The organism is Marinobacter sp. (assembly GCF_033722735.1).
Lineage (GTDB): Bacteria > Pseudomonadota > Gammaproteobacteria > Pseudomonadales > Oleiphilaceae > Marinobacter.
Genome location: NZ_JAWVYN010000013.1, coordinates 1 through 56896 on the forward strand (window position 1 = coordinate 1; position 56896 = coordinate 56896).

The following is a 56896-nucleotide window of genomic DNA, read 5'->3' on the forward strand; positions in this document are numbered from 1 at the left end:
ATGACCCTGTCCGGCGCCTGGCACAAACTGCGTACCGACCCGATCCTGCGGTTCCTGGTGGTGTCCCTGTCCTTTTACGGCATGTCCACCTTCGAAGGGCCGATGATGGCTATCAAGACCGTCAACGCTCTGTCCCACAACCCCGACTGGACCATCGGTCACGTCCACTCCGGTGCCCTGGGCTGGGTTGCCATGATCAGTATCGGCGCCATCTATCACCTGGTTCCCAAGCTGTGGGGCGTACGTGAGATGTACAGCACCGCGCTGATCAACCTGCACTTCTGGCTGGCCACCGTTGGTACCGTCCTGTACATCGTCGCCATGTGGGTCAACGGCATCATGCAGGGCCTGATGTGGCGTGCAGTCAACGCCGACGGCACCCTGACCTACAGCTTCGTGGAAGCCCTGGAGGCCTCCGGCCCGGGTTACTTCGTACGCTGGCTGGGCGGTGTCATCTTCGTCTCCGGCATGCTCGTAATGGCATACAACGTCCGTATGACCATCAAGCAAAAAGACGCTGTTGCCGCCGATAGCGCCGCGGCCCAGGCTGCCTGAGAGGAGTTGAGAGACCAATGAAACACGATATTGTTGAAAAGAATATCGGCCTGATGGCCGTGTTGATCCTCCTGGTCATCAGCAGCGGCTTCCTGGTAGAAGTTGTGCCCCTGTTCTTCCTGAAGGAGCCCAACGAGCCGGTGGAAGGCCTCGAGCCGCTGTCCGCCCTGGAACTGGAAGGCCGCGACATCTACATCCGCGAAGGCTGCCACGTCTGTCACACCCAGATGATCCGTCCGTTCCGGGCCGAGACCGAGCGCTACGGCCATTACTCCGTCGCCGGCGAGTACGTCTACGAGCACCCCTTCCTGTGGGGCTCCAAGCGCACCGGTCCGGATCTGGCACGGGTTGGCGGCCGCTACTCCGACGCCTGGCAGCGTATGCACCTGTTCGATCCGCGCAGTGTGGTTCCCGAGTCCAACATGCCGGCCTTCCCCTGGCTGTTCGAGAACAAGGTTGACCACACCGACACCGCCGCCAAGCTGAAGGTCATGCAGCGTCTGGGCGTGCCCTACACCGATGAGCAGATTGCCAACGCAGCTGCCGAGGTGGAAGGCAAGTACGAGATTGAAGCGCTGGTTGCCTATCTGCAACAGCTCGGCACAGTGATTTCAACCAAGCGGTGATCCCGATGGATATTAACGAGGTACGCGGTATACACACCCTGCTCGTCATGATTGCGTTTCTCGGCGTTTGCTGGTGGGCCTACAGCGCCCGCCGCAAGAAACCGAACGACGAGGCGGCCCACCTGCCCTTCGATGACGACGAGATCGATCGCCGTACCCTGGAAAAAGACAAGACGGAGAAGAAACAATGAGTACCTTCTGGAGCATTTGGATCAGCGCGATCGTGCTCGGTACCATCTTTGGTTGCTGGTGGCTGCTGGTGGCAACCCGTAAGGGCCAGACAACCGACACGGAAACCGACCGTACCACCGGCCATTCCTTTGATGGCATTGAAGAGTACGACAACCCGATGCCCAAGTGGTGGTACTACCTGTTCATCGCCACCTGTGTGTTCAGCCTGGGCTATCTGGCACTGTATCCGGGACTTGGCAACTTCAAGGGCCTGCTGGGCTGGACCCAGTACAACCAGTGGGAACAGGAAGTTCAGGTTGCCGAAGCCAAGTACAGTGAGATTTACGCCCAGTACGGCGATACCCCGATCGTGGAACTGGCCCAGGATGATGACGCCATGAAGATGGGTCAGCGCCTGTTCGCCAACAACTGCGCGGTGTGTCACGGTTCGGCGGGCCGAGGTTCCATCGGCTTCCCCAACCTGACCGATGATGACTGGTTGTACGGCGGTGAGCCGGACACCATCCTGCACACCATCACCCAGGGGCGTCAGGGTGCCATGCCGGCCAAGGGCATGATGCCGAACATGACCGCCGAGCAGGTGGACCAGGTCGTGAACTACGTGCTGAGCTTCAGTGACCGCGCCCAAAGCGAGGAAGCGGCCGAGGCCGGCAAGCAGATCTTCGGCCAGGCCTGTGCGGCCTGCCACGGCCAGGACGCGAAAGGCAACCAGGCCATGGGCGCGCCCAACCTGACCGACAACACCTGGCTCTATGGCAGCACCTACGACCGCATCAAGGAGACCGTCATGTACGGTCGCCAGAACCAGATGCCGGCCCAGGGCGGACGTCTGAGCGAAGATCAGATCCACATCCTCGCCGCGTACGTCTACAGCCTGTCGAACTAAAGCACCCGGACGCTGTCTTTGGGACAGCGTCCGAGTCTTTTGAACCCTGCGTCCGCCCCTCTCGGGCGCAGGCTTGAAAAGACTTGATGACGCCCCCCGGGGCGTTTTCCCCGTATTGGGAGGTAGTGATGAGCAGTCAGATACCGGTGAAACAGATCGACCCTAACCCTGACGCCTCCAATAACAACAAACCCGAGACCGTCGAACTCTACGCCAGCCGCAAGAAGATTTACGTCAAGGAAGTCAAAGGCCTGTTCCAGCGTATTCGCTTTTTCAGCCTGTTGGGCCTGATGGGTATGTACTTCCTGTTCTGCTGGATCACCGTCAACGGTCAACCGCTGATACATTTCGACCTGCCCGCCCGGGAATTCCACCTGTTTGGCGCCACCTTCTTCCCCAAGGACTTTATCCTGTTGTCCGGCATGCTGATCATTTCGGCGTTCGGCCTGTTCTTCGTCACCACCCTGTTTGGCCGGGTCTGGTGCGGCTATACCTGCCCGCAAACCGTGTGGACCTTTATCTTCATGTGGGTGGAGGAGCGCATTGAAGGCAGCCGCAACAAACGCATGAAGCTGGACAAGGCGCTCAACTCGCCGGAAAAGGTGATCAAGAAGTCCCTCAAACACGCCGCCTGGCTGGCCATTGCCTTGGCGACCGGTCTCACCTTCGTGGGCTACTTTTACCCCATTCGCGAGCTCGCGGTCGATCTCGTTACCTTCGACGCCAACGGCTGGGCCTACTTCTGGGTGGCGTTCTTTACCGTGGCGACGTACATGAACGCAGGCTGGATGCGGGAGCAGGTCTGCCTGTACATGTGCCCCTATGCCCGCTTCCAGTCGGTGATGTTCGACCCCAACACCCGGGTGGTGTCCTACGACCCGATTCGTGGTGAGCCCCGCGGGGGCCGCAAGAAGTCCGCCTCCAAGGAGGAACTGGGACTGGGTGACTGCATTGACTGCGGCCTCTGCGTTCAGGTCTGCCCTACCGGTATCGACATCCGTGATGGCCTGCAATATGAATGCATCGGTTGCGCCCTGTGCATCGACGCCTGTGACAGTGTCATGGACAAGATGAACTACCCCCGGGGGCTGATCCGCTATACCACCGAAAATGAACTCGAGGGCAAGACCTCGAAATTGCTACGGCCACGGACCTTCGGTTACGGCGCCGTGCTGGGCCTGATGATCGGCGCCATCGTCTTCACCCTGACAACGCGGGTGGCAGCGGAGCTGGATGTGCTGAGGGACCGGGGCGCCCTGTTCAACTATAACGGGCGGGGGTTGATCGAAAACTCCTACACCCTGAAAATCGCCAACCTCAGCGAAGTGCCCCAAACCTATCAGCTGTCGGTCACCGGCCTGGAGACCCTCAACCTGACCACCCGCAAGGAGGTCTCGGTGGACAGCGGTGAGCATCTGTCCGTGCCGGCGGTGGTGGAGGTGGATCCGGAAGTGATCACCGAGACCAACAACAGCATCACCTTCCGGTTGCATTCCCTCACGGACAATACCGTGACAGTGGAGACGGAAAGCCGATTTGTCGGCCCCAGCCAGTAATCCAGACAACGGTCCACCGTAAGAGAACCCAAGATGACTCAAGAAAACGCTGTAAGCCCCTGGTATCGCCAGCCCTGGTTCTGGTTCCTGTTGATCTTTCCGACCGCGGCGATCCTCTGGTGCGCGGTCATGATCACCGTGGCCATCAATACCGAAAACGCCATGGTGACCGACGACTACTCCAAGGAAGGTAAAGCCATCAACCTCGAGCTGGCACGGGATACCCGGGCCGCCGAACTGGGGCTGGTGGCCAACCTGGATTTTTCCGGACAGCAGGTCCAGGTGGTACTCACCAGCGATGCCGCCGACACCGCCTACCCGTACCTGGTGCTGCAGGTGTTCCACCCCACCCTGGAAGAGCGTGACCGTACCATCCAGCTCAGTCCGGTGTCGGAACAGGACTACGCTGGCCAGCTCCCCCGGGATATGGATGGCCGCTGGTACCTTGACCTGAGAGGTCCGGACAACGACTGGCGTCTCAAGGGTGAAATGACCCTGCCAGCTTCCACTCCGCTGGTGCTTGGGGCAGCTGCCGATAACGCCGGGTGAACGGTTTGGACTGTTTCCACTGCGGCGAGCCGGTGCTTGTCGAGCCTCCCATCACCCTGGAGCTGGACGGTCAGACCGAGTCGTTCTGCTGTTACGGCTGCCGGTCGGTCTGTGAGACCATCCACGCCGAAGGACTGACCGGCTTCTATCAGCACCGGACGGCCCCCGCCGTCACGCCGAAGGAGCTGACCGCCACCGAACTGGAGCAGCTGCGGGAGCTCGACCATCCGTTGTTGCAGAGATCGTTTGTGGTGCCGGTCAAGGCCGGCCAGGAAGCGCAGTTGCTGATTGAAGGCATTACCTGCGCTGCCTGTATCTGGCTACTGGAAAATCACCTGGCACAGCGACCCGGCGTCCTCTCCTTCTCCGTGAATCACTCCACTCAGCGGGCCCGGCTGGTGTGGGACCCGCAGCAGGCACAGTTGAGCGACCTGCTGATTGCCATCCAGGAACTGGGCTACCGCGCCAAACCCTATCGCGCCGATGAAGCCGAGCTGGCCTTGAAGGCGGAAAAGCGCAGTGCCCTGATTCGAATCTGTGTAGCCGGTGTTGGCACGGTGCAGAGCATGATGCTGGCCTTTCCCCTGTACTTCGGGCTGGTCAACGATCTTTCCCCCACTTTTATCCAGTTTTTCCGCTGGTTTAGCCTGCTGGTGGCGACACCCGTGGTGCTCTATAGTGCCCGGCCTTTCTTTCGCAATGCCCTGAGGGACCTGCGCAGCCGCCACCTGACCATGGACGTGCCGGTCGCCACGGCCATCGGGCTGGCGTACCTGGCCAGCATCTGGGTCACCGTAGTGGGTGGAGAAGAAGTGTATTTTGAATCCGTCTGCATGTTCACCTTCCTGCTGTCCCTGGGGCGCTACATTGAGATGCAGGCACGTTATCGTGCCGGGCTGACCGGCAACGCCCTGGCCGGCGTCTTGCCGTCTGTCGCCGCTCGGGTTACGGGCGATACCACCGAGCTGGTCGTCGCCCATGAGTTGCAAGCGGGCGAGACCGTGCGCGTGAAACCGGGTGACACCATTCCGGTGGACGGCGTGATCCTGTCCGGCCATTCCACCGTTAACGAGGCGGCCCTCACCGGCGAATACCTGCCCGAAACCCGTCATCCGGGCGACCGGGTCCACGCCGGCAGCATCAATGGTGAGAATCCACTCACTGTCCGTGTCGAGAGCAGCGGCGCTAAAACCCGGCTCTCCGGCATTCTGCGCATCCTGGACCGGGTCCAGGCGGAAAAACCACCGGTGGCCCGAACTGCCGACCGCATCGCCGGTGTCTTTGTCAGTCGAATCCTGATCCTGTCGCCCATCATCTGGCTGGGGTGGTGGCTCGCCGGCTCCGACCGGGCCTTCGACATCACCCTGTCGGTGCTGGTGGTAACCTGTCCCTGCGCCCTGTCCCTGGCCACGCCCACCGCCATCACCAGCGCTACCATGAAGCTGCGCAAGCTGGGGTTTCTGCCCAGCCGTGGGCACACCCTGGAATCCCTGAATGCCGTCGACACCGCCGTCTTCGACAAGACCGGCACCCTGACCCGGGGCGAGCTGTCGCTGTTGATGACCCGCAGCTTCTCCGAGTTCGGCGAAGGCCAGCTCCAGTCGCTGGCCGCGGGTCTGGAGCAGGCCTCCGAACACCCCATCGCCCAGGTATTCCGCCCCTTCCATCCGGCCACCGTGGAACAGCTACAGAACCATGTTGGGGGCGGTCTCACCGGTCGCTGGCAGGGCCGGACTGTGGCCATTGGCCATGCCAGGTTTGTGGCTCGGTACACCGGCGCGGGCCAACCGGACTTTGCAGACCAGCATGGCATGGTGATCTGGCTGGCGGACGAGGCCCGGTGGTTGGGCTGCTTCGTGCTCGACGACCAGCCCCGTGAGGATGCCGCCAGCACCGTTGCGGCCCTGCGCGAGCTGGGCATCCGCAGCGTCCTGCTCAGCGGCGACCGCTCGGGCCATGTGGCCCGCATTGCGCAACAGGTAGGCATCGACGAGGCCTTCGGGCAGTGCTCGCCGGAAGACAAGCTCGCCCGGCTGGAGCAGCTACGGCAACAGGGCCATCAGATCATGATGGTGGGCGACGGACTCAACGACCTGCCCTCCATGGCCGGGGCCGGGGTGTCGGTGGCGATGGGCAGTGCCGCCGACCTAACCCAGCTGCGGGCGGACGCGATCCTGCTGAACGGCCAACTGAAGACCCTGGTCCAAGCACTGACCACCGCCCGCGACACCCGCCGGGTGATTCGCCAGAACATGGGCTGGGCCCTGGGCTACAACCTCTGCGCCCTACCCCTGGCGGCCGCCGGTATGATCCCGCCCTGGCTGGCAGCTATCGGCATGGCGTCAAGCTCCCTGGTGGTGGTCCTCAATGCCCTGCGTCTGGGCCGGGCGGATCCTGTTTCCCGGGTTACTGAAGCCCAGGCGGGTATTGGGGTAGAATGCTCCTAAGGCGCGTAAAGCATACCCCGTGCGGTTCACTGAGCCGGCGTGGGTAACTGGGCCCACGTGGGTAACCGAGAGAGGTGCGAAAGTGAAAATTGTCATGATACTGGTCCCCGTCACCCTGATCCTGGTCGCGCTGGGTATCGTACTGTTTTCCTGGGCCGTGAAGAATGGTCAGTATGACGACCTGGAGGGGCCGGCCCATCGCATCCTGTACGACGATGACAAGGACCTGATCCCGGACGACGCCCGCCAGGACAAGGCGACGACCAGGGACTCCCGTAAATCCGCCAATCCCCCCGAAGACGACCGAAACGCCTGATGACCGGTGAGCTGTACCTCGGTTTTTCCAGCGCCTTCCTGATAGGCTTGCTGGGCAGCAGCCACTGCCTGGGGATGTGCGGTGGCATCAGCGCGTCCCTCTCCATGGCACTGCCGGTGGGCCCGGGCTTTCGGCTCCGCCAATCCGCCATGCTGTTTGCCTTCAACGGCGGCCGTATCGCCAGCTATGTCATGCTGGCTTCCCTCATTGCGGTATTCAGCACCGGCGCCGCCGATCGATGGGCCCAACTGGCACCGGTGCTGCGGACACTGGCTGGGGTCCTGCTGATCCTGATGGGGCTCTCCATGGGACAGTGGTGGCAGGGCATCCGTTACGTGGAAAAAGTCGGCGCGCCAATCTGGCAACGGCTCTCCCCGCTCACCCGCCGCTTCCTGCCGCTCCAGCATCCAGGCCAGGCCCTGGCCCTGGGCGCGCTGTGGGGCTGGCTTCCCTGTGGCCTGGTTTACAGTACCTTGGGCTGGGCGGCCCTGCAGCCCACAGTACCCATGGCGGCGGCCACCATGCTGTGCTTCGGCCTGGGCACCCTCCCAGCCATGCTCGCCACGGGCTACGCCGCCGCCAGCATCAAGCGGCTCCAGCAGCACCGGGGTTTCCGCCAGTTTACCGGCCTGCTACTGGTCGGTTTCGGGCTCTGGACCCTCCCCTTGCCTCGTCTGGTCTGACTACTGAGCATCGGCCCCACCGTTCGAAGCGTGTAAGCGCTATCGCCATGGCTTTTCGCGGCAGCGATTACAACCTGCCCCGAGCGCCCTGATACGCCCTGCCTCGGATGGTATCGATGGCCAGTCCGCCCGTTGACTGATTGGCTTCGGCCTGCGCCACCCACCTTGCTGGAAAGCAGGTCGATCAATGCTTCGCCAATCGATATGACCTTTCTCACGGTTATTCTCTCCGACGGGTGACCTTACGATTCTGGCTCACTTACCAGCACGTGCTGTTTCACGATGTCCATCAACCCCCGGGTGGAAGCGTCATAATCGGCGTTATTGACTTCAATGTTCCGGCTGATTTCGGTCGCCAGGCGCTTACCCAGTTGCACTCCCCACTGATCGAACGAGTTGATGTTCCAGATGGCCCCCTGCACAAACACCTTGTGTTCGTACAAGGCAATCAGGGCACCCAGGTTGCGGGGGCTGAGCTCGTCCAACAGCAGCACGTTGCTGGGACGGTTACCGGGGCAACTGGCGTAGCCCTTCAAATTGTCCTGGAGATCTCCATTCATGAAGGCATTCGCCTGGGCCAGCATGTTGGTCAACAGTGCAAAATGGTGCTCCTGGGTGTCGGCGTCGGCCTTGAGCGAGGCAATAAAGTCGGTGGGCACAAACCGAGTGCCCTGGTGCAGCAGCTGGAAGAACGCATGCTGGCCATTGGAGCCAGTCTGTCCCCACACAATCGGCCCGGTGGCACAACGAACCGGGTTGCCGGCGATGTCCACCGACTTGCCGTTGCTCTCCATGTCCAGTTGCTGGAGGAAGGCCGGTAGCTGGTGCAACGCCTGATCGTAAGGGATCACCGCCTGGGCCTCGGCGCCCAGGAAATTGATGTACCAGATGCCGACCGACGCCAGAATCACCGGTATGTTGCTGGCCAGCGGCGCCTCGAGAAAGTGCCGGTCCATCTCATAAGCACCCTCAAGCAATTCGTTAAAGCCTTCGAAACCAATGCTCAAGGCAATGGGCAGGCCGATAGACGACCAAAGCGAGTAGCGGCCGCCCACCCAGTCCCAGAACTCGAAAATGCCGTCCGGATGGATACCAAAATCCAGGGCAGCCTGCCTGTTCGTCGACACGGCGATGAAGTGCTGGCCAATGTGTTCATCGCCACTGCCCGTCCTGTCCTGGAACCAGCGCTTGGCACTGTTGGCGTTGAGCAGGGTCTCCTGGGTCGAGAAGGTCTTGGTGGACACGATAAACAGCGTCTCTTCCGGGTCCAGGTTCTTCAGTACCTTCTTGAGGTGCCGGCCATCGACATTGGAGATGAAATGCAAACCCAGGTCGGGGTGCTTGTAGTCGAGCAGCGCCCGGCACACCATGCTGGGCCCCAGGTCCGACCCACCGGTGCCAACATTGACGACGTTGCGTATCTTCTTGCCGGTATACCCGAGCCACCGGCCCTCCCGAACCCGGTTGCTGAAATCCTCAATCCTGGCCAGGCTGGCCCGGACAGCAGGCATGACGTCTTCACCATTGACCAGCACCGGCTCCTCCCCCCGATGCCGCAACGCCGTGTGCAATACCGGGCGCTTCTCGGTGACGTTGATGTCAGCCCCGGAAAACATCCGCTCACGACGCTCCAGCAGCGGTGAATCCTCCGCCAGTTGCAGCAGGGACGACAGGACCTCGTCCGAGATCCGGTTCTTCGAGTAGTCCAGGAACAGCCCGCCGAGCCGCAGGCTCATCTTGTCGAACCGCGCCGGATCGGTCTGGAAGTAATCCGCAATCCGGTCCTGCCGTGTCGTGACAGCCAGTTCGTCCAGTCTTTTCCAGTGCACGGATTGATCAGGCTCGTACATAGTGTTCTCTCACGTCTTTTATTATTCAGACTCATTCAGAAAGATTGATGCGGTAGCAGCGCCGACAATAAGCCGAGGGACTCCCACTGCTCCACGGTATCCGGACTACACCTCCGGATTTCGCAACGCCTCGGCGGCGCCCAGCAGCCCGGTGTATTTCTCGGTGACCACAAACACCGGCGTGGCTTCCAGCAACGGCCGCATGCGGCCCTTGTCCTCAAAGCCGTGCTGAAAATTGCTTTCGAGGAAGAAATGCAGGAACCGGGGCAGGATGCCGAGACTGGCCACTTCCAAATCGTCCGTGGGCGCATAGTCGACGTGTCCGCCTTCGGTCATTAACGGTAGCCGGCCGGTGTTGGTGGGAATCAGTCCGGAGACCCCCATACCGGTGCCCGGCCCCATTACCAGACGGGGTCGCGCCGGATTGCCCTCGCCCCCGCACACCGCCACCAGCCTGTCTTCCGTGACATGCAGTACGCCCAAGGCCATGGCGGTAAAGTCATTGATGACCTTGAACGCCGTCCAGCCGAACTGCTGCCGCACAACCTCACTGTCGAACCGCCAATGGTTATTGGTCATTCTCACTTGGGTGCCCCGAACGGGGGAGGCCACGGCCAGACAGGCTTCTTCCACCTGGGCGACGCCGGTCCGTGCCAGGTAGTCCCTGATCGCGTCGTCCAGGTTGGTAGTCGTTGCCGGCCAACACTTCGATACTGCCCAGTGCCACCTCCCCGGTCTTCACCAGGGCCAGGCGGCATTGGTCCCGCCGATGTCCCCGACCAGGGCATAGTCTGCTGTCTTCATGCGTCGTGATTCCAGAAAAAACTTGCCCCCTGTTCCGGGTTGCTCGCCGTGCGGCGCATCCAGCCAAACAGCTCCCGGCCCAATCCGGTGTGATGGTGTGACAGGTCCGCGCCGGCGGGTTGCCGATCCGCCAGCTCCTCCTCCGACACCAACACGGTCAACTCCCCCCTGTCCGCATCCAGCCGAATCCGGTCGCCCTTGCGCACACGCGACAGTGGTCCACCATCGAGGGCTTCAGGATACACATGAATGGCCGCGGGTACCTTGCCGGAGGCACCGGACATCCGGCCGTCTGTCACCAGGGCCACGCGATACCCTCTATCCTGCAACACGCCCAGGTAGGGGGTCAGCTTGTGCAACTCCGGCATGCCGTTGGCCCTGGGCCCCTGAAAGCGAACCACTACCACGCAGTCACGGTCCAGCTCGCCGGCGTCAAACGCTGCCGCCAGTTCATTCTGGTCGTCAAAGACCACCGCCGGCGCTTCCACCACACGATGCTCCCGAGCCACCGCGGACACCTTGATAACACCTCGCCCCAGGTTGCCGTCGAGCACCTTGAGACCGCCATCGGGCGCGAATGGCTCCGCCACCGGAGTCAGTACCGCCGGGTTCAGGGACTCCTTGACCGCCGCCGACCAGGTCAACTTGCCCGCCTCCAGCGTTGGCACCTGCGCGTAGCGCTCCAGACCAAAGCCGGCCACGGTGTTGACCTCATTGTGCAGGTAGCCGCCGTCCAACAGCTCGCGAATCAGGAACGGGGTACCGCCGGCTTCCTGGAAGGCATTGATATCCGCTTGGCCGTTTGGGTAGATCCGGGTCAGGGAGGGCACCACCGATGACAGCTCGGCGTAGTCGTTCCAGTCAATGAGTATACCGGCAGCACGGGCAATGGCGATCCAGTGCATGGTGTGATTGGTGGATCCGCCGGTGGCCAACAGGGCCACCAGGGCATTGACGATGGTTTTCTCATCCACCATGTCCGCCAGGCCAAAGTCACCACCGTTGGGCTGGGACAGACGAATGACCTGTTCGGTCGCGGCCCGGGTCAGCTCATCCCGTAACGGCGTGTTGGGGTGAACGAAAGCGGCGCCGGGCAGGTGCAGCCCCATCACCTCCACCAACAGCTGGTTACTGTTGGCGGTGCCGTAGAAGGTACACGTACCCGGGCTGTGGTAGGAGCGGCTTTCCGACTCCAGAAGCTCATCCCTACCCACCTTGCCTTCGGCGTACAGCTGGCGGATACGCTGCTTTTCCTTGTTGGGCAACCCCGATGGCATGGGGCCGGCCGGAATCAGGATGGCCGGCAGGTGACCGTAGCTCAAGGCACCGATCAACAGCCCCGGCACGATCTTGTCGCAGATTCCCAACAACACCGTGGCGTCGAACATATTGTGGCTCAGCGCAACCGCTGTGCTCAGGGCAATCACGTCGCGGGAGAACAGGCTGAGCTCCATTCCCGGTTGCCCCTGAGTCACGCCGTCGCACATGGCAGGGGTGCCGCCGGCAAACTGGGCCACCGAGCCCATGCCGTGGGCCGCTTCGCGAATGAGAGCGGGATAGTCGCCGTAGGGCTGGTGAGCGGACAACATATCGTTATACGCCGAGACAATGGCGACATTCGCCCGATTCATCAACGTCAGGGTGTCCTTCTCCGCCTGGGGGCAGGCGGCAAACCCATGGGCAAGGTTGCCACAGGACAGGGTGGCCCGCTGGGGACCCTGGCGTTTCAGGTCGTTCATCCGCGCCAGGTAATCCCGGCGGATGCCTCGGCTTCTCTCAACGATTCGGTTCGTCACCTTGGTAACCGTTGGGTTCATCGACTTCTCCTCAAAACGGTGCGGGTGGTTGTTGGCGGCGACGTAGTAATATTACGTTCTTTTTTTATTTTCTTCACCACCGGCAGTTCATTTTTTTGGGTTTTGTTGATACATTTACTACATAAAACAAGAAACCCACCCTGGACACGGGAGCTTGAACATGACAATTCGCATTGCAATCAATGGCTTCGGGCGAATCGGCCGAAACACCCTACGGGCACTTTATGAAAATAACTACCGCGACCGCCTCCAGGTCGTGGCCATCAACGACCTCGGAGATCCCGCCGCCAACGCCCACCTGCTGAAATACGACAGCGTTCATGGCCGCTTTAACGGAACCGTCAGCAACGATTCAGAATCCCTGAGCGTTAACGGCGATCGCATCTCGATCAGCGCCATTCGCAATCCGGACGACCTGCCCTGGAAAGACCTCCAGGTCGACGTGGTGCTCGAGTGTACCGGCCTGTTCACCGCCCGCAGCAAGGCAGAAGCCCACCTCAGGGCGGGCGCCAACAAGGTCATCGTCTCCGCCCCCTCGACCGATGCAGACGCCACCGTGGTCTACGGAGTCAATCACAATGTACTGACTGCCGACCATCAGATCATCTCCAACGCGTCATGCACCACCAACTGCCTGGCTCCCATAGCCGAAGCACTGCACAACGCCGTGGGCATCGAGAGCGGACTGATGACCACCATCCACTCCTACACCAACGACCAGAAGCTGAGCGACGTTTACCACTCCGACCTCTACCGGGCTCGCTCGGCCACCCAGTCGATGATTCCCACCAAAACCGGAGCGGCTGCCGCCATCGGCAAGGTCATTCCCGAGCTGAACGGCAAGCTTGATGGACTGGCTGTACGGGTGCCCACCATCAACGTTTCCCTGGTGGACTTCAGCTTCATTGCCGGCAGGGCCACCTCCACGGACGAGATCAACCGGATTGTCCAGCAGGCCGCTGACGGCAGCCCGGTCCTGGGCTACAACGATGAGCCCCTGGTCAGCGTCGATTTCAACCACAGCCCGCTCTCCAGCGTGTTCGATGCCAACCACACCCGAGTCATCGGCGCTCAGGTCAAGGTCATGGCCTGGTACGACAACGAATGGGGTTTCTCCAACCGTATGCTCGATAACGCGATCGCGTTGATGGACGCCCGCAAGTAATCGGGCGTCCCGTTTCTTTCTGCCGACTTCAACCTTGAACTCCATAGGACAACACCATGTTACGGCGCACTAAAATCGTGGCGACCCTGGGTCCAGCCATCGATGCCCCCGATACGCTCGCCGCAATCATTGCCGCCGGCGTGAACGTCACCCGTCTGAATTTTTCCCATGGCAGCGCCAAAGAGCACTGCGACCGGGCCCGCCAGGTCCGGGAAACTGCCGCCGCCCAAAACCGGCATGTGGCGCTGCTGGCCGACCTGCAGGGGCCCAAACTCAGAATTGCTCGCTTTGCCCACAACAAAGTGACGCTGACAACCGGCCAGACCTTCGTGCTCGATGCCGCGATGGACAAAAACGCCGGCGATGAACACGCCGTCGGCATCGATTACGAACAGCTCATTGACGACGTTGAACCTGGCGACATCCTGGTACTCGACGACGGCCGCATTGAAATGGAGGTGACCGCCGTCGACCAGCGTCGCATCACTTCCAGGGTGCTCATCGGCGGCCCCCTGTCCAACAACAAGGGGCTCAACAAACGCGGCGGCGGCCTCTCCGCCGATGCCCTGACCGACAAGGACATCAACGACATCGCCGTTGCCGCCGAACTGGAAGCGGACTACGTGGCAGTCTCCTTCGTGCGCACCGCCGAGGACCTTCACACCGCCCGCAAACTGCTCCAACAGGCCGGCTCCCAGGCCCGGATTGTGGCCAAGATCGAACGGGCCGAGCTGGCCCACGATCCTGCCGCCCTGGACGCCGTCATCGAAGCCTCCGACGCCGTCATGGTGGCCCGCGGCGATCTCGCGGTAGAAATCGGCGACGCCGAGCTGGTGGGGGTGCAGAAGCACATCATCGCCCGTGCCCGCGCCCTCAACAAAGTGGTCATTACCGCCACCCAGATGATGGAATCGATGATCGACAATCCCATGCCTACCCGGGCGGAGGTGTCCGACGTCGCCAATGCGGTGATGGACTGTACCGATGCGGTGATGCTCTCGGCCGAAACCGCCGTGGGCGACTATCCGCGCCAGGCGGTGGAGGCCATGGTGCGCATTTGCCTGGGCGCGGAGAAACACCCGTCGATGCACCAATCCAAGCACCGCATTCACGAGAGCATGGCCCACGTTGACGAGGCGATTGCCCTGTCCGCCATGTACGCCGCCAATCATCTGGACTCTGTGTCCGCCATCATCTGCATGACCGAAACCGGTGCCACGCCCCTGTTGATGTCCCGCATCAAGTCCAGTCTGCCGATCTACGCCTTTTCCCGCCGATCCGAGACCCAGAACCGGGTGGCGCTGTATCGGGGCGTCCAGACCGTGCCCTTCGATGCCAATGCCCTGCCCCACGACCAGACCAATGCGCTGGCGGTTGCGCAGTTGGTCGAATGTGGAGCGGTGTCCGAAGGCGACCTGGTTATTATCACCAAGGGCGACTACGTCAACGCCCAGGGCGGCACCAACACCCTAAAAATCGTCCGCGTCGGGCAGCCTATCCGCTAACGGGACGATCGTAACCACAGGGGACGCCAGGCGCGAACGCCTTAACACTTATGAAAATTTACAACGAATGACCGGGTGCTTCCGTCACTCGCCCGTAGAGATGAAAACCATGGTCGACGAAATCAGAACACCTTGTGACTTGATTCTTTTTGGTGCGCTGGGGGACCTGGCCCAGCGAAAACTCTTCCCCGCCCTGTATCAACTGGAGCGCGCCGGGCTGCTGGATGCCAGCAGTCGAATTCTGGCGCTGGCCCGCAAACAGGCGTCGGCCGACGACATGCGGGGCCAACTGACGGATCTGTTACGACAGCGCCTGCCGGAATCTGACATCGACGAGGCAGTGCTCGATTCCTTTGTCCAGAAACTGGATTACCAGTATCTCGACTTTTCAGATCCGGACGGTTTTGCGGCGCTGACCGAATGGCGTCAAGGACGAGACGCCAACCTGATCGTGTACATGGCAACGCCGCCATCCATGTACGGCTATATCGCAAGAAACCTGCGGGACGCCGGATGCTGTACCGACAGCACACGGGTGGTGGTCGAGAAACCCATCGGTCATGACCTGGAGAGCTCTCGCGTGATCAACGACCAGTTGGCGGAGGTGTTCAGCGAGCAGCAGCTGTACCGGATCGATCACTACCTCGGCAAGGAAACGGTCCAGAACCTGATTGCCCTGCGCTTCGCCAACAACCTGTTCGCTTCCCAGTGGGACCAGAACCACATTTCCCATGTTGAAATCACCGTGGCCGAAAGCGTAGGCATTGAAGGGCGCTGGGGTTACTTTGATCGGGCCGGCCAGGTACGGGACATGGTGCAAAACCACTTGTTGCAACTGCTCTGCCTAATCGCCATGGACCCGCCCTCCGACCTCTCGGCGGACAGTATCCGCGACGAGAAGGTCAAGGTGCTGAAGGCACTGCGACCGATCACACCGGACCTGATGGCGACCCATCTGGTGCGGGGACAATACACCGCCGGCACCAGCAACGGTCAACCGGTACCGGGTTACCTGGATGAAGAAGACGCGGTGGCGAACTCCACCACCGAAACTTTTGTCGCCCTCAAGGCCGAAATAGACAACTGGCGCTGGTCCGGTGTGCCGTTCTACATCCGCACGGGCAAGCGCCTGCCGGAGAAGCTTTCCCAGATCGTCATCCATTTCAAGCCGGCGCCTCACTACATCTTCGATTCCGACCAGAAACACCTGGCCAACAACAAACTCATCATCCGGCTGCAGCCGGACGAAGGCATGTCCTTGAATATCCTCACCAAGGACCAGGGGCTGGACAAGGGCATGAGGTTGCGCCAGGGGCCGCTTGAACTCACCTTTTCCGAGGCGTTTGGCAACGACCGCATTCCGGATGCCTATGAACGGCTGTTGTGGGAGGTGATGAAAGGCAACCAATATCTGTTCGTCCGCCGGGACGAGGTGGAGTTCGCCTGGCGCTGGGTCGATCAGGTGATCCGCAACTGGCAGGACTACGGCTCACATCCCAAGCGCTATGCCGCCGGCACCTGGGGCCCGGTAGCCTCCGTGGCCATGATCACCCGGGATGGCAGGAGTTGGTATGAAGATGTTTGAGCTCAGTCTGCCGGATGGGGTGGAGGCCGTCGCCGCCCCGGAGGCCGACGGGTTGGCCGTTCGGTTAGCCAATTCCGGCGCCACCCCCGAGGAAGCGCTGTTTCGCATCGAACAGGGACTGGACGCGGTGGCCTGGCCCCTCGACAGGCCGGACATACCCCGCTCCTGATCCAGGGGACCGGCAAGGTCGAGGCGCTTCGCGCGGCCTGCGAGGATCTGGACGACGTATTGACGATGCCGGTGTGGGCGTTTCTGAAACCCGGGTTGCAGGTGTACTGGAGCCCTTGAGCAGCGTATTGGGAGAACGAATGATGGGTGTATCAAAGTACCAGCAGGAGCGAATCGAGCAGGTAATGGCCGCCAGCCCGTTGGTGCCGGTGATCACCGTCCACAAGCCGGAGCATGCCCTGCCGCTGGCCGAGGCGCTGGTGGAAGGCGGCATCCGGGTGCTGGAAGTCACCCTGCGAACCGAGCACGGGCTGGCCGCCATCGAACAGCTGCGCTCCGCCTTACCCGATGCCTGGGTCGGTGCCGGCACCGTGACCAGCGTCGAGCAATATCGCGCGGTCGAGCGGGCGGGGGCGCAGTTCGTCATCACCCCGGGGGTGACCGAGGCCGTCCTGGAACACGGTGCGACATCGCAGGCCCCGCTGTTGCCGGGCATAGCGACGATTTCCGAGCTGATGATGGGGTATGCCCTGGGCTATCGCGCGTTCAAGTTCTTTCCGGCGGAAGTGTCCGGAGGAAAGGCAGCCCTGAAGGCGTTTGCCGGTCCGTTTGCCGACGTCCTGTTCTGTCCCACCGGCGGCATTCGCCAGGACACCGCGAAGGATTACCTGGCCCTGGCCAATGTCCAGGCCGTGGGCGGAACCTGGCTCACACCGGCTGAGGCGTTGGAACAGGGAGATTGGTCAAGGATCTCAACACTGGCCAGGGAGAGTCTGGCGCTCTTGTAACCGGGAAGGTCGCCAGCGATTCCGCCCCGGTGGTGGAATCGTTGGATAACCGGAGCAACGGGCTCCCCCTCCAGGAAAACCCCGCCGAGGCCTGACGGGGCCTCCCCCATGCCTCAAACCTAACGACCTGAAAAATACCTCCTCCACCTACACCCCAGCTCCGCCTGACGACTCCCCCCCTAAAAGATTGCCAACGGAGGATGTCCAGCCTGGCGACCTTAGGGAATATGGTGGCAGCTTTCCCCAATACCTGATTGGCCGAAGCTTAATGTATGGATAGCGGTCGCCTGGAAGGGGCATCCATAGAGTCACGCCGGCCGGGCCAGTCCGTATCCTTGGCACTCAATAACGACAACAAGCACAGGACACAGATGATGCAAAACACCTATCACCTTTTCCCTCGCAAACTCCCCCTGACGGCAGCGGTGACCGCCGCTGTACTGGCAACGCCCGCCCTGGCCATAGATTTCCATGGTTACGCTCGGGCCGGCGCCTCCACCAACCTGGGCAGTGGCGGCAAACAATCCTTTCCTAACCTGTGGCGGAAGGTCCGCTAGAGGTTCAGGATATCCACCCGACCGTAATCCGGCGTGGCGCTGTCGGAGGGCTCGACCGGATCAGGGCCGGCGTTCTTCAGGGTGTTATTGCGGAAATCGAACAGCGAGGTGTCCGCCAGGTGGGAGGGCTCGACGTTGCAGATAGCCCGGAACATGGTTTCCAGGCGACCCGGATGCTGTTTGTCCCAGCTTTGCAGCATGTCCTTGATCACCTGACGTTGCAGGTTCTCCTGGGAACCGCACAGGTTGCAGGGAATGATGGGGAACGCCCTCAAGGACGCATACTTGGCGATGTCCTTCTCCCGACAGTAGGCCAGCGGTCGAATCACGGTATTACGGCCGTCGTCACTGTGGAGCATCGGGGGCATGGTTTTCAGCTTGCCACCGTAGAACATGTTGAGGAACAGCGTTTCCATCAGGTCGTCCCGGTGATGGCCCAACGCAATCTTGGTAACTCCGTGTTCTTCTGCAAAATTGTAGAGAATTCCTCGGCGTAGGCGCGAACAAAGGCCACAGGTGGTCTTCCCTTCCGGCACTTTTTCTTTGACAATACTATAGGTATCTTTTTCGATGATGTGATACTCAATACCGAGCCTGGCCAGGTACTCCGGCAACACCTCTTCCGGGAACCCGGGTTGTTTCTGGTCCAGGTTCACCGCAATCAGCTCGAAGGACACCGGAGCACTTTTCTGCAGGTTGAGCAGTATGTCCAGCATGGCATAGGAATCTTTGCCGCCGCTCAGGCAGCACATGACCTTGTCGCCGGCTTCAATCATGGAGAAATCTGCAATGGCCTGCCCCACTTCCCGGCGCAGGCGCTTCTGGAGCTTGTTGAGTTCGAGCTTCTGTTTCCGGGCCGCCTCTGCCGATTGCGGCTCGGGCATTGAGGTTGTGGAATCGTCGTCAGACACAGTCATTACATCAGGCATACATGCTACATTTAATAAGTCAGTGAACGGGGCATTATACTCGGGCCTGAAATCCAAGGACAGGATACAGTTATGGATATACTGGAAACCCGCCATCGCCCGTTGGGTAAGCGGGAACGCAACCGCATCAACAACCGCAAGGCCATTCTGGAAGCTGCGCGTACCTGTTTTCGCGAGAAAGGTTTCGAGAACACCACCATTCGCGACATCGTGCGCCAGACCCGGCTGGCTGCGGGCACCTTCTACAACTACTTTGCCAGCAAGGAAGACATTTTTGTTGCCCTGCTGACGGACTTTCTCAATCACCAGAACGAGGCTCTCAGTCAGATTCGGCGGACCTCCGACACCACAGAGGAGTTCATCGAGTCGACCTACCTGGCGCTGTTCCGTTCCACGGCGGAGGATCCGCTGGTGTATGAACTGGCGCACCGCAACGACCAGGCCATCAAGAAGCTGTTTGGTTCCGGTATCATGGGTCTGGCGATGCTGACCCTGGAGGACGATGTCCGAGATGCGATCGACCGTGGTCTGCTCCCGCCGGTCGACATCGATTACCTCTGTGCGGCCTTCTTCGGAGTCGCCCTGGAGCTGTCGGTGAAGGTGGCGCGTCGCGCCAGCGACAACCCGGAGGCGGCGGAGCTGGAATCACGCAGGGCAGCCCGGTTTGCCTCGCGCCTGTTCCTGGGGGGGCTGGAACGCATGGCAGAGGTTTCCTGACGGCTCGCTGTCCAGTACCCTGTCAGCCATGACCAGCCAAATGCCGTACCCAGAGCGCCCAAGCCCGGAGCCCTCTCAACCCGGGGATCCCTCGGAGCTGATCCAATTGCTGTTGGTCGCCATTGAACGCGTGCTGCGGGACCATCCGGCGGGCGTCTCGGAGCTGACCCTGATCAAGACGTTGCAGGCGCCGCCCTGGCGCCTGCTGGGGCCCGTGGACTACTCCGAGCCAGCCAGGCTATACCCGGTCCACTTTCTGGTGTTTCACGCCCTGTACCGGCTGCGCGATCAGCTCGCCGAGCAGGGCGAATCCCTGACCATTTCGCCCTTGAACACCAAGTTGTGCGCCACAGAAGTGATTGCGGGCAAGGGCCTGCCGGATGCGCCGGACAAGCTCCGTGCTTTTTACCTCGATCTGAGCCAGTACCGCATGCCGGAGGAACTCATCACACGGATGATGGACGATTTCTGGGCTGGCCGGAGCGGCGGGCGGCTGGATTCAACCGAACTCCTGGAGGCAGCCCGGACGCTGGGACTCGATGCCGTTCCCGAACGCCTGGACACCGTCAAACGCCAGTTTCGGCGAGCGGTAATGAAGGCCCACCCGGACCGCGGCGGTGATACCCGCCGGATTCAGGCCCTCAATGAAGCCTTTGCCCTGCTGAAAGCCCACTTCCAGGCTACCACCAGTGCAGTTTGAACCCGCTACACCATGAGCCGACTTACCCGCCCCCCGATCCGAACCTTAGCCGCGCTCTGCATAGCCGCGTGGCTGGCAATCGCCACGCCACTGCACGCCGATCTGGTCATTTTGCAGTACCATCATGTCAGCGACGCCACACCGCCGTCCACCAGCACCAGTCGATCGTTGTTCCAGGCCCAGCTTGACCTGATCGCCGCCCAGCGGCTTGAGGTGGTGGCGCTGGATGAAGGGACCCGAGCCGCCATTCGGGGAGACCTGACGAACCGTCAGCAGATCGCCATCACCTTCGACGACGCCTACAGTTCGGTGCTCAGCCATGCCGCCCCCCGGTTACTGGAACGGGGCTGGCCATTCACGGTCTTTGTGAATACCGACGCCGTCGGCAGGCAGGGCTACATGAACTGGCAGCAGCTGACGGAGCTGGCCGCCAAACCCGGTGTACTCATTGCCAATCACAGTGCCGACCACGGCCACCTGGTCCGCCGTCCGGGAGAAGCCCACGCAGACTGGCGACGACGGGCCAGCAACAGCCTGGATCGGGCGCAGAACGCCCTGCAACGCCACCTTGGCGACGCCCCTCCACTGTTTGCCTATCCCTACGGCGAGTTCAGCGCCGAACTGGAGCAACTGCTGGAGGGGCGAGGCTGGTTCGGTTTCGGCCAACACTCCGGTGCGGTGGGGCCAACCAGTGCCGCCACCCGGTTACCGCGCTTTCCCATGGCCAATACCTACGGTCAACTGGCCACCCTCGGCGACAAGCTCCACAGCCGGGCGTTCCCCGTGGAGGCCGCGTCGCTGCCCGACGGCGTGCTGGAGCAGAACCCACCCACCCTGACCCTGCAGCTGCCGGGTGCCCTCTCCCACCACCACATGAGCTGTTTCGCTTCGGGCCAGGGCCGCATTGAGACCCGGTGGGATGAGCAATCCCGGCAACTGACGGTGACCGCGCCCCAGCCCTTCCACAGCCGCCGGTTTCGGTATAACTGCACCCATCCAACTGAAAACGGCCATTATTTCTGGTTGTCCCAGCCCTGGCTGGACCAGGCGCAAGCGCCTGATTGAGATCCCGGGAACAGGTCCGCACTGGGCGCAACGGGCGATCAGTCCGGGTTCATACTCAAGCCGATCAGCCCGGTCTGGCGATGGGGGATGACTCTGGGGCGGGGGCCCTCCTCGACCACGGTTTGACTGTTCACGTCGCTGTCGCGGGTATACAGCAGCAACCAGCGCTCCCCCCGGGCGGGGAACACCGGCAGGTAGGCCTGCAGGTAACCGTGACTGTGCCAGGACTCCGGGGCGTAGGGTGCAACCAGATCGGTGACGATCCGTATCGGGGTAAGGCTGTCATCAAGAAACGCCAACGACGGCACAAACAGCCCATCGCGGCTGAAGGACCGCAGCCGCAAGACAAAACTGGCCGGTAACCGGTCCGCCGGCAGGTGGATCAGACGGTAGGGGCTGGTGCCGGTCACAAATTCGTGGGTGGGGGCCTGGTGGTCGATGGTTACCGAGAATTCCCGCCCTGATTGCCATTCCTGCACCTGAATCAGCCCCAGGCCTTCACAACACCGGGCGCTCCACTGCTGGAAGTAGCCCTGCGCGGGAATCTCGATGCCGAGCACCCCAAAGGCTTCGGGGAGCGCGTCCGGGTTTGGCAATGCGGGCTGCCGATCGGTGCGGTGGTAGACGCTGGCCGGTGTCAACGCTACCGGCGGCTCGACCTTGCCCTGGGCAACCAGGGACCGGGTGTCCGGTTGGTAATAGCTGACCCGGATGTTGCCTTGGGCATCCCGCCAGGTGAAGTACGGCTGCGGATCGCCATCCCGGACAAAGCCAGCAGCCGCCAGCTCATTGCCATCCGGGTAGTTCGCCAGGCTGTATTCCTCATGCTCCGGCTCAGTGGGCTCTCCCGGCGCCGGGATCTCCGCGGCGACCTCGTCGATGGGACGAGTGTCTTCAGGTGGCTGCGGTTCGGTGCGAATCTGGGTCTGGCGCACCCGGCCCTGCTCATCCACCCAGGTAAAATAATCGACTTCACCTTGCCGCGGATCCGCCGACTGGCAACCGGCCAGCATTGTCATCATCAGCGGCAGGCATCCCAGCCACACACCTCGGCGCCACGCCATATCAAATCTGCCCTGTCATCAAACCCGCCAATACCCTACCAGAACTTTGCCCGTCAGTACTTTGTGCGACAGTACGTTGTTCGTCAAAACTTGGTCCGGAAGCTGAGACCGGCCATCACCACCCGCAGGGAGGTTTTGATGTCCAGACCGGCATAAGGGTTGTAGATGATGTTGGTAATGTTGTCACAGTTGACGTTACAACTGCTGTCCGCCGGGATGGTCTCGATCGAATGAAGGTAGCTGAGGTTCATATCGATCTCGGTGTCCTTGTCCCAGCGGTAGCCCATTCCGACACTGTACAGGTTGGCCCCGCCGAACGGCGCCATCACCTGGCGCTGATCATCAGGGATCACTGAATCCCGGATTTCTACCCCCGCACGCAAATCAAGGCGCGAGGAGGCGTGAAACTCCATGCCGAACGCCCAGTTCCACTGATCCTTGAAGCCCAGGGGCAGGCGTAACGAACTGGCGGTGGCATTGTCCGGCGACAGGATGCGGGCGGCATTAAGGAATTCCAGGTTCCGGTCAAACTGGAACACAAACGCATCCCACTGCTTGTAGTCGGTCCAGCCCACGTCGACGTTCAGGGTCAGCTTGGGGTGGACATCAACGCTGATCCCGGTCTGGAAATGCTGCGGGTATACCAGATCCATGCTGACATTGCCGGCTTCCCTGGGCGCGCCCGATGGCAGGCTCAGGATCGCCGAGGTGATGGCGCCGATCACCGAGCCGTTCAGCCGTTGCCAGAAGCCGGACCAGTCATCGGTGTACTCGATCTCAAAGGTGCCCTTGAGGTTCATGTCCGCTTCGGAGGTGTAACTGGCCCCCCAGCTGAACCAGTCCGTCGGCTCCCACATCACCCCCAGGGCATAGGTCGGGGACAGGGTTTCCTGAACGTCGATGTTGAGGGCCCCAATGTCGTCCCAGGGCCCCACATTACCACCACACAGGGCAATCCACGGCTGTAGCGGTTCGTTGCCCGACTCGCAGTTGAACGCCGTCTGCAGAATTTCCGCCACCCCCAGCAACATATTGGGGGCACGCATAAACTGGTCTGCCGCGATCCCCATATGGGACAGGTGAATCCCCAGGCCGACCGCCCATTCGTCGTTGATCTCGTAGGCCACGGTTGGGGACAGATAGGTGGTCCGCTGCATTGAGGTGGCCCGCGGTTGGTAACGCCCGGGATCGTCCCCGTCCCGGTAGAAACCGGCCGCCATGGGCAGGTAGAAGGCGTTACCGAAGGTGAGCTTGGACCCCGGCCGCTTGATGCTGACCCCGGCCGAAGGGACGAGGGCCGGCCCCGGCGGCAGCCGCAATATGCCGTAGCCCGGCACATACACCGCCACGTTGTTGGTGTGGCTGTGAGAGTTGGCCACCGGGTCCCGCTGCTCCCCGGTGCTGGGATCAGTCTCCAGGCCATCGATACCGAAAATCTCGTAGCCATCCGGCGCGTGAAAATCGGCATCAATGTCCAGGTAAACACTTGTCAGGTTTACCTCGAGTTGCCGGTCGTCCAGCTTGCTCAGCCCGGCGGGGTTGTAATGGATGGCCATCACGCCCGGGGGATCTGCCGTCACGGCGTTCCCCAGTGCCAGGGCTTTAGGGTGGATGGTGAGGTTCTGCGCCAACTGCGCCTGAGCGCCGCAGGAGACGGCCGAAGCCACCATCAACCCGAGTATCCGTTTTTTGTGGCTCAGCTTTGCCATGCGATTATTCCCTTCCCAAATGCGCCATCAACCCGTTTCAGTCTTTCAGGCCGGAGAAATTGATGGGCAGGGACAAGCCCAGGGAAAAATCCGGGGCATCTTCGGTCAAGCCGATTCCCAGGCTGGTATTGACGATCGTGGTGTCGCTAACGCGGGTGCCGAGGGACATGCTGAGGAAGCCGGTAACCTGGTCCTGGGCCACCGCTTCTGAGCCGTCGCTGAAGGACAACACGGTTTCGTCGCTGTAACTCACCTGGGCGGAGACGCTCAGGGAGATATCGTAGGACAGGGAATAGGCAAAACCGGCGGAACCGGAGAGACCAAAGCCGGGCTCCACCTTCTCCAGCAGCCGCGCACCCCGCACCTGATTGAGGTCGTCCGCGGGAAAGTTGTAGGACAGACTGGTGGAGCCGAAGATCACCACCGGGTCCAACACCTTGGACAGGCTCGCGCCCCCCGACACCGTGTAATAACCACTGCCGGTGGACAGTTCCCGCTTGATGTCGATTTCGTAGGGGCTGACCCCGGTCTTGCTGGAGAGGGTTCCGAACAGCGTCGTGCTCATTTTGCCCGGTACGTAGGCCAATGGCTGCCATCGGGCGGTGAAGGAAATGTCCCCGAAGTCGTACACGTTCAACTCGTCCTGGGTGTCGTACTTGACCACCAGGGGAATCCGGGTTCCGACGGTCAGGTTATCCAGCAGGCCGTAGTCGTAGGAAAAGGCGTTGGTGAAACTGTGGGTGGCAGACGGCACGACGTCCAGGTTCTGCACGCTGCCGCCAGTGATCGACAGGTCCAGGCGCTGATCCCCGGTGTAAGAGTAATCCAGGGAGTAATTGAGTGAATGGCTGCCCTTTTTCTGCAGTGAATAGTTCTTTTCAGCGGCCTGGAACACTTCTTCCAGTTGCTGGGAGGCGTCTTCGTCCCCCTCCTGCTGGGCCAGGGCCTCCCTGGCCCTGTCCACACTGTCCTCCTGGGCGGCCGCCAAGGCGGGTAACAAGCCGACCACGGAACCAAGGACACATCCTCGCACGAACCAACGATTCATCCCAACTCCCTACTTTTTACTTATATTTGGTTCTAAGGCCCGGGTCTGGATGCCGGGCTTAATTACGACGGTAATGAAGCTGTTTGCGGGTATTCTCCACCGTGCCGTCGGGATTGTTCTTCTGCTGTTCCAGCAAGTTCTGGATTCGCCGCTCTGTGGCCTCATGAAACACGGGGATCTGCTGCTGTGCCAGCAGCGTCATGGTCTGGTCGTCCACAAAGCGCAGGTCCTCCTCTTTAAGTTCCAGGGCGTCGAACGGCTGCTCGCTGCCCGGGAACACAATGAACAGAACGTTATCGTCCCACTTCTCCTCAAACTGGCTGAGGGTGAACGAAATGTTTCCCACCGAGGGATCGGCAAGGTACACCCGACCATCCCGAATGGTCCGCAGCACCACGAAGTGTTTGAACCCCGCATGGTGAATCGGAACGATGGCCGGATGGTCCAGATCAACCAGGTCGTCAATGGTGGCGCGGAACCCCCCTGACGGATACCCCAGTGCGGTGACCAGCCGCTTCATGTCGAGCATGGAGAAGGCCCGGCGCTCGACAATCCGCTCACTCTCCCCGTAGTGAAGCAACCCCTCCATCACCTGGCGCTCGGTCAGGTTTCGCCCCAGGTAGTAGGCCAGCACGGTGGTCAGGGCCGCACTGCCACAGCTGTAGTCGTAAGCCTGGCGGACGATGTTCCGGTAGCGCTGCTCCACCAGCGGCTCAACGACCACATCAGTGCGCAAGTCGATCGGGCTGGCATCCACATCCTGTTCGATGATCACCACACCCCGTTCATGCGGTTCGACGACGGTGGCCTCCTGCACCATTGCAAAGGTCATGATGGATCCAGCCAGCACCAGCAGCATGATTAAACGGGTTCCTATCTGGTTGTTGTTCCAAGGTGAATGGATTGGGTCGATTGCCTGGGCGCTTATTGTTCTTCACCAGTCCCGGCTATTCGCCAGCCCGAATACGTCCGGTTACATCCTGTTACGGTACGATACCGGATAACCTGGATGCTGAAAGATAACTGTGCCTCAAATCTACCCCGGCATAAGGGGCCGTGAGGCCAGAATGTGAGAACTGGTTCAACGCAAAACTCTACAACGCAACGAGCTGACGGTTGTGGATACGGGACAGCACCAGCAACGCCAGTATTGCACCGGCCAACGCAAAAGCCATGTCGGATTGGGTATCCCAGACATAGCCCTGGGTGCCGAGGAAAGCATCGGCCGCTTCCTTACTGGCCAGGGCCACCCACCACTCGATCAATTCATAGAACGCGCTCAGGGCGAGACAGAGGCAGACAATGAAGAAATGAGCCCAGGCACGGCTCTGGAAGACCCCGAGTCGCAGCACCACTTCCCGGGCAATCAGCGCAGGCACAAAACCCTGGGCAAAATGGCCCAGCTTATCGTAGTTATTCCGATCGCCGCCGGTGAGATCCCGAATCACATCGAACAGGGGTACTTCAGCGTAGGTGTAGTGGCCGCCCACCATCAGGATGATGGCGTGCACGAGAATCAGTTGATAAACCAACGGGGTCAACGGGAAACGACGATAGTTCGCTGCCAACACGACGAAGCCGATGATCGCCGGTAACACTTCGAGCAACCAGGTTGCCCGGTCCTTGGGCTGGATGCCGGACCAGATCAGTACCGACAAGAAAACCACCACCCATAGATACCTCATGGTCGCCCTTCCCTTCCGCACGCCGCCGCGCTCCATAGCTTATCGCTCCCGGACCCTGTCGCCATCGTTCAACTGCCGGTCCGGGTGCCGCACCACCCACTGCCCGGGTTTCAGCCCTTGCTCAATCACCGTGAACAGCCCGTTGCTGGGGCCGGCAGTCACCGGCCGAATCCGGGCTACGCCATCCTCGACCACGAATACTTGATGATCAGCAGCTTCGGTGAAAAGGGCCGAGGCCGGTAGCTGGAGCTGGTCGTCCCCCTGCCACAGAACGAACTCGGCGTCGATCCGATACCCATCACCCAACGTCGCCCAGTCTTCCTGTGGCGAGTGAAGGTCGACAATCACCCGAACCCTCTGCTCTTCCACCCCCAGCGCGGAGATGTCTTCAAATCCCACCGGCTCGATTCGCCGCACCCGGGCCTCCAGTTCCGGGCCACCCCAGCCATGCAGGCGCACCGGCAAAGCCGGCCGCAACTTGACCGCATCGTAGCTGAGCACTTCCACCACCACCTCCAGGGCCCCTGGATCGCCCACCTCAAGGATTGGGGTTCCGGCCTGCACCACCCCTTCGTTCTCCCGCAGCACCCCCAGGATGGAACCCCGCACCGGCGAACGGATCAGAACCTGTTCCATCGGCGGCCCCCCATCGGGGCTGGCCCCGGATATTTCCAGTCGGGTTCGGGCAGCGGCCAGCTCATGGGCGGCCACTTCCTCGTTGAACCTGGCGGAGCGTAACAGGGCGTCGGCGCGTGAGGCGACTGCCTGGGCCTGCTGCAAACGTTCACTGGAGACAAAGCCGGATTCGCTGAGCTGCAACAGACGCTGGTGATCCTGACGCGTGAACTGCGCATCCGCCTGGGCGGCCCGTACCGTTTGCCGGGCCGAGGCCAGTGAGGCCCGGGCAGCTTCCACCCTCGCCGCCGCTTCCGCCCGGCTGCGGGCATCGAGCACACTGACCGGCACCGGCTCGAGCTCTGCCAGTAGCTGGCTGGGTTCCACCGGGTCGCCGACATCCAACTCGATCCGATGCAGATAGCCGGCCACCGGCGAGGACACGATGTAACGATCTTTCACCCGAGTCTTGCCCTCCTCGACGATGGTGACGCTCAAGGGCCCACGGGTAACCTGAGCCAGCTCCACCCATACCGGTTCCGGCCGTAATGCCGCCGCCAGGGCCAACACCACCAGTATCGCGAAGACACTCCAGAATGCCCACCGACCGCCCAGTTTCATCTATGCCTCCTACCGCTGCCCGGTTACTCCCTGGTCTTCAACACCGCTACCAGATCCAGACGCGCCAATCGACGCCAGGCAACATAACCCGAGCCCACCGCCGACAACAGTACCACCGATGCTGACGCCGCCAGTGTCTGGCTGGTGATGATCAGCGGAACCCGGTAAAGCTCCGTCTGCAGGGCTGTGACCAACGCCGCAGACAGTCCCTGCCCGATCAGCCAGCCAAGCGGGATGCCCAACACCAGTATCAGTGCCAGTTCCCCCAGCAGCACGTGCGCCACTTCCCGACAGCTGTAGCCCAGTACACGCATGCTCGCCAGCTCTCGGCCCTTTTCCGCCAGTGAGATGCGCACCAAGTTGTAGATAACGCCAAAGGCGATAATACCGCCCAGCAAGGCATTGAAAAACGTGAAGGTCAGAAAGGTCTTGGCCAGGGTATCGTAGAAGCTGTCCAGCATCGCCTGGCGAATATTGACCGCCGCTACGCCCGGCATGGCGCGAAACCGCTGGTAAACACCATCGGCCATCCCCTCGTTGAGGTTCACCAGCGCCTGATCGACAACGGGTCCCTCGTGTAGCAACCGATTCAATGCGGGCAACGTCATATAGGCGCCAACCCCCAGAAACTCACTGGTCACACCGGCAACCTGGACCTTCGCCCGCTGCCTTTGTCCCTCCAGTACCTGAACGGTCAACCAGTCACCTGGAGCCACCGCGAGCCCCTGCGCCAGAAAATCCGTTAACAGCACGCCTGCCCGGGGCAACACCACCGGCGCCAGATCTGCGTCGATAACATGCTGAAGGGCCGCCTGCTCGGGCAGTCCGGACAGCGCCGTGCGCCATTGGCGATGACCGTGAATCAGTTCCACCGCGACGGTTCGACGGCCCTCAGCATAAGCAATGCCCGGTTGCCGGCGTAATTCATATATTGCCGACGCGTTCACCGGATCAGTCAGTACCAGCCCGACATCCTGCTGCTGGACCCGCACAAACTGGGCATGAACCATTAGCGCCACCGAATCAAACTGAAAGCTGCCGACCATGACAATGGCCGTTGCCAGGGCCACCCCCAGCATCGACAGGCCGGTGCGTAACGGACGCCGGGCAATTTGTCGGACAATCATTCGGGATGGTTGGGAAAAACCTATGGGGAGCAACCACCGCTCCAGCAGACCAACGCGGAATCGAGCGGGCCCCTCCGGGCGCATGGCCTCAGCCGGTGGTAACAGCGCGGCCCGCCGGATCGAACGCCACCCGCCCAGCCCAGCCACAGAAAACGTCAGGAGCGCCAGCACCGGAAACCACCAGGCGTTGATGTAGAAACGCAGTTGCGGAAACCGGTAGTATTCCATGTAAAGCTCACCCAGCCCCCGCCCCAACCAGAGCCCGGCCGCAGCCCCGAGCCCCAGGCCCACCAGGGCGATCACCAGCGTGAATTGAAGGTAGTGCCAGCCGATGGCCCGGTTGCTGTAACCATAGGCCTTGAGCACCGCGACAATGTCCCGCTGGGTGGCAATCAGGCGGCCAATGACCACATGCAACAGGAACATGGCCACCACCATGAAAATGACCGGGAACACGATGGCCATGGTTCTCAGCTGCTTGAGTTCATCGTCCAGGAAGCGGTGAGACAGCTGGTGCTCCCGGCCTATCCCGCCAGTCCCCCCATACGGGTCCAGCACCCGGTCCAGCCGGTCAATCACATCCGCCACTGAGTGACCGGGCTCGACGGTGAGTACCACACTGTTGAAGGCCCCCTTCATGTCCATGGCGGCGGCCAGCCCATCGCGCGTCATCCAGAGCACACCAAATCGCTGGTAGTCCGGCAGGATCCCGCCCGGAGGCAGCACATAGATGAACTCCGGCGATTCCACCACCCCCACCACTTGCAACACCTGCCAGCGACCATTGATGACGGCCCGCAACGGATCGCCCGGCTTCAGGTCATGGGCATCCGCGAAGCTCCCAATGACGGCGACCTCATCGTTTCGCTCACCGGCAGGCAAGCGCCCCTGCAGCAGATACAGCTGGTTTAGCCGTGGCAAGGGCCGGTCCGGTAATGACATCAGTTGAGCAGACACGGGATCGGCAAAGCCGGGCACCTCCAGCTTTGCCAACCCCTCCACCCGATCCCGGACTCGCGCCACCCCCGATACCTCCGCAATGCGCTGAGCCACATGGCGGGGAGCCCGCTTCAGGGATGCAAAGACTTCGGCAAACGCATAGTCCTCGTAATACTGGGCCCTGGTCGCCAGTAATGAGGAGTGGTTGACCACCGACATCAGGCTGACCGCCACCCCGCCAGCAATCACCAGGGCGATGGCGAGCACCTGGCTGCGCATCTGCCACAGTTCCCGACGGAGTTTGGTGTGGAGCACCGACATGACACTCACCCACCGGCTCTACCGGATCGTATCCACGTGCAATGAGCCCGTTCAGGCTTCGCGAACGGAGGCACCGGACCGTTCTCAGGCGCATCCACATGCAGGATGGCACCGAGGAAGGCCCCATCGACAGCAACCCCCCTTGCCATGCTTCCCTCCTTGGCTGGAAACGTTCGGGTCAAAAATCCGACCGAAGAGGTTTCGCAGCCCGGCAGATCCTTCCCGTCGCTCCCCCGGAAACGCGAACCCGGGCATAGGCGCCCGCTGGGCATCGAAGCTCTACCAGCTCAGGGTCTGTGGGTCCGCCCGTTGATCATTGCGGTAATCCCCACCAATAAGGCCGTCGGACAACCGCACCACCCGGTCGGCCATGGCCGCAATGGCGGCGTTATGGGTGATGATGACCGTGGTGGTGCCGGTCTCCCGGTTTGCCTTGTCCAGGGCAGCCAGCACCAGTATGCCAGTGGTGGAATCCAGGGCACCGGTTGGCTCGTCGCACAGCAATACCTCGGGCCGTTTCGCGATCGCCCGGGCAATCGCCACCCGCTGCTGCTCACCCCCGGACAGCTGAGCCGGAAAATGGTCCAGACGCTCCGCCAGGCCCACCAGGGCCAGGGCCTCCTCCGGAGACATTGGGGATCGGGCTATTTCGGTAACCGCAGCAACATTCTCCCGCGCCGTCAGGCTCGGAATCAGGTTGTAAAACTGAAACACAAAGCCAACGTAATCCCGGCGGTAACGGGTCAGCGTCCGGTCATCCGCGCCGGTCAGGGTCAGGTCCCGAAACCGCACCTCCCCCTGCGTGGCCACATCAAGCCCGCCCAGGATATTAAGCAGTGTCGACTTGCCGGAGCCGGACGCCCCCAACAGCACCACCAGCTCACCGCCATACAGGTCCAGATCCACCCCCCTGAGGGCCTGCACCTGAATCTCTCCCTGATCATAGACCTTGGTCAGTCCGGTGGTGCGGAAAACAACAGGGGCATCAGACATCCCGTTCAGGCCTGGCGTGTTAGCGGGAATCGGCGCATTTTACGCAAAGGGTGGTATAGGGCAGGATTTGGAGTCGTCGTGGATCAATGGGTTCACCGCAACGCTCGCAGTCTTCACCCTCGCCCGCCTCAATCCGCTCAAGGGCGCGATTGACCTGGGCAAGCTCCGCACGGGACTCCGCTTCGAGCCCGTCGACCACCTCATCGTTCTGGGTTTCAATGGCCTGTTCGGCGAAATCCCGGTTAATTGCACCGTCTTCCCGGTGCTGATGGGCCTGAAATCGCTTTAGACGAACCACCAGGTCCGCCCTCAGTGCCTGCAGTTCGGCTTTGCGATCACTCATAGACTTCCTCCCTGCTGATCCAACCAGCTTCAAAAACCCGCTAAACGGGTATCAGGGACCGTGCTCATTCGCAATGATTCACTTTCTTTGCATACAATAAAGCATAAGCCTCTTCCCCAATTGATGCCCGTCAAAATTCATTCCCGCAATTTAGGTAACAATCTTTCTATCCGGGCTATCACGTGCCCTTCGGCATCAAAGTCACCTATTGCACCGGGAGCCTCTGATGAACTCCGAATCGCCTCAGCGGGACCTTCCGAGCGATCCCAACTCGGTGTTGCAACTTTTCGAAAGGCAACCAGCCTTCCTGCAACGTCGCGCCTTGATGGTGAACCGCTGTGAAGATCCGGAGTTCATCAGAGGCTCCCAAGGATGGAATCGAGGCCATGGATAATGATTTGATCGACAGTTGCGGGGAAATATCCCGAGATCTGGTGGAGCAAGCGACCCGCTTCAATGAAACCCTGTTTGAACAGTTCACCAAGGCAACCGAGCTTCAGGTATTGATGTTCCGGCGCTATGCGGACGCCGCCATTGAGCAGGCCAGGAAGGTCTCGGAAGTGCGGGATCTTGACGATCTGAAATCATTCACACAGCAACAGGCCAATGCCTTCAAAGCCATGAGTGACCAATTTTCTGAGGATTGGAAGGCCTGGCAGGCGTACTTTTCCCAGACACGGAAAGAGCTCAGAGCTCTGTTTGACGCTGAATCACACTCGGCAATGGAGATTGGCAACAGTACGGACACCATCAAGCGACAGCCGTCCAACCAGGCGGACAATTGCTGACCCAGCATTGAATACCAGATAAGCCGCGATTACACGATTTGCTTCGATTGCCGCGGGGCCAGCAGCGGACAATGCCCAGCCCTTTCATCGTTTGCAAACATTCAGACGATCACAGCCAACACCACTCGACAGTGGCATAATCCTCGGCTTGGTCAATGCGTCAGGGGCTATACTGACCCTGTGATCATCTCGAAAAACTGCAGCGGACGAACATGCAACACAGGTCGCGGTTACAGCGATGCTCCCTGCAGCGTTATACTGTGAAATCGGAATGGAACTCCTACCCACAGGAACCGTATTCCCTAATCGAGCGGCAGAGGGATCGAAATGGAACGTCTCAGGGTTGCGTACATCAGCGCCAGTTATTCCCCTATTGTGGAAGCCTTGCACAAACAGGCCAACCTTACGTTGATCGTTGGCACAACACCCAGGCCGGAAAAATCTCGGCATCCCCTGGCATTGCTTCGCCGCTTTCTGGCCTATTGCCGGGGCTTCCGGTCGCTGGCTGATTGGGCCGATAAACAAAACCTTCCTTACCGGCAGTTCTCACGGGACCACCAACGGGAATTGGCTGACGAGATCCAAGATCAACGTATCGACGTGCTGGTCAGTTATGCGGCCCCGATCCTGGCCGATGACCTTCTCCATGCTCCTGCGAAGGAAGCCCTGAACATTCACCCATCCAGATTGCCGGATTATCGAGGTGGCAATCCCATTCTCTGGCAGATCATCGCCGGCGAGCAGGCTTCGGCAGTCACCATTCACCGACTGACCAACCAACTTGACCAGGGGGATATCCTGGCGCAAGTGCCCTATGCAATCTCGCCAGGGGACAGCCGAGACTCAATTGTCCGCACCGTTCACCAGACCGCCTCGACAGCGATCGTCGGTCTGCTCCAGGATATCGGCGCAGGACGGACACCTGAACCCAGGGCCCAGCCAAGTCATTCCGATACACCGGTGGCCTACAATCGCACCCGTGAGCAACTCGAGTCTTTAATTCCCTGGCAGCAGGCAAGTTCAGATCTTCTCTTTCGGGTCGTAGGCTATCTGGACCATTGGCCGTTCGAGATCGCAGTTCCCTCGGGATGGCGAAGCCTACTGCCCTATCGCGCGAGCCGACCATTGTCCCCGAGCGATGACCGACCAGCCGGGCTCAGTGCAAATTTGCTGGCCTTGGTCTATCAATCCAGTGGGGGCGCTGTGGAATTAAGACCTCGCTTGACCCCCATCGCCGTTCTGCGCCATCTACTGATGCTGAGACGCCTGCGTCGGGGCAGCCTGAAGTACCAGTACCTATAGGATCTACCATGACCTTGGAAAACAAACTCAAGCTTGTCATCTGGGATCTGGATGAAACGTTCTGGCAGGGCACCCTATCCGAGGAAGGCGTCCAACCCATTCAACGAAATATTGAATGGGTTCGAACCCTGAATCGCCGGGGGATCGTTAATGCCATTTGCTCGAAGAACAATACAGACGCGGTCAAGGCCAAACTGGAAGAATGGCAACTCAGCGACGAATTCGTTTTCAATAAGGTCGCGTTCGCGCCCAAGGGGGAGATGATCAGGGACATCCTTACCGGCATGAACCTTCGCGCCGAGAACACCCTGTTTCTTGACGACCGGGCTGCCAATCTTGAAGAGGCCAAATTCCATAATCCTGGCCTGATGGTTGGGCTTCCAGAGCAGATCGAAACGTTGTTCCAGCACGAACACGCTCGGGGAAAGGACGATTCGTCTCTCTCCCGCCTGAAGCAATACCGTCAACTGGAAACCAAATGGCAGGCCCAGACCGAGTCTTCCCTCACCAACGAGGCTTTCCTCCGACAGTCTGATATCAGGATCGAAGTCTGCGATACGCCGTTAACCCATCTGGATCGTATTGCCGAACTGGTCGAGCGTACCAACCAGCTCAATTTCACGAAAGTACGCCTGGATCAACAACAACTGCGTATGCAACTTCAACAGCCTGGGGTTCAGGCCGCTGCGATTCGTGTGGTGGACCGGTATGCCGATTACGGCTGGGTGGGCTTTTACCTGCTAGCCGATGGGCGGCTGGAGCACTTTGTCTTTTCCTGCCGAATCCTGAATATGGGCGTCGAGCAGTGGCTCTATCGAAAACTGGGACAACCGACGCTGGACATTGCCCCGCCGGTTTCTTCCAGCTTGCAGGACCTGGACGTGGACTGGATCACCGAAGGCGCGACCCAAGCGCCTACTGAGACACCAGCAAGCCTGGATGGCAAGGCGGACACTACCAGAATCGTTATCCGCGGTGCCTGTAATAATGACCAGATCATCCCCTATCTGGCCGGGAATTTTACCATCCAAAAAGAGTTCAACTTCCCTACAGACAATGGTTTTGAGGTTCAGAGACAATCGTTGGCCTGGCTGATGCTAGCGATGACGGCCGACGGAAGCCCACCGTTAGACGACCTCTATCGACTGCCGTTTTTTCATGGGGAGGCACTTGAGACCGAGGTGCCCGAATCCGATATTGTGATTTTCAACCCGGTTAACGATTTTCTGTCACTGTTTTACCGGCACAGGAAGAGTGCATGCCTGATCCCCGGGCCACCGGGCCTTGGTGATTTGACCGATGTCTCCATCTTTGAGGAGCTGGTTAACTCCGGTCATCCACAACTTGATGAGGGCTTTCAGCGCTGGTTCGGTGACACCTTCGAAACCCAGGGACTGCTCTCCCAGGACCTGTTGCAACATTGGCTGGAGGAAGTCGACCGTAAACTGGCCACCAAAACCCTGGTATTTCTCCTTCCACCACAGACCGATTACGGCAACGCCGGGTTTACGGCATTGTCTCAGCGTTTTGGAGATTACAACGAGCTTATCCGGAGCTGGGCCGCCAACCGGGACAATGCCCACACCATCGACTTTGCAGAGTTTGTGAGAAATGCGGACGACCTGAGCTACGGTGAACTTTTTCTGTACAAACGGCCGGTGTACTTCAAGGTCGCCAACGCTCTGTGTCAATTGCTGTCACACGTTCAGGGGGAAACCCTGGAGGTCCGAATATCCAAATCCCAGTTCCTGATCAGCCGCATTCCGTATCTCAAGCGAAGCTTACTCGCCTGGAGCGACCGATTGATCAACGCAATCGTACGGCGGGCTCAGCTCTGGCGGCAGCCATGAGCGGGGTTGGCCAGCCCCGCTCTTTTTCGACGCCTCACTCCACAGCCCCTGGCAACGTCCAGTCCTCGCAACTCCGAAGGGCAAGGTAGGTTTCCCGCACCTGTTTATCGCCTTTGCGAATTACGTACTCGTGCAGCCGGCTCAGCTTCAGCAAACGCTGGATACGGTGAAAACCGGCAAGCTCTCGCTGCAGGTCAATAAGTTCCGTAACCTGCTCACTGTAATCCTGGTGTAGTGTCCTCAGCCTGCGGAAATCTTGGCGCTCTGCCAGCCACGAAGCGATATCGTCCAATTTGGTTTGAATCAGCTGCTGATAGGCTTCGGTGTAGGGCGAAGCCAACTGGGGCCAGACAATCAGGAGTTCGCTTCGGAGCGATCGCTGCAAGTCTTTGATTTGTTCCCTGGTTGCCTGTTTTTTCTGCTCGGCGGCCGCGACTGTACTGGCATGCTCCCGGAGCCTGCGACTGATCTCCATGAGAAATTCGCGGGTGCCAACAACACTGTCGAAATCCCCGGCGAGCGCCTGTACCACTTCGGTAAACTCGTTGTCGATACCGGCAGACTGGTAGGAGGCCCAGCGCTGGGTCCAAGGCTCCATGGCCAACAGAAACTCTTCACTGGTCGAGCGGGGAACATCCGTACTGTGCACGTGCCCGACCGTGTACAGATGGGCCTCCCTGAGCGACACCTGGGTATCTCCGTTGGTATCCGCCTGAATCCTCATTGGGGTACCATCACGAGACTCGCCGGAGACGGCACCGAACAGGAAGGAAGCATAATCACGGTAATCATCGGTATTTACACTCGCCGTACACCCCTCAGACAGCTGGTTTTCAGCCACAGAAGTGAAGCCACACATCATTGGGCCCTTGGCGAGCCCTTCCTGAAAATCCAGGTTCTGAAAGGGCATAGCAGAAAAACCGCCGGAGAAACACTGGGGCAGCACAAAACGCACCGTGGCCCCGGGATCGGCTTCCAGCAGGTGCGATTGCATCTCTTCGGCCGACATGTCGGTGTTGTGCCAGAGATAGAGATAGTTCGATCCCGGACTGCCCCCCCGGCCACCGTGTCCGCTGTAAGTCAGCAACAGGCTATCGTCCTCGCCCATGCTGGATGCCAGTTGATCCAGCTCACTGCCAAGCGTCTCCTGCGTTAGCGGGCGCGGGGCGGCGTTGGTCACCTCACTCGGCCGAAAACGCAGTCGATTTTTCTCAACACTGTCGAATACCAACGCCAAAGACGCGTACGCTGATGACTCCGTGTCCTCGGCAAGGTAGTTCACTTCAACCGGATTGGCTCCCCCACTGCCAAACAACGTTATGGTCTGATCAAACCCCGCCTCCTGAAAGATTCGCTCGAACCAGATCACATTGGATTCGATGGAGAACTGAGTCCGCCCCGGGTTCGAGCCTCCCCCTATAAGCAACGAATAGTCTGCCGCGAGGGCCGGGCTACTTGCCGCAAGCACGATAACCAGACCGGCAACGCGAATTGGCACCGTCATAACCGAGCCCCCCTCACCAATAGCAGTGCGCCTATGAGCGCCAGGAGCCAGACCAGGCTCAATACCAACGCCTGGCCCGAAGCAATGTAAAACAACAGCCCGGCTGCGATAACACCCAATCGTCCAATCGCCGGTTTCAGTGAGTACAACCAGGCGGTCACTAACAGACCGAGCAAGCTCGTGATGCCGACAATCGAGAAGTTCTGGATAAGCTCAGCCAGCAGTTCTCGCCTGGAGCCGAATTCCCACTGGTAGAGCAGTTCTTTGCTGCCCAGGACGAAATCACCAACGAACAATCCGCAGGCATAAATGAGTCCCGCCGCCAACCACGCGATGACGAACCTTATTGCCATTCCATAGTGAGTGATCAATTTGCCTTCCCTGTCTGAAATTTGTTCCTGAAGAGCCGAATAACATCCTTGAGCCGAAGCAGTCCATACTCAAACAAGCCCCTCAGGGAGTAACTGTAGAGCGTTACCGTATAGACCGTCAGGGTTTCCGGGTGCCAGCGATCAGCCCAGGGTGGGCCTGTCACCAGGTTCACCTCATCCACGGTTGCCAACTCCGCGGCTTTCTGCAAGGTGCTTCTCAACAGCAGGTTACCCGGTGAGTAGTCGCTGTATTCGGGGTGATAGGAAATTTTAAGGAGATAATGCCTGTCACCGGCCAGAATGCCGAACTGCCCGGAAATCCGCCGGCCATTAACCTGGGCAAAACTCAGCAGCAACTGCCCGGTCTCGGTAAAGGCACGGGCCACGTTCCGGAAGAATGCAGCGGCCAAGGGTTCGGAAAGGATACTGGATTGAGTGCCAGCCTCGCCTTTCCAGCCACTGTTCTCGATGTCCAGGAACGCTTCGATTCCGTCCTCTGAAACGTTCTGGTACTCATACTCCAGGTTTCCATTCTCCTTGAGGAGCCTGCGTTCAAAGCGGTTGATATTCTTGAGGTGTTTTTTCGATAACGCGGTCAGATCCTGCTCATTCCGGGTCTTGAAAAAGGTGTTTCTTCGAACGACGTCGATACGGGTAAAGCCCGAACGCAACCGCACCAGCGCATACGCCCCCGAATCCGGTCTGATGCGGTGGAAGACGATGCTGCTCCAGGGGCCAAAGTGCCTGCGAACACCGGCGAGAAGCACTGCCAGGACCTGTTTGTTGCAATGCTCGGGATGGAGCAGGATATCGGCCAGGTCGGTGTACTTGCACACTGGCAGTTCAAGCACACGGGTCCTCTGCCCCACAGTCAGTGGGACAACGCCAATTAATTCCTGCCGCCAGTAGAGGCAGACAAAGGAGATGTCGGTGATCAGAAACCGGAACAGGCTGTGGTACCAACGCCAGTCGTGGTAGAAGGCTGGCTCTGGTATTCGGGAATAGAGGCGATCCCAGTCCGGCCTTAAAGCAACCAGGTCTTCCAGGGTATCAAAAACCTGATAACGGTAATCCTTGGGGGTCATCAGAGTCCGTACAAATCCTTTGTGTGTATACGGTGAGCAAGAAGTTCAAACGTTGATGCGCTGCGCGATTATCCAGATCCGCGCCCTTGCCGGAATAGTTAACTGGAGTTTAGAATCGGCCCGAGAGAGTTACAACTTCCTTCCTCCTTCTCCCGGAAAAATTTTTCCATCCGAAAACGCTCGAGCAAGACGCCTTTTTGTTCGACAACCTCCGTCTCAGTCACCCCGAATCCCATGGCCGTAAAGAACGACCGAGCGACACGGCTCGCCTCCGTATGGAGACGCCGCACACCACGACTGAACAACCTTCGTTCAGCCTGTTGGTACAACCGGGTCGCAACGCCAAGGCGTGCGCACTGGGGGTGGGTGAACAGCAGGTCGATGTGACCCTGGTCCGTGAAGCTGATAAACCCCATCAGGAAACCTGAGTTCTCGGCCACCAGGGTTTCACCGGCGGAAAGTCGCTGTTGCCAGAGCCCGGTATTGTCGACGGAAGATAGCCAGGCCCGACGCTGCGGTTCGGTGTAATATGCCTGCGTCAGCTCCGAAACCGACGCCTCGAACAGCTTAATCAGCTCATGCAACTCCGCAGCGCGGTAGGATCGGATCTCCATGGTTTCGTGCTCGATGCCGGCCATCCGTCACAACCCCAGATGGTCGGCATGAAACCGCAGATGGTCATCGATATAGCTGGCGATGAAATAATAGCTGTGGTCGTAACCTTCGTGGCGGCGCAGGGTCAGCGGAAAACGGCTTGCAGCCGCAGCCGATTCCAGGGTGTGGGGCCTGAGCTCCCGCTCCAAAAACTCATCCGCCAGCCCCTGGTCTACCAGCGTCGGCACCGGTTCCGCGGCGTCGGCCATCAGCAGGCTCGCGTCATACGACGCCCAGCCGCTACGGTCCTGGCCCAGATAGGCGCCGAAAGCCTTCCGCCCCCAGGGGCAGTTCACCGGGTTGCAGATGGGACTGAAGGCAGAGACCGAGGCATAGCGGTCGGGATTACGCAGGGCAATCACCAGGGCACCATGACCACCCATGGAGTGGCCGCTGATGGCACGGTGATGGCTCACCGGGAAGTGCGATTCGATCAGCGCTGGCAATTCATCCACTACATAGTCATACATCCGGTAATGCGCCCGCCAGGGCTCCTCGGTGGCGTTGACATAGAAGCCCGCCCCGAGGCCCAGGTCATAGGCCCCTTCCGGGTCGTCCGGCACCTCCTCACCCCGGGGGCTGGTGTCCGCTGCCACAATGGCCATACCCAGATCGGCAGCCAGGCGCTGGGCTCCCGCCTTCTGCATGAAGTTCTCATCCGTGCAGGTGAGCCCCGAGAGCCAATACAGCACCGGGACCTTCTCCCCCAGCATGGCGTCGGGAGGCAGGTACAGGGCAAACCGCATGGGGCAGTTCAGCACACTGGAAACATGCCGATACTGCTTGTGCCACCCTCCAAAGCTTTTACTCTCACTGATGCATTCCATGCCCGCTGCTGATTCGCTCATCATCGCCTCTCCGCTTGGCCCTATCCTTCACCGGTCGAAGTGAATCACACTTCGGATACTCTTGCCTTCATGCATCAGGTCAAAGGCCTGATTGATCTCCCCCAGCCCCATGGTGTGGGTGATGAAATCGTCCAGTCGGAACTCTCCCGCCAGGTAGCGTTCGACGTAGTCCGGCAGCTCGGTGCGGCCCTTAACGCCGCCAAAGGCGGTACCGCGCCACACCCGGCCTGTGACCAACTGGAACGGTCGGGTGGAAATCTCCTGCCCCGCCCCGGCCACACCAATGATCACCGACTCGCCCCACCCCTTGTGGCAGCACTCCAGCGCCGAGCGCATGACGTTGACGTTGCCGATGCATTCAAAGGAGTAGTCCACACCGCCGTCAGTCAACTCGACGATGACTTCCTGGATCGGCTTGTCGTGGTCCTTGGGGTTGATGCACTCGGTGGCGCCGAGTTTCCTGGCAAGTTCAAATTTGTCCTCATTGATATCAATACCGATGATACGGCTGGCCTTGGCCATGGTGGCGCCGATCACCGCCGACAATCCGATGCCGCCAAGACCGAAGATGGCAACGGTTGCCCCTTCCTCCACCTTGGCGGTGTTCATCACCGCGCCCATCCCGGTGGTTACGCCACAGCCCAGCAGGCAGACCTCCTTCAGGGGCGCCTCAGGGTTGACCTTGGCCAGGGAGATTTCCGGCAGCACCGTATACTCAGAGAAGGTGGAACACCCCATGTAGTGATAGATCGGCTGGCCATCCTTGTAGAACCGGGTGGTGCCGTCCGGCATCAGGCCCTTGCCCTGGGTTTCCCGGATTTTCTGGCACAGGTTGGTCTTGCCGGACAGGCAGAACTTGCACTCGCCACATTCCGGGGTGTAAAGCGGAATGACATGGTCCCCCGGTTTCACACTGGAGACACCCTCGCCCACCTGCTCCACGATGCCACCACCTTCATGCCCCAGGATGGCGGGAAAGTTTCCTTCCGGGTCCTCTCCGGACAGGGTAAAGGCATCGGTGTGACAGACCCCGCTAGCCTCGATTCGCACCAGGACTTCTCCCGCGCGGGGCAGCATCACGTCCACTTCTTCGATGGTCATGGGCTGATTGGGCGCCCAGGCAACGGCGGCCCTGGATTTGATGAACTGTTCAGACATGACATTCCCTCGCTTGGCATAAGGATGGATGGGTAACTTGTGTTAAGGGACACTCGAAGTGTAATAGATCCAGCGGATTCCGCTGGTTGCCACCCGAATCGCCGGGCGCGATTCATCGTCACTCAGGGCCCGAAACCAGTCAGCAGTTCTGACACCCGCTGGCGAATTGCCGGCACCACCTCGTCTTCGAACCAGGGGTTACGACGCAGCCACAGGTTGTTGCGGGGACTGGGGTGTGGCAGGGGCACCAGCTCCGGCCAGCAGTCGGACCAGTGGCGAACGGTCTCGGTCACTGACCGCCTCGGCCCGGGGATGTGGTAGGCCTGGGCGTACTGGCCGATGGCGAGGGTGAAACGGATATTGGGCAGCCTGGCCAGCAGCTCCTCCCGCCAGGCAGGCGCGCATTCGGGGCGCGGTGGCAGGTCGCCGGACTTGCCGGTACCGGGATAACAGAACCCCATGGGCAGAATCGCGAGCTGCTGCTCATCGTAGAAGGTGTCGCGGCTAACGCCCATCCAGTCCCGGAGTCGGTCGCCGCTGGGGTCGTTGAAGGGCAGCCCGGTTTCATGAACCCGCCGCCCAGGTGCCTGCCCCACCACCAGAATCCGGGCGCTCTCACTGGCCTGGACCACCGGCCGGGGTTCCAACGGCAACTCCGCAGCACAGAGGGTGCATTGCCGCACCCGCTTCAGCAGTTCGTCAAGCGATTCCGGCGGTGCCATGACCTACCCGCTCCGGCCCTTGGGCCCGTAGTTGCTCCAGGTGGTCGACCAACCGGAAGCACAGTTCAATGTATTGCATGGCCTCCGCCTTCCCCACCACAAACCCGGGGGCATGGGCCACCTTGTTGCGGAGCTGGCGCAGTTCGGCAAACAGCTTGCCCTTGCGGGTATTGATCAGGTTGTGTTCCACCAGTACCGTCTCGATGTCTTTGTATCGGGTTTCAGAGTCCAGATCCACCGGCAATCCGCGCTGCCGGATCACCGCCTCTGCGGCCTCGTCCACCGCGCCCCAGGCCTCCAACACCGAGGCATTGGGCAACTTGTCGGCACTCAAGAGGAGCAAACATTTCCGGTCGGCCTGCAGCTCCGGGAAGGCCGCTCTAGCCTTCAGGGAGGCCTCCTGCAGTTCCTGATGGAATTCCAGTTCCAACCCCTGAATCTTGAGCCGCTTCGCCAGTGGGATCAGTCGTCCCAGGGGCTTACGTATCAACAACAGGCCCAACAACAGGGCCAGGGGCCACCCCAACCTGTCCATGGCCTCGAGAGTGAATTGCATCCAGCTCACACACGACTTCCTTCTATGACTTGACCGCACAACCTTAGCAACAGATGGCGGCAATGACGAGGTTCGCTGGTGCCCCTGCCCCAAAGTCAGCGGTCTGAGAAATACTCGATTATTCGCCACAGCCAGCTCCGTGGTTTCAAGCGCCGCAAGCCCGTCCACGTACATGGTGGTCACTCACGACTCCCGATCCGGGTACAGCACATATTCCTTGCCATGTATCACCACCCGCTCCGCCTTCATGACCCGCTCGCCTTCCCGCGCTGAACGATGTCCGTGGACGGTGACCAGGGTCCCCTCCTGGAGGAGGTCATCGGAAAGCCCCGCCCGCATGTTCCGCCATGGCTGCCCCACCTCGATCAGCCAGCGCTCACCGACGGACTCTATCGTGACCTCGCCGTGGGGGTTGCCGAGGCGAACCCCGATAATGGTGCCAGTCAGCTGGAACTCTTCATCCATCGCCCAGCCCCAGCCGTGGTGGGCTGACGTTTGCAATGACAGGAACAGCCCGGTCACCAGGGAGGCGGCCAACAGGCTATGAAATGTCGGTCGTTCCACCATATGTCCCCCGTTCAACCATTCAGTCAGTGACCACCGCAACAACGGACCGCCAGCATTTCCCGGCCCGCGCCCATGCTGTAACCAGCAATAATTAAGGACAGGATCTGTCACGGAAAATTCCAGCCACGAGAGACCACCGGAAGTCCACTGACCACAACCGACGTACAGAAAATACGACCATTGACCATTTGCAACGACCGGGAATAGTCTACTTTTAGAAGCAATGCAATTTCCGATGGCTCGGTTATGATCAACTTGGAACAGTGGCGACAGGCAGGCAGCACCTTTGAGTTTCAGGGCATGCCCGTATTCACCCGTACCGGAGGGAACCCGAAAGGTCCAGCCGTGGTGCTGATCCACGGTTTCCCCACCTCCTCGTGGGATTGGAGCAAGATCTGGCCAAAGCTGGAGGCCCGGTTTTCACTCTATGCCGTGGACATGATCGGTTTCGGCGATTCGGCAAAGCCCAAGGACTTCACCTATCTCATTCAAGACCAGGCCACTCTGATCGAGACCTGGTTGCGGAAACAGCGGGTTGGCGAGTATCACATTCTGGCCCATGACTATGGCGATACCGTCGCGCAGGAGCTGATTGCACGGGATCTGGAACGGCGCACCGGTGAGCGGGAGGACGATTCATCGCTGAGGATCATGAGCGCCTGCCTGCTCAACGGCGGCATTTTCCCGGAAAGCCATCAACCGCTGCTACTGCAGAAACTGCTGTTATCGCCGGTGGGTTTTCTGATTGCCCGTCTGACCAGCAAACGCAAGCTTGCCGATAGCTTGGCCAACATTTTCGGCCCGGACACCCCGCCAAGTGACGAAGAAGTGGAGGTATTCTGGGAGCTAATCACACGCAACGACGGTGTCGGCGTGATGCACAAGCTGATTCATTACATGCCGCAGCGTCAGAAGTTCCGCGAACGCTGGGTAGGGGCGCTGCTGGATACCGAGGTTCCGGTCAAGCTCATCAACGGCCCCCTCGACCCAATCTCCGGCGAACATATGGCTGAACGTTACCGGCAACTGATCCTGGACCCCGACGTCACCCTGTTGCCGGGCATCGGTCATTACCCGCAGGTTGAGGCGCCGGATCTGGTGACCCGGCACTACCTTGAATTCCATAACAGCCTTGGCCGGTAGTACAGGCCCGGCTGCGGATCAGGCCTCCTCAGGGCCGGGATCCTTGACAAGGCTCAACGACGTCGCCTGCCGGCCCCGTGACCACACGAAGAACTGTCGATTGGGTCACAGGCAGCTGGGACGGCCCTGGGGGACAATGGGCTGCGGTTTCAATCGATTTGTCTTATGCACAACAGGAGGTTAGCTATGACAACCCGCATCGCAGCAACGCTCGTATTTACCCTTGTTTCGTCACTCGCCACCCCGCTGTTGGCCCAGGACGCCCAACAGCAGACCGTTCGCGAACCCACACGGGGATTCCTGCTGGAGCACGGCTACCTGTCCGGCTCGGGCAACGCGTCCGTCGATCTGTTCACGGGAACCGGCGACTTGAATACCGGCGGTGGAATACGGCTGGGGGTGCCCGGGGCCGAGATCATCTTCAACGCCGACCTGAGCGACAGCTCAACCAACGAGGCCATCCTCAAATACGGCCTGCCGGACCTCTCCGTTGGCGAAGCCGGCACGCTCAACTGGTCCGCCTTGGCGGGTATCGCCCACATTGACTCCGAGGACGAGAACGGCAATACCGGCCAGGACTATACCAATGTGCTGTTTGGCGCCGCCGCCACCATGGACATTGAGCCCCTGCGCGTCACCGGCCAGCCCCAGATCATCGTTGCCGACGACGACCGCGACGACACCTTCTTCGAGTTGGGGCTCGGAGCCGAGTTCACCCTGGCAGATACCGAGGTAGGCCGTTTCAGCCCCATGGTGGAGGCGGTGATCACCACCGAGGACGATACCGACAATACGGTGGTTGTCGGAGTTCGCTGGATCTACAACAATCGCCTGACGCTGGACCTGGTGCCCCTGTACTACGCCGACGATGAATTCATCAGCTTGCCCGGGGCCATCCGGTTAAACGCCGCTTTCTGAGTGGACCGAGCCTGGCCCCCTGGACCTCAGGGGGGGGTCAGGCGTCGCGATACCGTTCCTGGATCGCGGCCAGGTACTCATCCATTTCGCCCTCATCGGAGAACACTGTCAGGTCCGGCATCACCTTGACGATCTCGAAAACCTTACGGATGCTGGGTGACATTCCGGAAACACTCAGCTTGCCGCCCTGTCGCTTCAATGTTTTGATGTTCTTGAAGATAATGCGGAGTCCTGCAGAGCTGATGAAGGCCAAGTCGCTCATATCAATGGCCAGGGCGCGGGTCTCTTCGCTGACTCGATGCGCCAGCTCCCGCTCCAGATCGGGCGCGGTCTGGCTGTCCAGCGAGCCAGACAGAAGCACTTTCACGGTCTGTTTATCCGCCTTGGTAACAGAAATTTCGAGTGGCATTTAATTCCCTCTGGTGAGATGAATCTTGATGTCGAGACAGTTGTGACCCTCGCAATAACGGTAATCCAGGCCGTCTGACAGCTCCTTGATTAACAGAATCCCCAATCCACCTACCGGGCGGTCGTCAATGCCGCGTTCCCCGATGGTGGCATCATGACTGGTGGGATCGAAGCGGGCTCCGTCGTCCTGGAATCGCAGGACCAGATCATCGGCTTCGCGAAGCACCTCCAACGAGCAAACCTGCAAGGCGGATGGTCCGCGACCGTGACAGTTCAGGTTGGCCACGTACTCGTCGACAATCACTTTGCAGTCGTGGACCAGCGACGACGCCACCCCGAGCTCCTGAAGGCGGCCACTCAACCAGGCCAACACCCCGTCCAGGCTTTGCTGGACATCCACCTCAATTCGACTGCTCATGCTTGTGGGCCCTTCATTGCCGCTTGCTTACCACCATAATAGTCAGATCATCAGATTGAGGCGATGCTCCGGCATAGGCCCGCACCATGGTATCGATGCTCTCCACCAGGTTGCCCTGCTGGCCGACCAGAAGACGAGCCAGTTCTGCCAGTCGATCCTCACCAAACACTTCCCCAGCGGCATTCAGGGCTTCGGTCACGCCGTCGCTGTACAGCACCAGGCTGGACTCGGCCGGCAGCGACATGCGGTGAGACGGGAACTCCGCCTCTTCATAAAGCCCCACTGGTGGACCGTGCTCTTCCGCCAGAAAGGCAGGGGATATGCCCTGTCGCACCACCAGCGGCGCACAATGTCCGGCACTGCAATATTCCATTTGGCCGGTACGGGTATCCAATACCACCCCAATCAGGGTGGCAAACATACAATTGTCGTTACCGACCACCAATTCATCGTTCAACCGGGCCATGATCGAGGACAGGTCCAGCAATTCCCTGGTCAGGAAGTTGAGAATCGTCACCACCTTTGACATGAACAGCGCCGCCGGCACTCCCTTGTCGGACACATCGCCGACCGCGACCAGGACCCGACCGTCAGGAAGGGTGATATCGCTGAAGAAATCACCGCCCACGGCTCTGGCCGGTCGAAGCCGCGCACGGATATCCCAGCCCTGGTTAATCCGCCCGTATTGGCCGCCCCCCGGGATCATGGCGGCCTGGATTTCCTTGGCAATGTTCAGCTCGCCCTCGAGCTTCTCCCTCTCCGAACGATCCTTTGCGGCTTTTTCAGAGAGCGCTTCCATCAGCCAGATCTTGCCCAGCGCATTGGCCAGCATATCCGAGATGATTTCCAGATAGCTCTCCAGTTCCACCGGTAATCGCTCGGTCCCCAGGGACACCACCAGCAAACCGTCCAGGGTGCTCCGATCCGGCGATATCGCCATAATAAACAGGGGCCATTCCAGGTTATCCAGGCACAGACTCTGGTAGTGCTCACTTTGCCCCGGCTGCAGGTAGGCTTTGCCAGCAGCCCCCAGGACCGCCTGCAGGTCCGCTACCGGAATGTCATCGGTGAACGCGGGAAAATCCTGCGATTCACACAGTAGCCGAAGTACGCCCGAGTCGGACTGCCGGGAGGACCACAGCGCCATGCTGGGCACGTCCAGGTAACCACACATCTTGATCAGAATCGCCTTCAGCTCCTCAGCGTAGGCTTCGTTCGAAAGCTCGTGAATGCTGGCACCCACCTCCCGGATAAAAGTCTCGCTACTTAGAATCCTGGCCAGCCGCGCCTGCTGATTGGCGCGCTCAGCCGCCAGGCTGCACAGGTGGAGCACGGGCCCCAATTGCTCCACATGCTCTTCGGTCAGATCCGCGGGGCTGTTGAAAAACAGATTGACGACACCACACACAGCGCCTGTGGAATCGACGAACGGCAGTGACCACACCGCCATGACGCCCAGCTTCTGCAGCCCTTCCCGATGAAGGTGCCAGGAAGGATCTGCCAGCAAATCCTGACTGACGACTTGCCTATTGGTATAGGCCGCAGTACCGGCACTCGTTGCACCATACTGGCAAGGTGTCTCCCCAACGAGTTGACGATAATCGGCAGTAAAACGCCCCTGCCCTACACAGGATAACGTCCGCTGTTGGCGATTGAGCACCAACACGCAGCACTGGCTTCCGGCCACTTTGCTTTCTGCCAGTTCGGCAATCTGGTCGAGCACGTCCGCCAGCGGCCGATCCACCACCAGGGCGTTCAGCACACGCTGTTTGTTGAGCATTTCCGTCCTGGCTTCAACAAAGGGTGAAATATCCTTGGCGGTGACCAGCAAGGCACTTTCCTGCTGAAATCGGATTCGACGAGCCGACGCCTCCAGATGCGCATGCCCGCCACCCGCAACGGGTAAAAGCCACTCCCGGATCTGATCGCTCTGCCCCGACGCCCTGAGCAGCCATTGCCGGAAACTGTCCCGGCCATGGGGTTCACTCGACCAGACAGCATCATCATCGAACCACAGGAAGTTCAGGGCTTGGGCGTCAGCCACCTGGAATAACGTCAGGGCGGCCCGATTGGCATACTGGATGCTCCCTCCACTGGCCTCGAAGATCAGCGCCACCCAGGACACATCGTCAAGCAGGCCCTCGTTTTCGGCCGTCTCCAGTTTTAGATCACGGGCCAATCGTTCGTTTTGAACACCCAGGGACGCGCAGGCCTGCCGATATCGGTGCACCCTGACCTGTTGCACCAACAGAAGCAGGCATAAACACCCCATCAGGGTTGCAACACTCACTACATACAACGACATAGGCCTTTCCGAATAATGGTGTGGCGCAGGGGAGAAATTCGATGATACCGGCTCAACTCAGAGAAACGGCGGAGTCATCTCCATCCGCCATGATGCTGCCACGACCGCGGCGCTTGGCTTTCAACATGAACTGTTCGGCTCGGGCCTGTAGGCACTGGCCGGATTCACCCTCGCCGTTGCCCACCACTCCGGCGCTCACGGTGAGCCCTGAAACGGCCCCGACCTCCAGTTGCCCAACCTTGGCCCTCAACGCCTTCGCCACCTTCCGTGCACCGGGTACGGCGGTTTCCAGCAACAGCACCATATACCGGTCACCCGCCAGGCGGCCCACCACATCGGATGAGCGCACAGACGCCGCCAACAGACCGGCCACTGAGGAGATAACCTGATCGCCGGTATCATAACCGTATTGATCATTGATCTGGCCCAGGCCATCGATGTCCAACAGGATCACCGAAAATTTAGTCCGGTACCGTTTGGCCCGGACGGCTTCATAGGACAGCACCTCAAACATCTTCTGCCGGTTGAACAATCCGGTTAACGAATCCTTCTGCAGCTGATCGGCATCGCCCTCCACCAATCGGTTGCGACTCAGCAGGTCACGAAACAGGGGAATCAGGCCATCCACGACCCGCAGTGTATGGAGCTTGGCTGCAGCCCCCTCCATTACGGTGACGAAGCCTTCGAGACGGTGACCGGACTGAAGCGGAAACAGAATGATGGACTCTACCCCCAAGGCGTCATGGCGACTCAGGCTGTTCAGCAGATGACGGAACGTGGACTGCTCCCGGCTGAATCGATAACAGTTCTCCCGTAGCTCGGATGGCGCTGAACGCTTCAGCCGTTCCCTGAGCGCATTTTCCAGCCAGCTATTCAGCCGATGTTCGGGAATCGAACGATGGTGCGCGTTGTCGCCCTGCAGGTTGACTGAACGATAGCGGTTGGTGTCGTTGTCCAGTATCCACAGATCCAGCTCCGAGGTCCCCAGCGACAGATGTCTGCCAATCCGCTCCAGGGCCGAGGGCAGCACGGCCATCAACCGGGACAACTCGGTGAACCGTAACTCGTCGGAAAGCTCCCGGATGAACGCTTCGTCCGCCTCCGATTGACGCATTAGGCTGACCGCACGGGCATTCTCAATGGCCAACTGTGAAAGTGCCCTGAGCTGGTCCAGTGTGTCCGTCAGGCCAGCCTGCAAAGCGACCGGATCGGGCAACATCAGATCAAGAAGCCCCAGGACCTGACCCTTGCAGCCTACGATGGGATCAGACACCCACGCCTGGAAGCCATCGGACTGTAACCGGTTTTTCAGCGCCCGGGCGATGCGTTCATCGGTCTGGACCTGCTCGCACACCACCCGCCGCTGGCTGGCCAGGGCCACTTGGGAAATGCCGTGGGATTCGCCCGCCGACTCGAGATCCACCACGAGACCGTGATCGCCGCTACAGGTGCGGGAGGCCTTGCCGTCATCGTCCAGAAGGTGAACCACGCAATGGGCGCCGTGGATGAAGGTTGCCGCGTAACGGCAGATCTCCCGGAGCGTCAGCTCCAGAGGGTCACGATTGGCAATGCCGTCAATGATCTTGCGATAGAAGGCGTTTTTCTGCTCAGCGGCTTCCTGCCGGCTGCAATCGTCCAGAACACAGCACACCGGCGCGCCCGGCATTACGTTCAGGTAGCCGATACTGATGGCAAACCAATGGGGCTGACCGTGGATTCGCAGCTGACGCATCGACGAGGTCACCGGCGAGTTGGAATCCTGGCCGCGCTGCAGGTAGTCGCTGATCAAGGCATCAAAACCAGTATCAAGATCCCCCGTCCCGGAGGTTAACCGGCACTGGGCTATGTTTTCCTGAAGGTTTCCAGCACCGAAATAGCCCGTTGCGGCCTTATTGGCGAACGTAACGTCGTGACTGTCGCGGTCAAAAAGTAGAACAAGAAACGGCGTCTCATCGAGCACACTGAGCAAATCGGTCTGTGCCTGGTTCAGGTTTCGTTTGAGCGTGGCGGCCTCGTGGAGCGCCTCCATGGCCTTGCGCTGGGATCGTCTGACACCTGTCGAGAGGCACCACCAGGTAAGCCCAGCAACCAGCACGGCCATTCCGATACCGGTAAGGATGAGCAACAACGCATTGACTTCAACCATGAGCGCAAACGTTCCATTACCTGCCTATTCAGGCTCACGCTTCCGTAGACAGAAAGCCTATGAGCCTCGAGGATGCCGTGCTTGCTGACTGATAGCAGGGTACGGCTTGCATGCCTTGGGTGACTGCTTCAACGAGCAGGGTTGGCCAAGCCGAAACCCCGAAGAAGGAGCAATTACCAGCCATAACCGGGATGTTCTCAGGACTTTCTGTGATTTTCGTCACACTTTATTACACTTTTTCGCGAACAAATACAGAATTCACCTGATTTAACGCATTTTTACACTCATTAGAAGCATCACATATCTCCACAGGTGGTGTCGCAAACCTCTGGCCCGCCCCAAAACCCTTGCAGTGGAGCAGTAACCCCGGACCGGTCTATACGGCATGGCCTCACGCACAGTTCTCCGGGCCATTGCGACATCCCGCACCGGCCTGCGGTACAATGACGCCGGATCACCCCAACTCGTATCTGCCCAAGAAGCGTCTGAATGTCTCAAACTGATACACCCCAGCCCAAGGCCGGTATTTCCCGCCGCTTCAGTGTGGCCCCCATGATGGATTGGACCACCACCCATTACCGCTATCTGGCCCGGTGCCTGAGTCGGCGCGCCCTGCTTTACACCGAGATGGTGACCACCGGCGCACTGATTCACGGCGACACCGCCCGGTTCCTGCGCCACGATCCCACCGAGTATCCCCTCGCCCTGCAGCTGGGCGGCAGTGAGCCCGGCGAACTGGCGCACTGTGCCCGCTTGGCGGAGCAGTACGGGTTTGACGAAGTGAACCTGAACGTGGGATGCCCAAGCGACCGGGTCCAGAACAACATGATCGGCGCCTGCCTGATGGGCTATCCCCAGAAGGTGGCGGAGGGTGTTCGCGCCATGCAGGCGGCTACCAACCTGCCGGTGACCGTCAAGCATCGCATCGGGATCGATGGCCGGGAGTCGTGGGAGGACTTATGCAGCTTTATCGAGACCGTGGCCGAGGCCGGCTGCCGCACCTTCATCGTACACGCCCGCATCGCCATCCTGAACGGGTTGAGCCCGAAGGAGAACCGGGAAATTCCGCCCCTCAAGTATGACTGGGTTTACCGGCTCAAGGCGCGCTACCCGAACCTGGAAATCATCATCAACGGCGGCATTCGCACCATTGACGAATGCCATGAGCACCTGGCCCACACCGACGGCGTGATGCTCGGCCGGGAGGCGTACCACAACCCCTGGCTCCTGGCGCAGGTGGATGCGGAATTCTTCGGCGCGGAGGCACCGGTCAACAGCCGCCACCAGGCACTGAGAGCCATGCTGCCCTTCATCGAAAGCGAATTGTCCCGCGGTGTTTACCTCGGGCACATCTCCCGGCACCTGCTGGGCCTGTTCCATGGCTGCCCCGGCGGCCGTCAATTCCGTCGTCACCTCAGTGAGAATGCCCACAAGCCGGGAGCCGGGCTGGAAGTCATCGAACAGGCCATGGCGCGGGTGCCGGAGCAATCGCTGGCAGTGGCGGAGTGACCACGCAGTAGCCGAAGCTCCGTCTTGTCCCTGTCATCCGAGGCGGTTATTGTAGAGTTATCACGGTCCGTCAATCAGGCCCGATGGATCGGCCTGAGACAGACCAAGACCATAACAACGGATCAGGATGACAGGATTCATGACCAGCAAGCTCGACCAGCTCAAGACCATGACCACCGTGGTGGCCGATACCGGCGACCTGGAAGCCATTGCGCAATGGCGGCCACAGGACGCCACCACCAACCCCTCACTGCTGCTCAAGGCCGCGGCTTCAGAGGGTTATCGGCCGATGCTGGATGCCGCCGTCGACGACGCCCGCCGCCTGGGTGGCAGCGACGCCGAGCAGTTGAACTTCGCCACCGACATGCTCGCGGTACGGGCAGGCGAGCAGATCCTCGGCCTGATTCCCGGCGTGGTCTCCACGGAAGTGGACGCCCGCCTGTCCTTCGATACCGATGCCACCCTGGCGCGGGCCCGTCGCCTGATCGAGCTCTACGATCAGCGGGGCATTGACACCAGCCGGGTGCTGATCAAGATTGCCTCTACCTGGGAAGGAATCCGGGCCGCGGAGCAACTGGAAAAAGAGGGTATCCACTGCAACCTGACGTTGCTGTTTTCCTTCGCCCAGGCCGCCGCCTGTGCGGACGCCGGTGCCTACCTGATCTCGCCGTTCGTTGGCCGTATCCTGGACTGGCATCTGGCCAACGGCGATCGGGACGCCTTTGCCCCGTCGGAGGATCCCGGGGTGCTGTCCGTCACTCGCATCTACAACTACTACAAGACACACAACTACAACACCGTGGTGATGGGGGCCAGCTTCCGCAATACCGGCGAGATAGAAATGTTGGCCGGCTGCGACCGGCTGACCATCAGCCCCGCATTACTGCAGGAACTGGAAGACGACACCAGCGAACTGCCGCGCCAGCTGTCCGCCGATAGCGCACGGAGTGCCGATCGGCCGGTGGCCATGAGCGAATCCATGTTCCGCTGGGAGTCCAATGAGGATGCCATGGCAACAGAAAAGCTGGCGGACGGCATTCGCCGCTTTGCCGCCGACCAGATTGAACTGGAGAACCGGGTTCGCCGCCTGGCTTCGGCAGCCTGAGTCCGAGCGATGCGCGATCCCATCACACCGGGTGGGTAACCTGCAATGATCGACAAGCTGAAGCAGTTATTCGCAGTACAGCCGGCCACTGAGAAGCAAGGGCCCGGCCAACACCCATTGGCTGTGGCGGCCATGGCGCTGATGGTGCAGGTGGCCCGAGTTGATCGTCAGCAGGACGACCGTGAGCTTCAGGCCATGCTCGACAGTGCGGTGCGAGCCCATGAAATCAGCCCGGACGAAGCTCGGGACATCCTGGATGATGCCTTGTTGCATGCGGACGATGCCACCTCGTTGTACGAATTCACGGGCCTGATCAACGCTCACCTCGATCAGGAGGCCAAGAAACTGCTCCTGCAGCACATCTGGCAGGTGGCCTTCGCGGATGGGCATATCGACCGCTTCGAGGAGCACCTCATTCGCCGGATTGCCGAGTTGCTCCACCTGAACCACCGCGAGTATATCCAGGCAAAACACAACGCAGAGCGGGCTCACACTGCCCACGGATAAGGAGGCCCCCATGCTGGCCATTCTGCACCCGGATACCCGGCTCGATAGCGAGGAATACCGTCAGACCCTGCACTTTCTGGAGAACCTGCCCGGTGTGTCGGTTCGGGTTCATGAGGTTCAGGGCGCCAAACAGCGCCTGACCGAAATCTACCTGCTCGGCGACACCAAGTCCCTCAACCAGGATGAGATCATCGCTCTGCCCGCTGTCGAAAGAGTCATCCGAATATCCGACGAGTACCGCATACTGGGCCGCCACCGGGACGATCGTCGCCTCAGCGGCTTTACCTACAACGGCGTTACCTTTGACCAGGATGGCCTGAACGTGTTCGCCGGCTTATGCGCCGTGGACGTCCCGGAACACGTGGAGATCATGATGCAGGCGCTGGCGGAACAGGGCCAAAGCTGCACCCGCATGGGTGCCTACAAGCCTCGCACCAATCCTTATTCGTTCCAGGGACACGGCCGAGGTTGCCTGCCCTGGGTGTTCGAAAAAGCCGGCAAGCACGGCATCAGGGTGATTGCCATGGAAATCACCCATGAGAGCCACATCGAAGAAATCGACACCTGCCTGGAGAAACTCGGCCGCCCCACCGGCGTCATGCTTCAGGTCGGCACACGAAACACCCAGAACTTTGAACTGCTCAAGGCCATCGGCCGCCAGAGCACCTACCCGGTGCTGCTCAAGCGGGGCTTCGGCATCACCCTGGACGAATCCCTCAATGCCGCCGAGTACCTGGCCAGCGAAGGCAACGCCAATGTGATTTTCTGCCTGCGCGGCATGAAAACCGAAGCCGGTAACCCACATCGAAACATGGTGGATTTTGCCCACGTACCGGTGGTAAAAAGGCTCACCCGGATGCCGGTGTGCATCGACCCGTCCCACTCGGTCGGGAGCCGGGAGCATGCTCCGGACGGCATTCTCGACGTGATGCACGCAACCGCCCAGGGTGTCATTGCCGGCGCCAACATGGTGCTGGTGGACTTCCATCCACGGCCCGAGAAGGCCCTGGTCGATGGTCCCCAAGCACTGTTGATGGAAGAACTGCCGGCATACCTGGAAGATGTCCGCCTGTGCCACGAGACCTGGAAGAAGCGTCAGGCCCTGTACCGCAACCGTCAAACCAATGGATAAGGTGGAAAGAACCGCAATATGATCATCTACGGCCATCGAGGCGCCAAAGGCGAAGCTCCAGAAAACACCCTCGCCGGGTTCAAGCATGCGTACCGGCACGGCATTCGTCGCTTCGAGTTTGACCTGGCTTTGTCCCGGGACGGCCTACCGGTGGTGATTCACGATCTAACCCTGGAACGGACCACCGGACAAACCGGCAAGGTTATCGAACACACCGCGCAAGCGCTGAGACGCCTCGATGCGCGCCAGAATGCGGCTAAGTGGCCCACCCCCACCGGCATTCCCTCCCTGGATGACGTGTTGTCCGCCATTCCCGACTTCGAGCACCTGCAACTCGAGGTCAAGAGCGACAAGCGGTCTCACCTCAACGTGCTGGCCAACCGCCTCACCGAGCTCGTGCAGCGACGGGACCTCTACCAGCGCATTGTCATTACCTCCGCGGATTCCTGGTTCCTGCAGGAAGTACACCGCCGGGACCGGCGCGTGCAGATTGGCGTGGTCGTCGACCGCCGGTTCCCCAAAGCCACCACGGTAGCCCGGCGCCTGAATTGCAACTACCTGATCCTGAACTGGAAACTGTGCAGCAAGGCGTTGGTGGAGGACGCCCATCGGCACGATCTCCACGTCTCCACCTGGACGGTCAACCGTATTCACGACATGCTGGAGCTGGAATCCCAAGGTGTGGACAGCATCATCACGGATTATCCGACCAGCACCAAGATTTATTTCGACAATCGCACCGGTGCCTTACCGCACCTGACACCGAAGTCATCCCCGATTGACGATAAAAACGCCGAGCTGTCGTCCCTGTCGGTTAGCGAGTAACCGCGGGCGTGGACTCTTTCGGCCGCCGCCCCGCGGCCGAAGCCACGGGGGCGGTTTGTTCCTCCGGTTAGAATATCCGGTTCAGGCCGTTCAACGCAGCCACCCGGTAGGCCTCGGCCATGGTCGGGTAGTTGAAGGTGGTGTTGATGAAGTAATTGAGCGAATTGGCTTCGCCAGGCTGATTCATGATTGCCTGGCCGATGTGGACGATCTCGGCCGCCTGGTCGCCAAAACAGTGGATACCGAGAATTTCACGGGTTTCCCGGTGGAACAGGATTTTCAGCATGCCCACCGCTTCACCGGTAATCTGCGCACGGGCCAGGTCCTTGAAGAAGGCCTGTCCCACTTCGTAAGGCACCTTCGCCTCGGTCAGCTCCCGCTCGGTCTTGCCGACCGAGCTGATCTCCGGAATGGTGTAGATACCGGTGGGCACATCAGACACAAAGCGGAAGTACTCGTCGTGGACGATGTCGGACGCTGCGGAACGGCCTTGGTCGTAGGCCGCACTGGCCAGGCTCGGCCAGCCGATGACATCGCCGGCGGCGTAGATATGCGGCACCTCGGTGCGGTAGTGCTCATCCACCGACAGCTGGCCACGACTGTTGGGTTCCAGGCCCACATTCTCCAGGCCAAGGCGGTCGGTATTACCGGTGCGCCCGTTGCACCAGAGGAAGGCGTCGGCCCGGATCTTCTTGCCGGACTGCAGCGACAGCACCACACCGTGATCATCACCTTCAACGGACTCATACTGCTCATTGTGACGCACCAGCACGCCATTGTTGCGCAGGTGGTAGCTCAGGGCATCCGAGATCTCGTCATCGAGGAAGGTCAGCAGGCGGCTCCCCGGGTTGATCAGATCCACCTTAACGCCAAGGCCGGCAAAGATGGAGGCATACTCCGATCCAATCACCCCGGCGCCATAGATGATCAGGGTGCGCGGGGTGTGGGAGAGGTTGAGGATGGTGTCGCTGTTGTAGATACGGTTGTGGCGGAAGTTCACGTCGGGCGGCAGGTAGGGCCGTGAGCCTGTGGCAATCACCACCGTCTCGGCGTGCAGGATTTCCGCAGTCTGGCTGCCCCGGACCTCGATTCGGTTGGGGTCGAGAAAATAAGCCTGGCCGTTGATCAGATCGATGCGGTTGCGAGCATA

General features: G+C 60.3%; 54 protein-coding genes and 1 pseudogene (1 of these 55 cut by a window edge). 28 read left to right on the plus strand and 27 right to left on the minus strand.

Features of this window, described 5'->3' with window-relative positions; translation table 11 throughout:
- From R3175_RS10930 to R3175_RS10970, 9 genes are all read left to right on the plus strand, one after another.
- On the plus strand, positions 1 to 555 hold a 555-nt coding region (locus R3175_RS10930; protein WP_318944309.1), incomplete at its 5' end, for a cbb3-type cytochrome c oxidase subunit I.
- Positions 556 to 572: 17 nt separating this feature from the next.
- A complete protein-coding gene (ccoO, locus tag R3175_RS10935; protein ID WP_318944310.1) occupies positions 573 to 1181 on the plus strand; it encodes a cytochrome-c oxidase, cbb3-type subunit II in 609 nt (202 codons plus the stop codon).
- A gap of 5 nt (positions 1182 to 1186) precedes the next feature.
- Positions 1187 to 1372, plus strand: a complete 186-nt coding sequence (locus tag R3175_RS10940; protein WP_318944311.1) for a cbb3-type cytochrome c oxidase subunit 3 — start codon at positions 1187 to 1189, stop codon at positions 1370 to 1372.
- Positions 1369 to 2259: a cytochrome-c oxidase, cbb3-type subunit III gene (gene ccoP / locus R3175_RS10945; RefSeq protein WP_318944312.1), complete on the plus strand. Its 891-nt coding sequence runs from the start codon at positions 1369 to 1371 to the stop codon at positions 2257 to 2259. The genes R3175_RS10940 and ccoP overlap by 4 nt, the downstream gene beginning before the upstream one ends.
- A 128-nt stretch (positions 2260 to 2387) precedes the next feature.
- The gene (ccoG, locus tag R3175_RS10950) at positions 2388 to 3815 is read left to right on the plus strand and encodes a cytochrome c oxidase accessory protein CcoG (RefSeq protein WP_318944313.1); all 1428 of its coding nucleotides are present in this window, start codon (positions 2388 to 2390) and stop codon (positions 3813 to 3815) included.
- A gap of 33 nt (positions 3816 to 3848) precedes the next feature.
- Entirely contained in the window at positions 3849 to 4364 is a 516-nt protein-coding gene (locus tag R3175_RS10955; protein WP_318944314.1) for a FixH family protein, read from the plus strand.
- Positions 4361 to 6811, plus strand: a complete 2451-nt coding sequence (locus tag R3175_RS10960; RefSeq protein ID WP_318944315.1) for a heavy metal translocating P-type ATPase — start codon at positions 4361 to 4363, stop codon at positions 6809 to 6811. Before R3175_RS10955 ends, R3175_RS10960 begins: the two co-directional genes overlap by 4 nt.
- Before the next feature lie 94 nt (positions 6812 to 6905).
- The gene (gene ccoS, locus R3175_RS10965; RefSeq protein ID WP_318944316.1) at positions 6906 to 7127 is read left to right on the plus strand and encodes a cbb3-type cytochrome oxidase assembly protein CcoS; all 222 of its coding nucleotides are present in this window, start codon (positions 6906 to 6908) and stop codon (positions 7125 to 7127) included.
- A complete protein-coding gene (locus R3175_RS10970) occupies positions 7127 to 7810 on the plus strand; it encodes a sulfite exporter TauE/SafE family protein (RefSeq protein ID WP_318944317.1) in 684 nt (227 codons plus the stop codon). The genes ccoS and R3175_RS10970 overlap by 1 nt, the downstream gene beginning before the upstream one ends.
- Before the next feature lie 242 nt (positions 7811 to 8052).
- Here the strand turns inward: R3175_RS10970 and pgi are convergent, their stop codons facing one another.
- The 3 genes and pseudogenes from pgi to edd all read right to left on the minus strand — a co-directional run bounded on the left by pgi (position 8053) and on the right by edd (position 12281).
- A complete protein-coding gene (pgi, locus tag R3175_RS10975) occupies positions 8053 to 9660 on the minus strand; it encodes a glucose-6-phosphate isomerase (protein WP_318944318.1) in 1608 nt (535 codons plus the stop codon).
- A 105-nt stretch (positions 9661 to 9765) separates the two neighbouring features.
- Positions 9766 to 10464: pseudogene (locus tag R3175_RS10980) on the minus strand (glucokinase).
- Positions 10461 to 12281: a phosphogluconate dehydratase gene (gene edd / locus R3175_RS10985; protein ID WP_318944319.1), complete on the minus strand. Its 1821-nt coding sequence runs from the start codon at positions 12279 to 12281 to the stop codon at positions 10461 to 10463. The pseudogene R3175_RS10980 and the gene edd overlap by 4 nt, the downstream one beginning before the upstream one ends.
- 160 nt (positions 12282 to 12441) lie before the next feature.
- On the opposite strand from edd, the gene gap reads away from it, so the two are divergent.
- From gap to R3175_RS11015, 6 genes are all read left to right on the plus strand, one after another.
- Positions 12442 to 13446 carry a type I glyceraldehyde-3-phosphate dehydrogenase gene (gene gap, locus R3175_RS10990; RefSeq protein ID WP_318944320.1) on the plus strand — a complete coding sequence of 335 codons (1005 nt, stop codon included), beginning with the start codon at positions 12442 to 12444 and terminating at the stop codon, positions 13444 to 13446.
- 56 nt (positions 13447 to 13502) lie between these two features.
- Complete coding sequence (pyk, locus tag R3175_RS10995; RefSeq protein WP_318944321.1) at positions 13503 to 14951, plus strand: pyruvate kinase; 1449 nt, start codon at positions 13503 to 13505, stop codon at positions 14949 to 14951.
- A 109-nt stretch (positions 14952 to 15060) separates the two neighbouring features.
- Entirely contained in the window at positions 15061 to 16536 is a 1476-nt protein-coding gene (zwf, locus tag R3175_RS11000; protein WP_318944322.1) for a glucose-6-phosphate dehydrogenase, read from the plus strand.
- On the plus strand, positions 16523 to 16705 hold the full coding sequence (locus tag R3175_RS11005; protein WP_318944323.1) for a hypothetical protein: 183 nt from the start codon (positions 16523 to 16525) through the stop codon (positions 16703 to 16705). The genes zwf and R3175_RS11005 overlap by 14 nt, the downstream gene beginning before the upstream one ends.
- A 139-nt stretch (positions 16706 to 16844) precedes the next feature.
- Positions 16845 to 17492 (plus strand): bifunctional 4-hydroxy-2-oxoglutarate aldolase/2-dehydro-3-deoxy-phosphogluconate aldolase, encoded by a 648-nt coding sequence (locus R3175_RS11010; protein ID WP_318944324.1) that lies wholly within the window; start codon positions 16845 to 16847, stop codon positions 17490 to 17492.
- A 374-nt stretch (positions 17493 to 17866) separates the two neighbouring features.
- Positions 17867 to 18049, plus strand: coding sequence for a hypothetical protein (locus R3175_RS11015; RefSeq protein ID WP_318944325.1), 183 nt, complete (start codon positions 17867 to 17869; stop codon positions 18047 to 18049).
- On the opposite strand, the gene ttcA is transcribed toward R3175_RS11015, so the two are convergent.
- Positions 18046 to 18933, minus strand: a complete 888-nt coding sequence (ttcA, locus tag R3175_RS11020) for a tRNA 2-thiocytidine(32) synthetase TtcA (RefSeq protein ID WP_318944416.1) — start codon at positions 18931 to 18933, stop codon at positions 18046 to 18048. The two genes, R3175_RS11015 and ttcA, sit on opposite strands and share 4 nt — an antisense overlap.
- A 117-nt stretch (positions 18934 to 19050) precedes the next feature.
- On the opposite strand from ttcA, the gene R3175_RS11025 reads away from it, so the two are divergent.
- Genes R3175_RS11025 through R3175_RS11035 form a run of 3 tightly spaced genes read left to right on the plus strand, consistent with a single transcriptional unit; the run spans position 19051 to position 21460 of the window.
- The gene (locus R3175_RS11025; protein ID WP_318944326.1) at positions 19051 to 19695 is read left to right on the plus strand and encodes a TetR/AcrR family transcriptional regulator; all 645 of its coding nucleotides are present in this window, start codon (positions 19051 to 19053) and stop codon (positions 19693 to 19695) included.
- Between the two features lie 40 nt (positions 19696 to 19735).
- Positions 19736 to 20395: a DNA-J related domain-containing protein gene (locus tag R3175_RS11030; RefSeq protein WP_318944327.1), complete on the plus strand. Its 660-nt coding sequence runs from the start codon at positions 19736 to 19738 to the stop codon at positions 20393 to 20395.
- Between the two features lie 12 nt (positions 20396 to 20407).
- Positions 20408 to 21460, plus strand: coding sequence for a polysaccharide deacetylase family protein (locus tag R3175_RS11035; RefSeq protein ID WP_318944328.1), 1053 nt, complete (start codon positions 20408 to 20410; stop codon positions 21458 to 21460).
- A 38-nt stretch (positions 21461 to 21498) separates the two neighbouring features.
- On the opposite strand, the gene R3175_RS11040 is transcribed toward R3175_RS11035, so the two are convergent.
- From R3175_RS11040 to R3175_RS11080, 9 genes are all read right to left on the minus strand, one after another.
- Complete coding sequence (locus tag R3175_RS11040) at positions 21499 to 22524, minus strand: MalM family protein (protein WP_318944329.1); 1026 nt, start codon at positions 22522 to 22524, stop codon at positions 21499 to 21501.
- A gap of 83 nt (positions 22525 to 22607) precedes the next feature.
- On the minus strand, positions 22608 to 24233 hold the full coding sequence (locus R3175_RS11045) for an OmpP1/FadL family transporter (RefSeq protein WP_318944330.1): 1626 nt from the start codon (positions 24231 to 24233) through the stop codon (positions 22608 to 22610).
- 37 nt (positions 24234 to 24270) lie between these two features.
- Complete coding sequence (locus tag R3175_RS11050) at positions 24271 to 25281, minus strand: transporter (RefSeq protein WP_318944331.1); 1011 nt, start codon at positions 25279 to 25281, stop codon at positions 24271 to 24273.
- Between the two features lie 58 nt (positions 25282 to 25339).
- Positions 25340 to 26140: a C39 family peptidase gene (locus R3175_RS11055; protein WP_318944332.1), complete on the minus strand. Its 801-nt coding sequence runs from the start codon at positions 26138 to 26140 to the stop codon at positions 25340 to 25342.
- A gap of 235 nt (positions 26141 to 26375) precedes the next feature.
- On the minus strand, positions 26376 to 26966 hold the full coding sequence (locus R3175_RS11060; protein WP_318944333.1) for a DUF2238 domain-containing protein: 591 nt from the start codon (positions 26964 to 26966) through the stop codon (positions 26376 to 26378).
- 39 nt (positions 26967 to 27005) lie between these two features.
- Positions 27006 to 28202 (minus strand): efflux RND transporter periplasmic adaptor subunit, encoded by a 1197-nt coding sequence (locus R3175_RS11065; RefSeq protein WP_318944334.1) that lies wholly within the window; start codon positions 28200 to 28202, stop codon positions 27006 to 27008.
- A gap of 23 nt (positions 28203 to 28225) precedes the next feature.
- A complete protein-coding gene (locus tag R3175_RS11070; RefSeq protein ID WP_318944335.1) occupies positions 28226 to 30589 on the minus strand; it encodes an ABC transporter permease in 2364 nt (787 codons plus the stop codon).
- Between the two features lie 279 nt (positions 30590 to 30868).
- Positions 30869 to 31582 (minus strand): ABC transporter ATP-binding protein, encoded by a 714-nt coding sequence (locus R3175_RS11075; protein ID WP_318944336.1) that lies wholly within the window; start codon positions 31580 to 31582, stop codon positions 30869 to 30871.
- Positions 31583 to 31601: 19 nt separating this feature from the next.
- Positions 31602 to 31925 (minus strand): TraR/DksA family transcriptional regulator, encoded by a 324-nt coding sequence (locus tag R3175_RS11080; protein WP_318944337.1) that lies wholly within the window; start codon positions 31923 to 31925, stop codon positions 31602 to 31604.
- A gap of 386 nt (positions 31926 to 32311) precedes the next feature.
- On the opposite strand from R3175_RS11080, the gene R3175_RS11085 reads away from it, so the two are divergent.
- The 3 genes from R3175_RS11085 to R3175_RS11095 all read left to right on the plus strand — a co-directional run bounded on the left by R3175_RS11085 (position 32312) and on the right by R3175_RS11095 (position 35865).
- Complete coding sequence (locus tag R3175_RS11085; protein WP_318944338.1) at positions 32312 to 32713, plus strand: phasin family protein; 402 nt, start codon at positions 32312 to 32314, stop codon at positions 32711 to 32713.
- Positions 32714 to 33040: 327 nt separating this feature from the next.
- Positions 33041 to 34015, plus strand: coding sequence for a formyltransferase family protein (locus tag R3175_RS11090; RefSeq protein ID WP_318944339.1), 975 nt, complete (start codon positions 33041 to 33043; stop codon positions 34013 to 34015).
- A gap of 8 nt (positions 34016 to 34023) precedes the next feature.
- The gene (locus tag R3175_RS11095; protein WP_318944340.1) at positions 34024 to 35865 is read left to right on the plus strand and encodes an HAD-IIIC family phosphatase; all 1842 of its coding nucleotides are present in this window, start codon (positions 34024 to 34026) and stop codon (positions 35863 to 35865) included.
- Between the two features lie 34 nt (positions 35866 to 35899).
- Here R3175_RS11095 and R3175_RS11100 read toward each other — a convergent pair whose 3' ends face one another.
- The 9 genes from R3175_RS11100 to R3175_RS11140 all read right to left on the minus strand — a co-directional run bounded on the left by R3175_RS11100 (position 35900) and on the right by R3175_RS11140 (position 43330).
- Positions 35900 to 37369, minus strand: a complete 1470-nt coding sequence (locus tag R3175_RS11100; RefSeq protein WP_318944341.1) for a hypothetical protein — start codon at positions 37367 to 37369, stop codon at positions 35900 to 35902.
- Entirely contained in the window at positions 37366 to 37740 is a 375-nt protein-coding gene (locus R3175_RS11105) for a hypothetical protein (RefSeq protein ID WP_318944342.1), read from the minus strand. The genes R3175_RS11100 and R3175_RS11105 overlap by 4 nt, the downstream gene beginning before the upstream one ends.
- Positions 37737 to 38825 (minus strand): GNAT family N-acetyltransferase, encoded by a 1089-nt coding sequence (locus tag R3175_RS11110; RefSeq protein ID WP_318944343.1) that lies wholly within the window; start codon positions 38823 to 38825, stop codon positions 37737 to 37739. The genes R3175_RS11105 and R3175_RS11110 overlap by 4 nt, the downstream gene beginning before the upstream one ends.
- Before the next feature lie 98 nt (positions 38826 to 38923).
- A complete protein-coding gene (locus R3175_RS11115) occupies positions 38924 to 39463 on the minus strand; it encodes a GNAT family N-acetyltransferase (RefSeq protein WP_318944344.1) in 540 nt (179 codons plus the stop codon).
- Between the two features lie 3 nt (positions 39464 to 39466).
- On the minus strand, positions 39467 to 40327 hold the full coding sequence (gene fghA, locus R3175_RS11120) for an S-formylglutathione hydrolase (protein WP_318944345.1): 861 nt from the start codon (positions 40325 to 40327) through the stop codon (positions 39467 to 39469).
- 27 nt (positions 40328 to 40354) lie between these two features.
- Positions 40355 to 41485, minus strand: coding sequence for an S-(hydroxymethyl)glutathione dehydrogenase/class III alcohol dehydrogenase (locus R3175_RS11125; RefSeq protein ID WP_318944346.1), 1131 nt, complete (start codon positions 41483 to 41485; stop codon positions 40355 to 40357).
- Positions 41486 to 41607: 122 nt separating this feature from the next.
- Positions 41608 to 42207: a uracil-DNA glycosylase family protein gene (locus R3175_RS11130; RefSeq protein ID WP_318944347.1), complete on the minus strand. Its 600-nt coding sequence runs from the start codon at positions 42205 to 42207 to the stop codon at positions 41608 to 41610.
- Positions 42185 to 42772, minus strand: coding sequence for a hypothetical protein (locus R3175_RS11135; RefSeq protein ID WP_318944348.1), 588 nt, complete (start codon positions 42770 to 42772; stop codon positions 42185 to 42187). Before R3175_RS11135 ends, R3175_RS11130 begins: the two co-directional genes overlap by 23 nt.
- A gap of 174 nt (positions 42773 to 42946) precedes the next feature.
- Positions 42947 to 43330, minus strand: coding sequence for a DUF6152 family protein (locus R3175_RS11140; protein WP_318944349.1), 384 nt, complete (start codon positions 43328 to 43330; stop codon positions 42947 to 42949).
- A 246-nt stretch (positions 43331 to 43576) separates the two neighbouring features.
- On the opposite strand from R3175_RS11140, the gene R3175_RS11145 reads away from it, so the two are divergent.
- Positions 43577 to 44473, plus strand: coding sequence for an alpha/beta hydrolase (locus R3175_RS11145; protein WP_318944350.1), 897 nt, complete (start codon positions 43577 to 43579; stop codon positions 44471 to 44473).
- Positions 44474 to 44659: 186 nt separating this feature from the next.
- Positions 44660 to 45391, plus strand: a complete 732-nt coding sequence (locus tag R3175_RS11150; protein WP_318944351.1) for a hypothetical protein — start codon at positions 44660 to 44662, stop codon at positions 45389 to 45391.
- Positions 45392 to 45428: 37 nt separating this feature from the next.
- Here the strand turns inward: R3175_RS11150 and R3175_RS11155 are convergent, their stop codons facing one another.
- Genes R3175_RS11155 through R3175_RS11170 form a run of 4 tightly spaced genes read right to left on the minus strand, consistent with a single transcriptional unit; the run spans position 45429 to position 50668 of the window.
- Positions 45429 to 45800 carry an STAS domain-containing protein gene (locus tag R3175_RS11155; RefSeq protein ID WP_318944352.1) on the minus strand — a complete coding sequence of 124 codons (372 nt, stop codon included), beginning with the start codon at positions 45798 to 45800 and terminating at the stop codon, positions 45429 to 45431.
- A complete protein-coding gene (locus tag R3175_RS11160; protein WP_318944353.1) occupies positions 45801 to 46217 on the minus strand; it encodes an ATP-binding protein in 417 nt (138 codons plus the stop codon). It lies immediately after the preceding gene.
- A gap of 13 nt (positions 46218 to 46230) precedes the next feature.
- On the minus strand, positions 46231 to 48522 hold the full coding sequence (locus R3175_RS11165) for a GAF domain-containing SpoIIE family protein phosphatase (protein WP_318944354.1): 2292 nt from the start codon (positions 48520 to 48522) through the stop codon (positions 46231 to 46233).
- A gap of 52 nt (positions 48523 to 48574) precedes the next feature.
- Entirely contained in the window at positions 48575 to 50668 is a 2094-nt protein-coding gene (locus R3175_RS11170; protein ID WP_318944355.1) for a sensor domain-containing diguanylate cyclase, read from the minus strand.
- Between the two features lie 489 nt (positions 50669 to 51157).
- Between R3175_RS11170 and dusA the strand changes: the two genes are divergently transcribed.
- From dusA to R3175_RS11195, 5 genes are all read left to right on the plus strand, one after another.
- Positions 51158 to 52177 carry a tRNA dihydrouridine(20/20a) synthase DusA gene (gene dusA, locus R3175_RS11175; protein ID WP_318944356.1) on the plus strand — a complete coding sequence of 340 codons (1020 nt, stop codon included), beginning with the start codon at positions 51158 to 51160 and terminating at the stop codon, positions 52175 to 52177.
- Positions 52178 to 52316: 139 nt separating this feature from the next.
- Complete coding sequence (gene tal / locus R3175_RS11180) at positions 52317 to 53282, plus strand: transaldolase (RefSeq protein WP_318944357.1); 966 nt, start codon at positions 52317 to 52319, stop codon at positions 53280 to 53282.
- A 45-nt stretch (positions 53283 to 53327) separates the two neighbouring features.
- The gene (locus R3175_RS11185) at positions 53328 to 53789 is read left to right on the plus strand and encodes a TerB family tellurite resistance protein (RefSeq protein ID WP_318944358.1); all 462 of its coding nucleotides are present in this window, start codon (positions 53328 to 53330) and stop codon (positions 53787 to 53789) included.
- Positions 53790 to 53799: 10 nt separating this feature from the next.
- A complete protein-coding gene (locus R3175_RS11190; RefSeq protein ID WP_318944359.1) occupies positions 53800 to 54921 on the plus strand; it encodes a 3-deoxy-7-phosphoheptulonate synthase in 1122 nt (373 codons plus the stop codon).
- Between the two features lie 18 nt (positions 54922 to 54939).
- Entirely contained in the window at positions 54940 to 55746 is an 807-nt protein-coding gene (locus R3175_RS11195) for a glycerophosphodiester phosphodiesterase (RefSeq protein WP_318944360.1), read from the plus strand.
- A gap of 67 nt (positions 55747 to 55813) precedes the next feature.
- On the opposite strand, the gene sthA is transcribed toward R3175_RS11195, so the two are convergent.
- On the minus strand, positions 55814 to 56896 hold the 3' portion of the coding sequence (sthA, locus tag R3175_RS11200) for a Si-specific NAD(P)(+) transhydrogenase (RefSeq protein ID WP_318944361.1). 309 nt of this gene lie beyond the right edge of the window; 1083 of the gene's 1392 nt are visible here — the last part of the coding sequence; its start codon lies off the right edge, out of view; its stop codon occupies positions 55814 to 55816.

Excerpts from the sequence above, each read along its gene's own strand:
- R3175_RS11040 (WP_318944329.1), bottom strand. The coding sequence starts at position 22,524 with ATGGCGTGGCGCCGAGGTGTGTGGCTGGGATGCCTGCCGCTGATGATG.
- pgi (WP_318944318.1), bottom strand. The coding sequence starts at position 9,660 with ATGTACGAGCCTGATCAATCCGTGCACTGGAAAAGACTGGACGAACTG.
- dusA (WP_318944356.1), top strand. The coding sequence starts at position 51,158 with ATGTCTCAAACTGATACACCCCAGCCCAAGGCCGGTATTTCCCGCCGC.
- R3175_RS11025 (WP_318944326.1), top strand. The coding sequence starts at position 19,051 with ATGGATATACTGGAAACCCGCCATCGCCCGTTGGGTAAGCGGGAACGC.
- ccoP (WP_318944312.1), top strand. The coding sequence starts at position 1,369 with ATGAGTACCTTCTGGAGCATTTGGATCAGCGCGATCGTGCTCGGTACC.
- R3175_RS11165 (WP_318944354.1), bottom strand. The coding sequence starts at position 48,522 with ATGTCGTTGTATGTAGTGAGTGTTGCAACCCTGATGGGGTGTTTATGC.
- R3175_RS11170 (WP_318944355.1), bottom strand. The coding sequence starts at position 50,668 with ATGGTTGAAGTCAATGCGTTGTTGCTCATCCTTACCGGTATCGGAATG.
- R3175_RS11195 (WP_318944360.1), top strand. The coding sequence starts at position 54,940 with ATGATCATCTACGGCCATCGAGGCGCCAAAGGCGAAGCTCCAGAAAAC.
- R3175_RS11070 (WP_318944335.1), bottom strand. The coding sequence starts at position 30,589 with ATGTCGGTGCTCCACACCAAACTCCGTCGGGAACTGTGGCAGATGCGC.
- gap (WP_318944320.1), top strand. The coding sequence starts at position 12,442 with ATGACAATTCGCATTGCAATCAATGGCTTCGGGCGAATCGGCCGAAAC.
- R3175_RS11110 (WP_318944343.1), bottom strand. The coding sequence starts at position 38,825 with ATGACCCCCAAGGATTACCGTTATCAGGTTTTTGATACCCTGGAAGAC.
- R3175_RS11190 (WP_318944359.1), top strand. The coding sequence starts at position 53,800 with ATGCTGGCCATTCTGCACCCGGATACCCGGCTCGATAGCGAGGAATAC.
- R3175_RS10940 (WP_318944311.1), top strand. The coding sequence starts at position 1,187 with ATGGATATTAACGAGGTACGCGGTATACACACCCTGCTCGTCATGATT.
- R3175_RS11030 (WP_318944327.1), top strand. The coding sequence starts at position 19,736 with ATGCCGTACCCAGAGCGCCCAAGCCCGGAGCCCTCTCAACCCGGGGAT.
- ccoO (WP_318944310.1), top strand. The coding sequence starts at position 573 with ATGAAACACGATATTGTTGAAAAGAATATCGGCCTGATGGCCGTGTTG.
- R3175_RS11080 (WP_318944337.1), bottom strand. The coding sequence starts at position 31,925 with ATGAGTGATCGCAAAGCCGAACTGCAGGCACTGAGGGCGGACCTGGTG.
- R3175_RS11055 (WP_318944332.1), bottom strand. The coding sequence starts at position 26,140 with ATGCTGCTGGTGCTGGCTGGATCCATCATGACCTTTGCAATGGTGCAG.
- R3175_RS11155 (WP_318944352.1), bottom strand. The coding sequence starts at position 45,800 with ATGCCACTCGAAATTTCTGTTACCAAGGCGGATAAACAGACCGTGAAA.
- R3175_RS11095 (WP_318944340.1), top strand. The coding sequence starts at position 34,024 with ATGACCTTGGAAAACAAACTCAAGCTTGTCATCTGGGATCTGGATGAA.
- R3175_RS11090 (WP_318944339.1), top strand. The coding sequence starts at position 33,041 with ATGGAACGTCTCAGGGTTGCGTACATCAGCGCCAGTTATTCCCCTATT.
- pyk (WP_318944321.1), top strand. The coding sequence starts at position 13,503 with ATGTTACGGCGCACTAAAATCGTGGCGACCCTGGGTCCAGCCATCGAT.
- R3175_RS11100 (WP_318944341.1), bottom strand. The coding sequence starts at position 37,369 with ATGACGGTGCCAATTCGCGTTGCCGGTCTGGTTATCGTGCTTGCGGCA.
- R3175_RS10955 (WP_318944314.1), top strand. The coding sequence starts at position 3,849 with ATGACTCAAGAAAACGCTGTAAGCCCCTGGTATCGCCAGCCCTGGTTC.
- R3175_RS11130 (WP_318944347.1), bottom strand. The coding sequence starts at position 42,207 with ATGGCACCGCCGGAATCGCTTGACGAACTGCTGAAGCGGGTGCGGCAA.
- fghA (WP_318944345.1), bottom strand. The coding sequence starts at position 40,327 with ATGAGCGAATCAGCAGCGGGCATGGAATGCATCAGTGAGAGTAAAAGC.
- R3175_RS11010 (WP_318944324.1), top strand. The coding sequence starts at position 16,845 with ATGATGGGTGTATCAAAGTACCAGCAGGAGCGAATCGAGCAGGTAATG.
- R3175_RS11015 (WP_318944325.1), top strand. The coding sequence starts at position 17,867 with ATGCAAAACACCTATCACCTTTTCCCTCGCAAACTCCCCCTGACGGCA.
- R3175_RS11140 (WP_318944349.1), bottom strand. The coding sequence starts at position 43,330 with ATGGTGGAACGACCGACATTTCATAGCCTGTTGGCCGCCTCCCTGGTG.
- ttcA (WP_318944416.1), bottom strand. The coding sequence starts at position 18,933 with ATGCCCGAGCCGCAATCGGCAGAGGCGGCCCGGAAACAGAAGCTCGAA.
- R3175_RS11005 (WP_318944323.1), top strand. The coding sequence starts at position 16,523 with ATGAAGATGTTTGAGCTCAGTCTGCCGGATGGGGTGGAGGCCGTCGCC.
- R3175_RS11160 (WP_318944353.1), bottom strand. The coding sequence starts at position 46,217 with ATGAGCAGTCGAATTGAGGTGGATGTCCAGCAAAGCCTGGACGGGGTG.
- ccoG (WP_318944313.1), top strand. The coding sequence starts at position 2,388 with ATGAGCAGTCAGATACCGGTGAAACAGATCGACCCTAACCCTGACGCC.
- R3175_RS11125 (WP_318944346.1), bottom strand. The coding sequence starts at position 41,485 with ATGTCTGAACAGTTCATCAAATCCAGGGCCGCCGTTGCCTGGGCGCCC.
- zwf (WP_318944322.1), top strand. The coding sequence starts at position 15,061 with ATGGTCGACGAAATCAGAACACCTTGTGACTTGATTCTTTTTGGTGCG.
- R3175_RS11035 (WP_318944328.1), top strand. The coding sequence starts at position 20,408 with ATGAGCCGACTTACCCGCCCCCCGATCCGAACCTTAGCCGCGCTCTGC.
- R3175_RS11145 (WP_318944350.1), top strand. The coding sequence starts at position 43,577 with ATGATCAACTTGGAACAGTGGCGACAGGCAGGCAGCACCTTTGAGTTT.
- tal (WP_318944357.1), top strand. The coding sequence starts at position 52,317 with ATGACCAGCAAGCTCGACCAGCTCAAGACCATGACCACCGTGGTGGCC.
- R3175_RS11115 (WP_318944344.1), bottom strand. The coding sequence starts at position 39,463 with ATGGCCGGCATCGAGCACGAAACCATGGAGATCCGATCCTACCGCGCT.
- ccoS (WP_318944316.1), top strand. The coding sequence starts at position 6,906 with ATGATACTGGTCCCCGTCACCCTGATCCTGGTCGCGCTGGGTATCGTA.
- R3175_RS11075 (WP_318944336.1), bottom strand. The coding sequence starts at position 31,582 with ATGTCTGATGCCCCTGTTGTTTTCCGCACCACCGGACTGACCAAGGTC.
- R3175_RS11045 (WP_318944330.1), bottom strand. The coding sequence starts at position 24,233 with ATGGCAAAGCTGAGCCACAAAAAACGGATACTCGGGTTGATGGTGGCT.
- R3175_RS11050 (WP_318944331.1), bottom strand. The coding sequence starts at position 25,281 with ATGAATCGTTGGTTCGTGCGAGGATGTGTCCTTGGTTCCGTGGTCGGC.
- R3175_RS11060 (WP_318944333.1), bottom strand. The coding sequence starts at position 26,966 with ATGAGGTATCTATGGGTGGTGGTTTTCTTGTCGGTACTGATCTGGTCC.
- R3175_RS11185 (WP_318944358.1), top strand. The coding sequence starts at position 53,328 with ATGATCGACAAGCTGAAGCAGTTATTCGCAGTACAGCCGGCCACTGAG.
- edd (WP_318944319.1), bottom strand. The coding sequence starts at position 12,281 with ATGAACCCAACGGTTACCAAGGTGACGAACCGAATCGTTGAGAGAAGC.
- R3175_RS10970 (WP_318944317.1), top strand. The coding sequence starts at position 7,127 with ATGACCGGTGAGCTGTACCTCGGTTTTTCCAGCGCCTTCCTGATAGGC.
- R3175_RS11085 (WP_318944338.1), top strand. The coding sequence starts at position 32,312 with ATGGATAATGATTTGATCGACAGTTGCGGGGAAATATCCCGAGATCTG.
- R3175_RS11065 (WP_318944334.1), bottom strand. The coding sequence starts at position 28,202 with ATGAAACTGGGCGGTCGGTGGGCATTCTGGAGTGTCTTCGCGATACTG.
- R3175_RS11150 (WP_318944351.1), top strand. The coding sequence starts at position 44,660 with ATGACAACCCGCATCGCAGCAACGCTCGTATTTACCCTTGTTTCGTCA.